Below are 57,430 nucleotides of genomic sequence, written 5' to 3' on the forward strand. Positions count from 1 at the left end.
TTTTAACAAATCAAAAGGGGTTTTAATAACTGGCTTAAAGCTGAAAGCTTTCCGGAACCCCCAGCCTAGCTGGGGGTTTTCTGTGCACAAAAAAACGGGAACCCACCGGCTCCCGTTTATCACGAACCCAGCGAGTGGATTACATGTTTTCGATGATCGCGTCACCAAACTCTGAACATTTCAGCAGTTTAGCGCCTTCCATCAGACGTTCGAAGTCATAGGTCACGGTCTTGTTGTTGATAGCGCCTTCCATACCTTTAACGATAAGGTCAGCCGCTTCGAACCATTCCATATGACGGAGCATCATTTCTGCGGACAGGATGATAGAACCTGGGTTCACTTTGTCCTGGCCTGCGTACTTCGGTGCCGTACCGTGGGTCGCTTCGAACAGTGCGCATTCGTCACCGATGTTCGCGCCCGGTGCAATACCGATACCGCCAACCTGAGCTGCCAGCGCATCGGAGATGTAGTCACCGTTAAGGTTCATACAGGCGATAACGTCGTATTCAGCTGGACGCAGCAGGATCTGCTGCAGGAACGCATCGGCGATCACATCTTTAATGATGATCTCTTTGCCGGTGTTTGGGTTCTTAATTTTCTGCCACGGGCCGCCGTCGATCAGTTCGCCGCCGAATTCTTCGCGAATCAACTGGTAACCCCAGTCTTTGAACGCGCCTTCGGTGAACTTCATGATGTTACCCTTGTGAACCAGGGTCAGAGAGTCGCGGTCGTTGGTGATAGCGTATTCAATCGCCGCACGCACCAGACGCTTGGTCCCTTCTTCGGAGCACGGCTTGATGCCGATACCGCAGTGTTCAGGGAAGCGAATTTTCTTCACGCCCATCTCTTCGCGCAGGAATTTGATCACTTTCTCAGCGTCAGCAGAGTCAGCTTTCCATTCGATACCCGCGTAGATGTCTTCAGAGTTTTCACGGAAGATGACCATATCGGTCAGTTCTGGGTGTTTAACCGGGCTTGGGGTGCCCTGATAGTAGCGAACCGGACGCAGACACACGTACAGGTCAAGCTCCTGACGCAGCGCAACGTTCAGAGAACGGATGCCGCCGCCAACTGGCGTAGTCAGAGGGCCTTTGATTGCAACACGGTAGTCGCGGATAAGATCCAGCGTTTCTGCTGGCAGCCATACGTCCTGGCCATAAAGTTGGGTGGATTTTTCCCCGGTGTAAATTTCCATCCAGGAAATTTTACGCTCGCCTTTGTAGGCTTTCTCAACAGCGGCATCAACCACTTTCAGCATTGCTGGGGTGACATCAACACCGATACCGTCGCCTTCAATAAATGGGATAATCGGATTGTGTGGCACATTCAGCTTGCCGTCTTTCAGGGTGATTTTTTGACCTTCCGCCGGAACAACTACTTTGCTTTCCATTCACCTCTCCTTCGAGCGCTTCTGGTGTGCTCGTCATCCTTTACGCCACAGGTTCTTGCCGCTACTACGCCCACTCCACTTATCCCGTTTAGGTATAGCCTGGAGATGCACTGTCTTACCGTCTTCCTGCAACACAAAGAGTTAGAGCATTTTGTTAATGTTTTGTAATAAGCCTGTCAATACTACCTGATTGTTTGTCGCCATGAAAGACTCTCGTTATTAGGCTATAATGCGCGAATCTATAGAGCCTGAAAATACTATGATTAAGACTTCATTTAGAAAAAACCAGCTTGAGCGATTCAGCTCACGACAAGCCACCAGGGCGCGTAAAGATAACCAACCAAAACGCGTTATTCTGTTCAATAAACCCTACGATGTGTTGCCGCAATTTACCGACGAAGCAGGACGTAGCACGCTAAAAGATTATATTCCTGTGCAAAATGTCTACGCCGCAGGCCGCCTTGACCGGGATAGCGAGGGGCTACTGGTGTTAACTAATGACGGCGCGCTGCAGGCCAGACTCACGCAGCCGGGTAAGCGCACCGGGAAAATTTACTACGTGCAGGTTGAGGGTGAACCGACGCCGGAAGCCATTGAGGCACTGCGTAATGGCGTGACGCTGAACGATGGTCCCACCTTACCCGCCGGTATTGAGCGAGTGGACGCGCCGGAATGGCTATGGCCGCGCAATCCCCCAATCCGTGAGCGCAAAGCTATTCCAACCGCATGGCTGAAGGTCACGCTCTATGAAGGACGTAACCGTCAGGTGCGCCGGATGACCGCCCACGTAGGTTACCCAACGCTGCGGTTGATTCGCTATGCGATGGGCAGCTATACGCTGGATGACCTGAAAAACGGCGAATGGCGCGATGCCGCTGCATCGGCCGCAGAGCGCGGCTAACACCGCGCTCGCCGGAAAAGCCCGTTCAGGAAATATCGGGCACAATGATGTTCTTATATTTCTCCAGCACCGGTGCGTTAGCGTCTGACGGGTTTTGCAGTTGCCACAGGTTACGCGTGATCCCGTCATTCACCAGATAGATGACCCCGGTTTCAATCGCCGACATCAGGCAGAGCATCACCGGCTCATTCACCGTATAACCCACCTCACCTTCCAGGATGCGCTGATAGTCGATATAGCGGAAGATCCCCGCCTGGAACTCATAGGAGAGGATCGTTTTACTGGTATTTACCGATGAAAGCACCTCCCCGGTACCGACGTTTACCACGCGCAGGTTCACCGCGATTTGATCAAGCTGGTACTGCGTGCTGGCGCCGATACCAAAATAGCGCGCCCCTGCCCCACCCGTTTTCACGTTGCTTTCATAGCCGATAATCGACCCTTCGATCAGGATATTCGCCGCCACCAGCGACGGCAGTTGGGTGCGGTTATTCACCGCCACGGTGCCGTTCTCCTGCGCTGCACGAATAATTTTGCGTTCGTTGAGCAGGTTTTGCAGCCCCTGACGTTCAAGGGGAATAAACCAGTTGGAGTCTTTTAACGCCGACACCAGCATGGCGGTGGCGCTTTGCGGTACGGACGTTGAGAAGTTACTGGCCGGATAGGGTTTAAACTGCCCGGTTTCATCCTGAATGTTATAAACCGAGACAAACAGCTTGCCCTTCGGCGACGGTAAATGCGTGAGATCCTGGTAGCTTTGCGATCGCGGTAATAGCGTCGGTTTCGCGGCCTGTTTAGGGGGAGAGGTAATACAGCCCGTAAGCATGAACAGGCTAATAAAAATAACCACTGCGCCAGCTATATTTTTCATTTCTACATCTCGCCACGGAGGTGATTAATTTGATGAAACACTGTTCAGACCGTCAACTTCGATGGTTGAGGATTTCCCGGTTTTACGATCGAGAATATTCATCAGGAGCCGGCCGTCGACATTTTTAATATCAACAATAAAATCATTGGTCACTAATCGCCCCGGTTTACCGCTGGAGACATTTCCCATTAGGCTACCCAATAATTGCGACTGAACAGCGGAAGAAAAGTTATCTAATGCCGACGTTCCCGAAACGGCTCCCCAATCATAAGCATTAGGATCTTTATAAGAGTTCTGCGCATTCGCTTCTGAAAGTAAAAATGCACCGTTATTGGGATTACCGCCAAAATTAGGGTTAATAAACTGGAAGGTTAAATTTCCAGCATGAACAGAAGTCGATAGCAAGCCGATGCTAAGCATCACAGAAAGCACTTTCATCGTACGCTCCTAGAATTCGTCGTGGGTCAAATCACCGGTATTTAATAATGCTTTGTTAATGGCTCTTTTCGATACAGAGTCATAAACAGCAGCGATAGCCATTGAGACTTGTTTATCAAAGTCTTTTTTACTTGGAAATAAAAAAGTCTGATATAAAACATCCTGGTCGATTTTAATGGTTATCCAACTACCCCAGCGCGCGCTGGGGCGTTCATTAATTGTGATAGCCGCAGGGTATTCCGCCTCCCAGTGGGTGGTGAATGCACGATAAAAATCATGCCCGACCCGCGTAATAGTGTTATCGGTAACCAGACCCGGCACTTCGACTTCAGCTGGATAACTGGCGTGCGATACCATCAGCATCAATATTGATGCTGTAATACGGAATAAATATTTCATAACTATCGCCTGAGATTTTCGTTAGCCCAGGAGACGGCCTGCGTTCTGTTTTTAACCGCAATCTTGCGAAAGAGATTATAGAGATGCGTTTTCACCGTATTTTCACTGATGAACAGCAGCCTGGCGATCTCCACGTTTGAAGCGCCCATCCTGAGCTTATTCAGGATATCCTTTTCACGCTGCGTCAGCCCGCTGGTATCGTCATGATAACGGTAACTACCTGATTGATTAATAAGATAACTGGTGAGGTCGTGAGGGAAATGGCAGCCGCCTTTCTGCACGTTGCGGATGCCTTCAATCAGGGTGTGTTCATCAACGGATAAGTAGAATACCGCGCTGATCCCCGGCCAGCTCTCCACTTCGTGGAAGGCGTAATCATCCGGCATATTGATCAACAGGACTTTGACTTTATCGCGTAACCGCCGCAGCTCCGTTTGCCAGAGTAAATTCCGTTTTTTATCCGACTCGCTTAGGTCAAAAAGCACCAGCAATCGCTCTGCTTTCAGCTGATCGAGCGATTTTAAAATATTCTGGGTTTTGACATTTATCGTTAACGAACTTCTGAGTTGATGTACCAGGGCAGTGGCCTGCAATGAAGGCCGGGTTATTAGCATTAACGCATCATTATTCACCGCTTCTATTTCTATCGGCATTATGAAACCCCATTCCGCTTGCTGCTCGGAACAAGCTCTCTTTCTGATATGCATAAAAAATGCATATCAAGAAAGAGGTGCTGTTCTGTGTAGTTGCTGATATATAAGTATGACAATAAAGGGAAAATGGACGCACAATTGGCGCTTGTTTCCAGGAAGTGCTGCAATACTGTTCAATCTAGACATTGCCATTTTTATCGCAAGGATTATTTGTGTTTCAAATTGTAACAAGATCATGTCAGTTTATTTCAGCCTGATTTCACCTTAATGCTGATTTTACTACAAAAAATAGCGGAATTGTTCTTTGGCAAAATTCGGGGATTAGCCTCATAGATACATCGTATTTTATGCATGATATTGCCAGACCCACCAAAAAAGGCAGTGGGTGTAAATGAGACCTGACATTATTTGTCATAGAAATGGCAGGTTTTGCAGGAGGTGTAAACCAATACGTACTGATCGTATAAGAACACATCCCGGTAGCATCCCGCACGCACCGAGCCCCACCACGAGCTTCCCCCCAAAAACTCATACTAACGACTGACGTGATTTTTCAAAATACGCAATTCAGGCGAAAAAATTAGTTTCTTCCCTCCGACATACTCAAGCCATAAATCAGCGCAGCCAATTATTCAAAAGCAGGTTATTGGTGCGCCGATTTAACTCCTGACTTTAACCGTTGGTTAAATCAAGGTGCCATTATGAAACAGTGGTTTTTATTAATACCCGTATTGGGTTATTCCTGTCTGGCAACTGCTGGAGGGGATTTAGCGGGCTCAGAATTCTCCGGGCTGGATAAATTCCATCAGGGCTACGATAAAATTGCTATTACTGGTCAACAAGGCAGTGGAAATTTCGCCGCTATTACTCAGTCTGGCAGTCATTTATTTGGCTCAATTTCGCAGTTTGGTGGACATAATGCCGCAACGTTAAGCCAAAGTGGCTTTAATAATCGCGCGGCGCTGGCTCAATACGGCAATAGTAATACTGCCAATGTTACCCAATCAGGGACGAATAACTCCGCAATATTAGTGCAGGCAGGCACGGGTAATCAGGCAGATATTACGCAAACGGGTTTTGATAACTTTGCGGAAATTGTCAACAAAGGCAACGGCAATATTACGCAGATTAATCAAACGGGCACAAACCGCAGCGCGGGCGTTGTGCAAAACTCGGCAGGAATGGCAATTCGCATTACCCAAAATTAGCAAGCGGTACGGGTGAGTTAACTATCGATAAACCTATGGGGTATCTTCATGAAAACGTGGAAAATTGTTGTTTTTTCAGCATTGTTCGTCTCGGGTTCAGCGCTGGCCTCCGGTAGCCATTCAGGTGGCGGCGGCCCGTCAGAATTCCCGCAGTACAGCAGCCCGACGCTGCCTCAGGTCGGTAACTGGGATGCCATGATCCATGTCTACCAGTCTGGCAATAGCAACGGCTCGAGTGCAGTGCAAAGCAGCGCCTACAAATCGAAAATCGACGTACACCAGGGCGGCAGTAACAACACCTCGGTGGCCAACCAGACCGGCGATCGTAGCCTGACCAGCATCAACCAGGCGGGTAACAACAACTACTCTACGGCGGTACAGACCGGCGACAGAAGCTCGATTGAAGTGAAACAGACCGGCAGCTACAACGGCTCAACCGTGGGCCAGTCTGCGCATGACGCGATGGTGCTAGTCTCCCAGAGCGGTTGGTACAACAACAGCAACGTTAATCAGTCGTACAATAACTCGCTGACGATTGTGAACCAAAGCGGTAACCACAATAACTCGTACACCTCACAGCAATAACACTACAGCCGGATGAGCCTCTCATCCGGCTGATTTTACTCACCAAAAGGAGGCTTCTATGCATCTGCTGCTTATCGCCGCCGCCCTTAGCAATCAGCTCTGGTTTGATACCCAACAGCAGGCCGATGCGGTCGTTATTACCCCGATGGTCACATTGGCCGACGATTGCCAGTGCCAGTTAACCGTAAGCGTCATTCATCAAGGGACGTCTGGGCAAAGCTCCAGTAGCCAGCGCGGTAGCATTACGCTTGAGGGGAAAAAGCCGCAGTCGCTGGCCAGCATGACGCTGACGCTGCCGCCGGGAGAATGGGCGCAGGTGACCGTCACCCTCAGCAACCGCCAGGGGATCATCGTGCAGCAAAGCTGGCAATCGTCGGCGCGAGTTTGATTTCCCCCTCTTCTTCTTTATATCCTTATCTTCTTTCTCGCTCGATAAGGATGCCGCATGTTCAAGCCACACGTTACCGTCGCCTGCGTGGTTCACGCTGAAGATAAATTTCTGGTCGTTGAAGAGACCATCAACGGCAAAGCGCTCTGGAATCAGCCCGCGGGCCACCTTGAGGCAGATGAAACGCTGGCCCAGGCCGCTGAACGCGAGCTATGGGAAGAGACCGGTATCCGCGCTAAGCCACAGCATTTTCTCCGAATGCATCAGTGGCAGGCCCCGGACAACACGCCGTTCCTGCGATTCCTGTTTGTCATTGAACTCGACAGTATCTGTGCGACCGAACCGCACGATAGCGATATTGACCGCTGTTTATGGCTCAGCGCCGACGAGATTTTGCAAGCCAACAACCTGCGTTCCGCGCTGGTAGCCGAAAGTATTCGTAGCTATCAGCAGGATGCACGCTATCCGCTGTCATTAATCGGCGAATTTAACTGGCCGTTTACAGAGGGTGTCAAGTAAAGGGCCGCGTGATAGAATATGCCGCCTTGAAGTCCAATGTCGTGAGTATTCCAATGTCAGAAAGCCAGAAAAAAGTGATCGTCGGTATGTCCGGCGGTGTTGATTCCTCCGTTTCCGCCTACCTGTTACAACAACAGGGCTATAAGGTGGAGGGCCTGTTCATGAAGAACTGGGAGGAAGATGACGGCGAGGAATACTGCACTGCGGCGGCGGATCTGGCCGATGCACAAGCGGTATGCGATAAGCTCGGCATTGAGCTGCACACCGTGAACTTTGCTGCCGAATACTGGGATAATGTATTTGAGCTCTTCCTGGAAGAGTACAAAGCGGGCCGTACGCCGAACCCGGATATCCTGTGCAACAAAGAGATCAAATTTAAAGCCTTCCTCGAGTTCGCTGCTGAAGATCTGGGCGCTGATTACATCGCCACCGGCCACTACGTGCGCCGCGCGGATGTTAACGGCAAAAGCCAGCTTCTGCGTGGCCTCGACGGCAACAAAGACCAGAGCTACTTCCTTTATACGCTGGGCCACGAACAGATCGCACAGAGCCTGTTCCCGGTCGGCGAGCTGGAAAAACCGCAGGTGCGTAAAATCGCCGAAGAGCTGGATCTCATCACCGCGAAGAAAAAAGACTCTACCGGTATCTGCTTTATCGGTGAGCGTAAATTCCGCGAGTTCCTCGGCCGCTACCTGCCGGCGCAGCCGGGCAAAATCATCACCGTTGACGGCGAAGAGATCGGCACCCATCAGGGGCTGATGTACCACACGCTCGGTCAGCGTAAAGGTCTGGGTATTGGCGGGACCAAAGAAGGGACGGAAGATCCGTGGTATGTGGTCGACAAAGACGTTGAAAACAACGTGCTGGTTGTCGCCCAGGGTCACGATCACCCGCGCCTGATGTCCGTTGGTCTTATCGCGCAGCAGCTGCACTGGGTTGACCGTGAACCGGTCACCGGCACGTTCCGCTGCACCGTGAAGACCCGCTATCGCCAGACCGATATCCCGTGCACCGTCACCGCGCTGGATGAAGGTCGTATTGAGGTTCGTTTTGAAGAACCTGTTGCCGCAGTCACCCCAGGTCAGTCCGCTGTGTTCTACAACGGGGAAATCTGCCTGGGTGGCGGCGTGATTGAGCAGCGCCTGCCGCTGCCAGTGGAATAAAGCCCTGCTTCGATAGGGTACAACGCACTCTGGCCCGCGCTACGTCGCCGGTCAGGTGCCAACAAGGAGTGAGCGTGGCGAAGAATTACTATGACATCACCCTGGCGCTGGCCGGCATTTGCCAGTCAGCCCGTCTGGTGCAGCAGCTAGCCCATCAAGGGCACTGCGACGGCGATGCGTTACATGTTTCGCTGAACAGTATTATCGATCTCAACCCGGACTCTGCGCTGGGCGTCTTCGGTGGCAGTGAAGCCAATCTTCGTCTCGGCCTTGAAACTCTGCTCGCGGTGCTGAACGCCAGCAGCCGTCAGGGTCTGAACGCAGAGCTGACCCGCTATACCCTCAGCCTGATGGTGCTGGAGCGCAAGCTCGCCGCCGCCAAAGGGGCGATGGATATTCTGGGCAACCGTATTGCCGGACTGCAACGCCAGCTCGACCATTTTGATTTACAGTCAGACACCCTGCTGAGCGCGATGGCGGGTATTTATGTTGACGTGATTAGCCCGCTTGGCCCGCGAATTCAGGTGACCGGCTCCCCTGCCGTGCTGCAAAGCCCGCAGGTGCAGTCTAAGGTCCGCGCTTCGCTGCTGGCAGGTATCCGCGCCGCGGTGCTGTGGCACCAGGTGGGCGGTGGCCGTCTACAGCTGATGTTTTCTCGTAATCGCCTGACCACTCAGGCCAAACAAATTCTTGCTCATTTAACCCCGGAGTTATGATCTATGGAATTATCCTCACTGACCGCCGTTTCCCCTGTCGATGGACGCTACGGCGATAAAGTCAGCGCGCTGCGCGGGATTTTCAGCGAATATGGTTTGCTGAAATTCCGTGTACAAGTCGAAGTACGCTGGCTGCAGAAGCTGGCCGCACACGCAGCCGTCAAGGAAGTTCCTGCTTTTGCTGCCGACGCAAACGGTTTCCTTGATAGCATCGTGGCAAACTTCAATGAAGAAGACGCGGCGCGCATTAAGACTATCGAGCGCACCACCAACCACGACGTGAAGGCGGTTGAGTATTTCCTGAAAGAAAAAGTCGCGTCTGTGCCTGAGCTGCACGCCGTGTCGGAATTCATTCACTTTGCCTGCACCTCCGAAGACATCAACAACCTGTCCCACGCGCTGATGCTGAAAACCGCGCGCGAAGAAGTCGTGCTGCCGTACTGGCGCAAAACCATCGACGCCATCAAAGATCTGGCCGTTCAGTATCGCGACATTCCGCTGCTCTCCCGTACTCACGGTCAGCCGGCAACGCCGTCAACCATCGGTAAAGAGATGGCGAACGTCGCCTACCGTATGGAACGTCAGTACCGTCAGCTGGAGCAGGTTGAGATCCTCGGCAAAATTAACGGCGCAGTTGGCAACTACAACGCCCACATCGCCGCCTATCCTGACGTTGACTGGCACCAGTTCAGCGAAGAGTTCGTCACCTCTCTGGGCATTCAGTGGAACCCGTACACCACTCAGATCGAGCCGCACGACTATATCGCCGAGCTGTTTGACTGCATCGCGCGCTTCAACACCATTCTGATCGACTTCGATCGCGATGTGTGGGGCTACGTTGCGCTCAACCACTTCAAGCAGAAAACCATCGCCGGTGAAATCGGCTCTTCCACCATGCCGCACAAGGTTAACCCAATCGACTTCGAAAACTCCGAAGGCAACCTGGGCCTGTCCAACGCCGTGCTGCAGCACCTGGCAAGCAAGCTGCCGGTTTCCCGCTGGCAGCGTGACCTGACCGACTCCACCGTGCTGCGTAACCTGGGCGTGGGTATTGGCTATGCGCTGATCGCCTACCAGTCCACCCTGAAAGGCGTGAGCAAACTGGAAGTGAACCGCGATCGTCTGCTCGACGAACTGGACCACAACTGGGAAGTGCTGGCTGAGCCAATTCAGACCGTGATGCGTCGCTACGGTATCGAAAAACCGTACGAGAAGCTGAAAGAACTGACCCGCGGCAAACGCGTGGATGCCGAAGGCATGAAGCAGTTCATCGACGGTCTGGCGCTGCCGGAAGAAGAGAAAACCCGTCTGAAAGCCATGACGCCAGCGAACTATATCGGCCGCGCCATCACCATGGTTGACGAGCTGAAATAATCCCGCTCTACCCCTCCTTCTTCCTGAAGGAGGGGACTTTTCCGCCAATTTAGTTAATGTTTATCTCCATAAGCTCATAATCGCGTTAAACTATTCACGTAATTTATTTAATGGAGAAACAGCATGCGCGTACTCGTCGTAGAGGACAACGCTCTGTTACGTCACCACCTGAAAGTTCAGCTCCAGGAAATGGGCCACCAGGTGGATGCCGCAGAAGATGCGAAGGAAGCAGATTATTACTTAGGCGAGCATATCCCGGATATTGCGATTGTTGATTTAGGCCTTCCTGATGAAGACGGCCTGTCGCTGATCCGCCGCTGGCGCAGCCACGATATTTCGCTGCCTATTCTGGTGCTCACCGCGCGTGAAAGCTGGCAGGATAAGGTGGAAGTGTTGAGCGCGGGCGCCGATGACTACGTGACCAAGCCGTTCCATATTGAAGAAGTGGCGGCCCGTATGCAGGCGCTGATGCGTCGTAACAGCGGCCATGCTTCGCAGGTTATCTCACTACCGCCGTTCCAGGTTGACCTCTCCCGCCGCGAACTCTCCATTAATGACGAGGTGATTAAGCTCACCGCGTTTGAATACACCATTATGGAAACGCTGATTCGCAATAACGGCAAAGTGGTCAGTAAAGACTCCCTGATGCTTCAGCTCTATCCCGATGCGGAGCTGCGCGAGAGCCACACCATCGACGTACTGATGGGCCGCCTGCGCAAGAAAATTCAGGCTCAGTATCCCCAGGACGTGATTATCACCGTTCGCGGTCAGGGCTATCTGTTCGAACTACGTGAATGAAGAGCTTACGTCGGCATTTCCTGCCGCTGTCGCTGCGGATGCGTTTCCTGCTGGCGACGGCTGCGGTGGTTATCGTGCTGTCGCTGGCCTACGGCATGGTGGCACTGGTCGGTTACAGCGTCAGCTTCGATAAAACCACCTTCCGTCTGCTGCGCGGTGAGAGCAACCTGTTCTATACCCTCTCCAAATGGGAAGACAACGCGCTGCACGTCGATATCCCCGAAAATCTCAATATGCAGGGCCCCACGGTTGCGCTGATCTATGACGATCGGGGCAAACTGCTGTGGCAACAAAAAGATCTGCCGTGGCTGGTGGAAAGCATTCAGCCCGAGTGGCTTAAAGGCAACGGTTTCTATGAGGTAGAAGCCGATGCTACCGCGAGTAGTACCCTGCTGCGCGACGATCATGAGATGCAAAAAGAGCTGACCGAAATGCGCCAGGAAGGCGATGATTCGGAGATGACCCACTCAGTGGCCGTCAACAGCTACCCGGCCACCAGCCTGATGCCCGCGCTGACCATCGTGGTAGTCGATACCATTCCGATTGAGCTCAAACGTTCCTATATGGTCTGGAGCTGGTTCTCCTACGTGCTTGCCGCCAACCTGCTGCTGGTGATCCCGCTACTGTGGATTGCGGCCCACTGGAGCCTGCGACCCATTGCCGACCTCACCCGCGAGGTTCGCGAGCTGGAGGAGCATCACCGCGAGCATCTGAACCCCGACACCACCCGCGAGCTGACAAGCCTGGTGCGTAACCTGAACCGGCTGCTGAAAAGCGAGCGCGACCGCTATGACAAGTATCGAACTACGCTCACCGATTTGACCCACAGTCTGAAAACCCCGCTAGCGGTGCTGCAAAGCTCGCTGCGCTCACTGCGCAGTGAAAAGATCAGCGTCAGCGAGGCCGAGCCGGTGATGCTGGAGCAGATAAGCCGCATCTCGCAGCAGATTGGCTACTACCTGCATCGCGCCAGCATGCGTAGCGATAGCACTCTGCTTAGCCGCGAGCTTCATCCGGTCGCCCCGCTGCTGGATAGCCTGACGTCAGCGCTCAATAAGGTCTATCAGCGTAAAGGGGTTAACATCACTCTGGACATTTCGCCGGAGATCTCCTTCGTCGGTGAGAAGAACGACTTTATGGAGGTGATGGGTAATCTGCTGGACAACGCTTGCAAGTACTGCCTTGAGTTCGTTGAGGTCTCCGCCCGCCAGACCGATGATTATCTGCATATCTTTGTCGAAGATGACGGTCCGGGCATTCCGCACAGCAAGCGCGATATCGTATTTGACCGCGGCCAGCGTGCCGACACGTTACGCCCAGGACAAGGGGTTGGCTTGTCGGTGGCCCGCGATATCGTTGACCAATATGACGGCCAGATCATCGCCCACGAAAGCCTGCTCGGCGGCGCGAAAATGGAGGTTCTTTTCGGCCATCAGGATCTGGACAGTCACGAAGGGTAAATAATGTTTCCGTAGCAGAGTAGTTTTGTGAATACGATGTATAATCCGGACATACATCTGCTGCGGAAATATCAATATGGAATACCACTTAACGTTAAACTGGCCCGATTTTATGGCGCGCTACTGGCAAAAACGCCCGGTGGTGCTGAAACGCGGCTTCGCCAACTTTATTGACCCTATTTCACCGGATGAACTGGCTGGTCTGGCGATGGAAAATGAAGTAGATAGCCGGCTGGTGAGCCACCTTGATGGCAACTGGCAGGTCAGCCACGGTCCTTTCGAAAGTTACGATCACCTCGGTGAAAGCAACTGGTCGCTGCTGGTTCAGGCCGTTGACCACTGGCACGAACCTTCCAGCGCGCTGATGCGCCCGTTCCGCGCCCTCCCCGACTGGCGCATTGACGATCTGATGATCTCCTTCTCGGTACCGGGCGGCGGCGTAGGCCCGCACGTCGATCAGTATGACGTCTTTATCATTCAGGGTACCGGCCGTCGTCGCTGGCGCGTAGGCGAGAAAACCGCGCTCAAGCAGCACTGCCCACACCCGGATCTGCTGCAGGTGCAGGCGTTCGAGGCGATCATCGATGAAGAGATGGAGCCCGGCGATATCCTCTATATTCCACCAGGATTCCCGCACGAAGGCTACGCGCTGGAGAATTCACTCAACTACTCCGTAGGCTTCCGTTCACCAAACAGCCGCGAGCTGATCAGTGGCTTTGCCGACTATATTCTGCAGCGCGACCTCGGCAGCCAGCACTACAGCGACCCGGACGTACCTTCGCGCGATCACCCGGCAGATCTGCTGCCGCAGGAAGTGGATCGTCTGCGTGACATGATGCTGGGGATGATCCAGCAGCCGGAACATTTCCAGCAGTGGCTGGGCGAGTTTATCAGCCAGTCGCGCCATGAGCTGGATATTGCGCCGCCGGAGCCGCCTTATCAGCCGGATGAGATTTACGATGCGCTGCAACAGGGCGACATGCTGCAACGCCTGGGCGGCCTGCGGGTGATTCGTATTGGCGATGACTTCTTTGTTAACGGCGAGAAAGTCGATTCACCGCATCAGCAGGCGCTGGACGCGATGGCGGGCAGTATTATGCTGGAGAGCCAGCATTTTGGTGAGGCGCTGGACGACCCATCCTTCCTGGCAATGTTGGCCGCGCTGGTGAACAGCGGGTATTGGTTTTTCGCAGAATAGATAATGCGTAGGCCGGATAAGGCGAAGCCGCCATCCGGCAGAACGACGCACATTGCCGGATGGCGGCTTCGCCTTATCCGGCCTACAAAAAACCCGGCGCATATATCAGCCGGGTTTTCTTTGCTGACTAGCCGCGTTTCGCCGTCAGCTCCGCGATGCGCACAATCACCTGCACCGCTTTCTCCATCCCTTCCAGGGTCACAAACTCGTGCTTGCCGTGGTAGTTATAGCCGCCGGTAAAGAGGTTCGGGCACGGGAGTCCCATAAACGACAGTTGCGCACCGTCAGTGCCGCCGCGAATCGGTTTGAGATCCGGCTCGATGTCGCAATCGCGCATCGCCTGCTGGGCAATATCCAGAATATAAGGATGATCGGCCACCTTTTCGCGCATATTGTAATAGCTGTCTTCAATAATCAGCTCAATATAGCAATCCGGGTGCAGACCTTTGCCCACCTTCTTAGCAATCTCCATCATCTTGCGTTTGCGCGCTTCAAACTGCTTACGGTCGAAGTCGCGAACGATGTAGTGCATCTCTGCGCGATCCACCGAACCTTTGATGCTGGTGAGATGATAGAAACCTTCGTAGCCTTCGGTGGTTTCCGGGCTCTCGTCGGCCGGCACTTCCGCGTGAATGCGGGCCGCCAGCGACAGTGCGTTGACCATCACCCCTTTCGCGGTACCCGGATGCACATTGTTGCCGACAATCTTGATGGTAATAGAGGCAGCGTTGAAGTTCTCAAACTCCAGCTCACCCACGCCACCGCCGTCCACGGTATAGGCCCACTGGGCATTAAAGGCTTCGACATCAAAGTGCTTCGCCCCTTTACCAACCTCTTCATCCGGGGTAAACGCCACGCGAATATCGCCGTGCGGGATGTTTTTCTCTTTCAGCACCGCCAGCGCGGTCATGATTTCGGCAATACCGGCTTTATCATCGGCACCGAGCAGCGTTTTGCCATCGGTGGTGATAAGCGTTTGCCCCAGCAGCTGATGCAGCACCGGGAACATCACCGGCGATAGCACTTCATCACCGATACCCAGCGCGATATCACCGCCGCGATAATTTTCAACAATTTGCGGATTGACGTTTTTACCGCTGAAATCCGGTGCGGTATCAACATGGGAGATAAAACCGATCGCTGGAATATCGCCGCTGACGTTCGCCGGGAGGGTGCCCATCACCGTTCCCTTCTCGCTTAGCGTGACGTTAACCAGCCCCATTGTTTCCAATTGCTCTTTGAGCAGATGTAAGAGTTTCCACTGCCCTTCGGTACTCGGCACCTGACGCACGCCGGGCTTCGACTGTGTGTCCAGTGAAACGTACTGCAAAAAACGCTCAAGCAATTTATCCATGTAGCCACCCTCACTTTTTGTGACAACATTATCAATAAGCAGGAAAACACAAATATTGCGTCAGGTCACTTTTAGCCCGGCAAAGGCCATTTTTTTCATCAATTCGTCGCTAATCATCAGATATACCTAAGGTAGCTTAGACAAGGATTGGCGATTGGGTATCGTTTGCCGTAGAATGCCAGCCCTTATTAATAAATATCAGACCTCTAAACGTCTAAAGGTGGATAACCACAAACCCCGCATCGGTAAGCCATCCGGTGTGTTGACATGGGACAGAGTAAGAAATTGAATACAAAATCGCGTTCGCTTTCACCGCTGGTGCAACTGGCGGGAATTCGCAAAGATTTCGATGGGAAAACGGTCATCTCCGATCTGAACCTGACCATCAATAACGGCGAGTTCCTCACGCTGCTTGGCCCCTCTGGCTGCGGTAAAACAACCGTTCTTCGCCTTATCGCTGGGCTGGAAAACGTCGATGCCGGGACAATCCATCTGGAGGACCAGGACATCACCGACGTGCCTGCCGAAAACCGCCACGTCAATACCGTGTTCCAGAGCTACGCGCTATTCCCGCATATGACCGTTTTCGATAACGTCGCCTTTGGCCTGCGGATGCAGAAAACCCCGGCAAACGATATCAGCCCACGGGTTCACGATGCGCTGCGTATGGTGCAGCTTGAAGAGTTTGCCCAGCGTAAACCGCACCAGCTCTCCGGCGGGCAGCAACAGCGCGTCGCCATTGCCCGCGCCGTGGTCAACAAGCCAAGCCTGCTGCTGCTCGATGAATCCCTCTCCGCGCTCGACTACAAGCTGCGTAAGCAGATGCAGAACGAACTGAAAGCGCTGCAGCGTAAGCTTGGCATCACCTTCGTGTTCGTCACCCATGACCAGGAGGAAGCCCTGACCATGTCCGACCGTATCGTGGTGATGCGCGACGGCAAAATTGAGCAGGACGGCACGCCGCGCGAAATCTACGAAGAGCCGAAGAATCTGTTTGTGGCGAGCTTTATTGGCGAGATCAACATCTTCAACGCCACCGTTATTGAACGCCTCGACGAGCTGCGCGTGCGCGCCAGCGTCGAAGGCCGCGAATGCAATATTGACGTCAAATTCCCGGTCACGCCGGGGCAAAAGCTTAACGTTCTGCTGCGCCCGGAAGATCTGCGCGTCGATGAAATTCACGACGGCACCGAAGTCGACGGCCTGATTGGTTACGTACGCGAGCGTAACTATAAAGGCATGACGCTGGAGTCAGTGGTTGAGCTTGAGAACGGCAAGATGGTGATGGTCAGCGAATTCTTCAACGAAGACGACCCCGACTTTGACCACTCGTTAGATCAGAAAATGGCGATTAATTGGGTAGAAAGCTGGGAGGTTGTACTGGCTGATGAAGAGCACAAGTAAGTTCCAGAATGTGGTGATTGCCACCATCGTCGGTTGGCTTGTGCTGTTCGTGTTCCTGCCCAACCTGATGATCATCATCACCAGTTTCCTGACGCGTGATGATGCCAACTTCGTCCAGATGGTCTTTACCCTGGACAACTACACCCGGCTGCTTGACCCGCTGTACGCCGAGGTGCTGCTGCATTCGCTGAACATGGCGTTTATCGCGACGCTAGCGTGCCTGGTGCTGGGCTATCCCTTCGCCTGGTTTCTGGCGCGTCTGCCGCATAACGTGCGCCCGCTGCTGCTGTTTTTGCTGATTGTGCCGTTCTGGACCAACTCGCTGATTCGCATCTACGGGCTGAAAATTTTCCTCAGCACCAAGGGCTATCTCAACGAGTTCCTGCTGTGGCTGGGCATTATTGATACCCCTATCCGCATCATGTTCACCCCCAGCGCGGTGATTATCGGCCTGGTCTATATCCTGCTGCCGTTTATGGTGATGCCGCTCTACTCCAGCATTGAAAAGCTCGATAAACCGCTGCTGGAAGCGGCGAAAGACCTCGGTGCCAGCAAGCTGCAAACGTTTATCCGCATCATTATTCCGCTGACCATGCCGGGGATTATCGCCGGCTGTCTGCTGGTGATGCTGCCAGCGATGGGGCTGTTCTACGTCTCTGACCTGATGGGCGGTGCGAAAAACCTGCTGATTGGTAACGTCATCAAGAGCCAGTTCCTCAACATCCGCGACTGGCCGTTCGGTGCGGCCACCAGCATTACGCTGACCGTAGTGATGGGGCTGATGCTGCTGGTGTACTGGCGCGCCTCGCGCCTGCTGAATAAGAAGGTGGAGCTGGAATGATCGGTCGACTGCTGCGCGGCGGCTTTATGTCCGCCATTTACGCCTATCTCTACATCCCGATTATCATTTTGATCGTCAACTCGTTTAACAGTTCACGCTTCGGGATCAACTGGCAGGGCTTCACCACCAAATGGTACAGCCTGCTGATGAACAACGACAGCCTGTTACAGGCGGCCCAGCACTCGCTGACGATGGCGATTTTCTCCGCCACCGCCGCCACGCTGATTGGCTCGCTCACCGCCGTAGCGCTGTACCGCTACCGCTTTCGCGGCAAGCCGTTCGTCAGCGGCATGCTGTTTGTGGTGATGATGTCGCCGGATATCGTGATGGCGATTTCTCTGCTGGTGCTGTTTATGCTGCTCGGCATTCAGCTTGGTTTCTGGTCGCTGCTGTTCTCGCATATCACCTTCTGCCTGCCGTTCGTCGTGGTCACCGTCTACTCGCGCCTCAAAGGCTTTGACGTGCGCATGCTGGAAGCGGCGAAGGATCTCGGAGCCAGCGAACTGACCATTCTGCGCAAAATCATTCTACCGCTGGCGTTACCGGCAGTGGCCGCCGGCTGGCTGCTAAGCTTTACCCTGTCGATGGATGACGTGGTGGTATCGTCGTTCGTGACCGGGCCGAGCTATGAAATTCTGCCGCTGAAGATCTACTCAATGGTGAAAGTTGGCGTTTCACCGGAAGTGAACGCGCTGGCGACGATTTTGCTGGTGCTGTCGCTGGTGATGGTGATTGCCAGCCAGCTGATTGCACGAGATAAAACCAAGGGCCTGAAGGTCAGGCACTAAACTCAGGGGACGTAAAATGAAAAAATGGTCACGCCACCTGCTCGCGGCAGGTGCTTTAGCGCTCGGTATGAGTGCGGCCCACGCGGACGATAGCAAAACGCTCTATTTCTATAACTGGACGGAGTACGTGCCGCCTGGACTTCTGGAACAGTTCACCAAAGAGACCGGCATCAAGGTTATCTATTCGACCTACGAGTCGAACGAAACCATGTACGCCAAGCTCAAGACTTACAAAGACGGTGCCTACGATCTGGTGGTGCCGTCGACCTACTTTGTCGACAAGATGCGCAAAGAGGGCATGATCCAGAAGATCGACAAAAGTCAGCTGAGCAACTTTAAGAACCTCGACCCGGAGATGCTCAACAAACCGTTCGATCCGAACAACGATTACTCGATCCCGTATATCTGGGGCGCCACGGCGATTGGCATCAACAGCGATGCGATTGACCCGAAAACCGTCACCAGCTGGGCTGACCTGTGGAAGCCAGAGTATAAAGGCAGCCTGCTGCTGACCGACGATGCCCGTGAAGTGTTCCAGGTCGCGCTGCGTAAGCTCGGCTACTCCGGTAACACCACCGACCCGAAAGAGATTGAAGCGGCCTACAACGAGCTGAAAAAGCTGATGCCAAACGTGGCGGCGTTCAACTCCGACAACCCGGCTAACCCGTATATGGAAGGCGAAGTCAATCTGGGGATGGTGTGGAACGGCTCGGCGTTCGTGGCCCGTCAGGCCGGTACGCCGCTGGAAGTGGTGTGGCCGAAAGAAGGCGGTATCTTCTGGATGGACAGCCTCTCTATTCCCGCCAATGCCAAAAACAAAGAGGGCGCGCTGAAGCTGATTAACTTCCTGCTGCGCCCGGACGTGGCAAAAGAGGTGGCGGAAACCATCGGCTACCCAACGCCAAACCTGGCGGCGCGTAAGCTGCTGAGCCCGGAAGTCGCTAACGACAAATCGCTCTACCCGGATGCCGAAACCATCAACAAAGGCGAATGGCAAAACGATGTTGGCAGCGCCAGCACGCTGTACGAAGAGTATTACCAGAAGCTGAAAGCGGGACGTTAATTTACAGGCCCGCTAGCCCGGCAGGCATCGCGCCGCCGGGCTACACCAGCGCTATCTCCGCCGAAAAATGCATCTCCTCCCCCGCACTCAGCAACACCAACCCCGGCTGTCCTTCCATCGAGTGCGCATCAACCGGATGGCTTTGCGGTTCAAGACAGACAAATGATTCACCGGGCGGGTGATACAACATCAGCCAGGGCGTACGGGCCGTCAGCTGCACCGTCATGTCCGATCGTCGTAGCGTCGCCACGCCGCCCCAGCCGGAATAGCCCACATTTTGCCAGCGGTCGGCAACCGGTGCGGGCCGATTAAAGTCGGCGTCTTCAGGCAGCGTGGGCTGCCATCGTTCAGGCAAATGCCGTTTCCCTTCCGGCCAGTAGCCCGCGGAAGAGAAGGTCAGCGTCGTATCGCTATCGAGGGTAAAGAACGGATGGATTCCCGTGCCATACAGCATCGGTTTAATCCCGCGATGACGCAGCGTTATCGCCACCTGCAAAGCAGTTTCTACCAGCGTATAGCTCAGCTCGGCGTGATAATCGAACCCGCAGCGGTGCCGTTGGCTCAGGGTCAGAACGCAGCGTTGCGCCGTCTGTGATATCACCGTCCAGCGGCTTACCCAGCCGTCGCCATGCAGGAAGAAGTCATTATCCGCCGGGGAGTCCGGCAGCATCACCCACTCTCCCGCCAGCATAAAGCGATTATCCCGCACCCGGTTTGCCACGGGGAGCATGGGAAACAGCGCCACACCATCCGGCCGAGCGCCCTTCCCTGGGTGCAGCAGCGGCTGGCCGTCAGCCACCCGCTCCAGGCTCAGTACCGCGCCACCTTGCGGGGTAATGCGCATCCGCAGATACGCATTCTCAAGCAGCAGTTCGGTCATCAGTGCGCTCGACCGGTGTTGGCTGCCGTTGCGCTTTTCTGGTGGCTCGCCGCCAACTGTTCTTCCAGCGCCTCCAGGGTCACGCCTTTTGTCTCTGGCACGTTACGCAGGATGTAGAGATAGCCCAGCGCGCAAATGATGCCATAGAGCGTGAAGCTGCCCGCCGCGCCCAGACCGGCATTGAGCAGTGGGAAGGTGTAAGTCAGCAGGAAACAGGCTACCCACAGCCCCAGCGTTGCCAAAGACATCGCCAGCCCGCGCACGCGGTTAGGGAAAATCTCCGCCAGCAATACCCAGGTGACCGGCGCCAGCGTCAGGGCGTAGATGGCGATCGCCGCCAGCACCAGCAGCAGCACCGGCCACCCCATAATGCCCAGCGCATAGGCCCCGGCAATCAACGCGTAGATAACCGTTAAACCGCTCGCCCCCAGCAGCATCAGCTTGCGACGCCCCAGTTTATCCACCAGCGGCAACGCGGCGATGGTGAAGACCAGGTTGATAATCCCGGTGGCGACTATTGATTTCAACGTACCGTTGATATCAAACCCGGCGGAGGCAAAAATCTCCTGTGCATAGTTGAAAATCACGTTGATACCGCACCACTGCTGGAAGATAGCCAGCACGATGCCCATAATCACCACCGGTTTAACCTGCGGCTGTAACAGCGTAGAAAAGGCGACACGCTGGCTATCTTTCGCCAGCGTATGGGCGATATCGTTCAGGGTACGGCTGGCATATTCCGGCGAACCAATACGCTCCAGCATCTGACGGGCGCGGGACTCTTTCCCAGCCTTCATCAGCCAGCGCGGCGATTCCGGTACGATAAACAGCAGCAGTAAGAAGGCGACCGCGGGCAGTAATTCTGCGCCAAACATCCAGCGCCAGCCCATTTGCCCGTTCCAGCTCTCGACAATCGCCTGCTGGGTCGCACCAGCGGCTACCGGTTCGGCAATCAGCAGATTCACCAGTTGCGCTGCCAGCACGCCAATGACGATGGTCAACTGGTTGATGGCGACAAAGCGCCCGCGTTTTTCTGCCGGGCTCACTTCGGCGATATAAAGCGGGCTCAGCGCAGAGGCGAGCCCAATCCCGACGCCGCCCACGATGCGATACACCACAAACATGTCAAAGTTGCTGGCCATCGCCGTTCCCCACGCCGAGGCGCTAAAGAGAATGGCCGCAAGGATAAGCGGCAGGCGGCGACCAAATTTATCGGCACACCAGCCCGAAACCAGCGCGCCAAGTACGCAACCGACCAGCGCCGAGCTCATTGCCCACCCGGACTGCGCCGGGTCGGTGATATTAAAGTAGGCTTCATAGAACGGCTTTGCGCCGCCGATCACCACCCAGTCGTAGCCAAATAGCAGCCCACCACAGGCGGCCACCAGGCAGATGGTCCAGACGTACCCCATTTTTAATTCTGTAGCTTTCATGTTGATTTCCTCAGTCGGAAAACGCAGGGTCAGAGTGGCGGGCGACTCATGCCGCCCGCTGTTATGTTATGGCAACAGATCGTGTTTCAACACATGGTGGAACAGATGCGCTTTGTCATGCGCAGGGTTAAGGGTTAGCAGGCGAGTCAACAGCGCCGTGCCGCGTTCACGTTCGCCCAATCCCAGCCAGCCCAACGCTTCAATAAACAGGCAGTGCTGCTGATGCTGCTGGCGGCTATCGCTATCCAGCGCCACCAGGTCCGGCAGAGAGACCGCGAAGAAGTCGCTCTCCGGCGGCGTGTCGCGGTTGGCTTCGGCCCAGGAAATAAAGCTGCGGAAATGCGTTTCGGCCCCGGCGTTATCGCCCAGCGCCCGTCGCGCCATTCCTTGCCAGAAAAGGTAATCGGCAGGCTGGTCGTTGTAATAGCGTCCAGCCTCCAGCACCGATTCGCCGTCACGGGCACGGCTGAAGTAGTACTGCGCCTGCTCATGCTGCCCCGCCTGCGAGGCATAGACGCCCAGCAGATACCAGATATCGTTATCCGTCTGCCCCGGCAGGCGGCCTTCGCCGAGGTTATGCGGATAACGCAGCGCGGCTTCCAGCAACGCGGTCGAACGGCTCGGATCATCCTGCGCTAACGCCCGATGCATCTGGTTGAGCAAATACTGCCCGGTGACTTTCCCCTCCCCGCCTTCCCACGGATGGAAGACGCGGTCACGCAATACCTCGGCGGCGGCATCATAATCACCGTGGGCATGCCACAGGCTGAGCAGCTCAGCGGTGAGATCGTCACGGCGGAAGACCACGCTCAGCCGGTCATTGAGCCGCGACAAACGGGTCTCTACGCTTTCTGCATTCAGCTTCGCCAGACAGTCCAGCTCAAACAGGAAGCGCGCATTTTCCGGCTCCAGCGCTACCGCCTGCGCCAGACTTTGCGCCGCCGCATCGGCGTCGTGCTGTTTGTTCCACTGCCAGATACCCAGCAGACGGTGAGCCGGGGCAAAGGTCGGCTCCAGCGCCAGAGTTTGCTGCCAGCAGGCTACCGCTTCATCGTAGCGGCGCTTGCTGTACCAGAAGCAGCCCAGCAGCCAGATGGCGAAAGGAGAATCCTGGAGCTGTTGCAGCATCTGCACTTCATCCAGCGTATTGGGGAAGCGCACCCGGCGGGCAAAGGCCTGCCGCGCCCGTTGCAGGTTGGCGGCACGATCGTCGCCCAGCGCCGCACGCCACAGCAGCGGCAACGTCTCCTGGCTGTCCAGGACGGCCAGCAGCGTTCGCGCGTCCTCACGCAGGCCTAGCGAGATAAGCCAGCCGGCCAGAATGCTGGCGTTAGTGCCGCGTTGCCCGGTCACCTTAAGCAGCGAGTCGCGATCGGCATCGTCGCCGCGAATAGCCCAGCGTGCGTAATGCAACGGGTAGCTCAGCGGATACTGCGCCAACTGTTGTGCAATCCAGCGCAGCGCTTCGTCTTCACGGCCCAAACGCGCCAGCACCAGCGCTTTCAGCCCCATCGCCAGATTATTGCTGCCGTTAAATTGCAGGCTCTGCTCGACTTTTTTCAACGCGTCAGCATAGTCGCCGCGCTTCATCGCCAGCCGTGCCAGCGCCCAGAAGGCCGCATCGCGACAGTTGCCGCTCCAGCTCGCTTTGTAATAGCTATCCCATGCCGCATCGTCGTTATCCTGACGCTCCAGCGCCGTTGCCAGCAGCCAGCTGGCCTCGCCGTCGCGCGGGTTTTTATTCAGCCGATGCGCCCGCACCAGCGCGGCTTCCGCACACTGCTGCGCCTGCGCCCAGTCGGCGGCATTCAGCGCCAGCGTACCGAGCGCGACGTTATTGCGATAATCGTGAGGGTCGATAGCCAGCGCCCGACGGTAGTAGTCCTGCGCATGGCGGCTGGCGTGGTTGTACTGCTCCAGATGCTGGCCGATGAAATAGAGCTCGTCCGGGTTATCTATCGCTTCCGGCAGCGCTGGGGCTTGCGCCGCGTCCGGCAGCGGTGTCTCCTGCGGGATATGCTCGTCATAGCGCAACAGCGTGGCTCCGGTGGCATCAAGCACCGTCAGCGACAAACGCTGTGGCCCCGGCGACGGCAGCGCCTGCTGCCAGCTCTCTCCCGGCGTTAACGAGATCACGGTCTCCCATTGCGGTTCGCCCTCTGATGCCAGCACAACGCTAACTTCATGTAGCGGAGCCACGGCGTAGACGCCCAGCGTGACAGCGTCGTCACTGCGTTCCAGTTTGATAGCCAGCGTAGTGCTGGCGTTGTGCACCCGACCCAATTCGCCATACGGCAGGAAGTTCTGCACAAATACCTTCTCTTCGAACGGGGCGAGCCAGGTAAAGTCTGGCTGATTATCGGTGTAGACCCCGGTCATGAGTTCAATGTACGGGCCGTTCTCATCGGTCAGGTTGCGATCCCAGGCCTGGCCAAAATCACCGTAGCCCCAGCTCCACTGTTTTTTGCCCGGTGAAACGTGATGGTCTGCAACGTGCAGCAGCCCGCCATGCTCGCCGTGGTGGTAGGCGCCGACAAAGTCATAGTCTGATTTTTCCGCCATATAGGAGGTCGGTACCGGCACGTTTTTATAGCGTGAGATATCCACGCCCGCGGAGTAGTCCACCTTGTAGTAAGTGCCGGTAGCAATCGGGAATGCCGATACGGCGCGCTTGCCGTGGTCGAAAACGGCGGTCACGTCCGGTGGGAAGATGCTCTGGTGATCGTCGCCGCCCTTCACCGCCGGGTTAGCCCACCACAGGAAATGACGCGGAGTGGCGTTGCCGTTAAAGACCTTGCCGGTAATCTCAACGAGCGCCCGGTCTGGATACAGCGTGAAGCCCGCCATCACCTGCAGACCACGCATCGGCTCCACTTCGCCCATCCATACCGTCTGCTCGCCCTGCTTACCCGCCTGGATATTCACGTCAACCGGCATAAAGGTGGTCGGGCGGTGATGCTGCGGCCAGTTAAACTCGATGCCGCCGGAGATCCACGGCCCTAGCAGGCCAACCAGCGCCGGTTTCACCACTTCGTTGTAGTAGACAAAGTCACGCTCACGGACTTTGTCGTAGGCGCGGTGGATACGCCCCCCTAACTCCGGCAGCAGCATCACGCGGATGAAGTCGTTCTCCATCCATACCGCCTGGTAATCACGCATTTCGCGTTCACCGGTCAGGGTATCGATAACGCCATAGGGCCAGACCGCGCCGGAAGATCCTTGATAGACGCGTTTTTCAAGAAACATCGGATTGGGATCTTCGGCTCCGGTGGTCCATGTTGGAAGGGATACGGTTTCTTGCCAAACCTTCACTGCACTGTACATTCGGCTCTCCACTAAATAAATTGAAGTGAAATGGGGGAATGACAGCATTCTGACCGAGCATGTCGCGGTTAAAATGCGCAATGCTCACGCAATACAGTTAAGGGAGTTAAGTAAATGTTGCGAACCGGTTTTAATAATGCGCGGGTCAGGCAGACCAACAAGCAGGTCTTTCTTGGTCATCTGTGGCGCGAAAAGCAGCTCAGTAAGTCCCGATTGGCGCAGATAACCGGGCTGTCGATCCCGGCGGTCAGCAATATTCTGCAGGAGCTGCTGGATGAAGGCCGTATTACCCATTCGCGAGAAAACCTCAGCCAGCGCGGGCTCAACAGCGGCAGCTTCCAGATCCCCACCGACGGGGCCTGGCTGCTGTGTATGAACGTGTCACCCACCCATATCAGCAGCCAACTCGCCGATAGCCGCCTGTTACCCATCGGCGACGTACAGCACGAAACCATTAGCGCCCCGCAACCCACCGCGCTGATTAGCGCGATTGCGACCCACTGGCGGCGGTACAGAAAGCAGCATCCGCAGGCCACCATCAACCTGGCGCTTGGCGTCCACGGGCAGGTCGACCCGGTGACCGGGGTATCGCAAACCATGCCGCAGGCACCGTGGAAAGCGCCGCTGGAGATCCGTTATCTACTCGAAGAACAGCTGGGCATCCAGGTGCACCTGGATAATGACTGTGTGATGCTGGCGCTGGCGGAGAAATGGCAAAACCCGGCGGCGCTGGAGGATTTCTGCGTGATTAACGTCGACTACGGCATTGGTTCATCGTTCGTGATTAACGACAGGATTTGGCGCGGTAGCCTGTATGGTTCGGGGCAAATTGGTCACACGATAATCAACCCCGACGGCATGGCCTGCGACTGCGGCCGCTACGGTTGCCTTGAGACGGTGGCATCGCTGAGCGCACTGAAAAAGCAGGCCCGTATCTGGCTAAAATCCCGCCCCGGCAACCAGAGCCTCGACCCCGATAATCTGACCACCGCTCAGTTGATCGACGCCTGGCGGCGTGGAGAAGGCCCGGTACGGGCGTGGGTGGAAAACGCGGCCAGCGCCATTGGGCTGAGTCTTTATAACTTTCTGAACATTCTCAATATTAACCAGATCTGGCTGTATGGTCGAAGCTGCGCCTTTGGCGAACCCTGGCTAAACACCATTATCCGTCAGACCGGGTTTAACCCTTTCGATCACGGCGATACGCCGAAAATTAAGGCCACGCAGATTGGATTCGGTCAATTGACCCCGGGGCAGCAGTTACTGGGCAGCGGCTATCTCTACGTCGAGGCGTTGCTGAGTGAAGTTTAACCGACACAATGCAGCCCGGCCAAGCGTAGCGCCGCCGGAATGGCTGCAATAAAAAAGCGGAGCCTGAGCTCCGCTTTTTATCGGCATAACCAAACCATCAAAGTTCTTTCAGCAGCTTCGCCACAAACGCTGGCACCACTTCGCTCGCCAGACCATAGTGCTTCTCTTCAAACTCACTACCGACCTGACTTGGCTCAAGATTCAGCTCGACGGTGTGCGCGCCGTGCAGCTTCGCTTCGTGAACAAAACCCGCCGCCGGATAAACATGCCCTGACGTGCCGATGGCGATAAAGATATCCGCCCTCGCCAGCGCCATATAAATATGGTCCATCTCAAACGGCATTTCGCCAAACCAGACGATATGCGGGCGCAGCGGCGCCGGGAACTGGCAGCAGTGGCAGCGATCGTCTACTGTCAGGTCACCCGGCCAGTCAAAGACCTGGCCGCTTTGGGTGCAGCGCACCTTCAGCAGTTCACCGTGCATGTGCAGCACGTTTTTGTTGCCCGCGCGTTCATGCAGATTGTCGATGTTCTGCGTCACCACCAGCACATACTCGCCCAGCGCCTCTTCCAGCCTTGCCAGCGCCAGATGCGCCGGGTTCGGCGCAATCTCCGCCTGCTGGAGCTGACGGCGACGTTCGTTGTAGAAGCGCTGCACCAGCTCAGGATCGCGGTGATAGCCTTCCGGCGTCGCCACATCCTCAACCCGATGCTCTTCCCAAAGCCCGTCCGCCGCGCGGAAGGTCCGAATGCCCGACTCCGCCGAAATGCCTGCGCCCGTCAGTACGACCACTCTTGGTTTATCCATCTCTTCTGGCATCACCCTGTCCGTAAAGAAAATTCGCTGGCGCAGACGCTGGCGCAGCTGACGTTTATTCCGACGAAAACGGCTCAATCGATGTAAGCGGCGCGACTGCATATCTACTCCATGTTAGTTGGTCAGATGAAGGAACGCCGCGCCGCGCATCCCCCCTGCATCACCGTGACGAGCGCACTCAATGCGCGGCGTACGGGCTACAGGCAGTAAATGACGCGGTAAGCGGTGCGCTAGTCCATCGGCGATCGCTGTAAAATTAGATAACCCACCGCCGAGCACCACCAGATCCGGGTCGACGATAGTCAGGATGTTGCCAAGGCACACCGCAAGCAAGTCCAGATAACGTTCAACGTGCTCACGCGCGTTGTGGTCTCCTTGCTGCCAGAGGGCAACAATTTCCGGCGAGGTCAGCGGCTGCTGGTAAAAATGTTCGTACAGCCACGCAAAACCACGACCGGATAAATAGTTTTCAATGCAGCCAGACTGACCGCAGCCGCAGCGGGTAAGTGGAAAATCACGCCCTACTACCTCCAGCGCATCCACCGGCAGGCGAATATGGCCAAACTCGCCGGTGATATAGCTATGACCAGTAATCGATTTACCGTTCAGCACGATACCGCCGCCAACGCCGGTGCCGAGAATCAGCCCCATCACCAGCGGATACTGGGTGAATTCGTCGTCCCAGGCTTCGGAAATCGCGAAGCAGTTAGCGTCGTTGTCCAGACGGACGTCGCGATCGAGCAGACGACTTAAGTCCGCACGCAACGGTTTACCGCTGGCCGCCGGGACGTTAGCCGCGTACAGCAAACCGCCTTCGGTTTCCGGCATGCCGGGAATGCCTATCCCCACCGTACCCCGACAGTCAAAGCGTTCGTCGGCCTCTTTGACCAGCGCGATAACCGCGTCAAGAAAGCTTTCATAGCTCTCTTTCGGTGTGGGAACGCGCGTTTCCCACCGTAGCTGGCGCGATGAATCAAATACGCCAAGTGCAATCTTGCTGCCGCCAATGTCAAATCCGTAATGCATCATTGTTCATTCCTCTAACTGACGCGCGCAGCAGCAAGGCCACACGGTCAGGACGTCAAATTACTGGCCACTCAGCACCCTCGCAGGGTCGATTCGGCTGGCGCGACGGGCGGGATACCAGCTCGCCAGCAGACTCAGCAACAGTGCCGTGACCAGCACATAAACGACATCCAGCCAGTGCAATTCAGACGGCAGGAAGTCGATAAAATAGATGTCGCCAGATAAGAACTGGTGACCAATAAGTTTTTCAATCACGTTGATAATGTTGGTCAGGTACAGGGAACAAAGCACCCCAATCACCACGCCACACACGCTGCCCAACAGGCCAGCCAATAAACCATACCACACGAAAATGGCGCGAATCAGCCCGTCTTTGGCGCCCAGTGTGCGCAGCACCGCAATATCGCTGCTTTTATCTTTCACCGCCATCACCAGCGTGGAGACGATGTTAAAGCAGGCCACGCCAATCACCAGCACCATCGCCAGATACATGATGGCGCGGATCATCTGGATGTCGCGGTACATGTAGCCGTAGGTGCCGATCCAGCTTTTGATGTAGACATAATTGTTGGTCACTTCGCCTGCGTCGCGCACCAGCTTGTTGGCGTTAAAGACGTCGTTCACCTTGATGGCGATACCGGAGATGCTCTCGCCCATGTCGAGATACTGCTGGGCATCCTGCATCGGGATCATCGCAAAACTGTGGTCGAGCTGGCCGCTCAGCTGCAGAATCCCCGTCACGTGCAGGCGCACGCGTTTTGGCTGCAGCAGCTTATGTTCCGGATTCGAGTTCGGGATCATGATAGAAACCCAATCTCCCGCCTTCACCTTCAGCGCATCGGCCACGCCTTTGCCGAGAATAATCTGCTGCTCACCGGCTTTAAAATTAGCCCATGCTTCCGCCTGGATAAAACGCGGCAGCGCGCTGAGCTTGCTCTCCTGCACCGGATCAACGCCTTTCACCTGGATGGCGCGCAGGTTGCTGCCGCTCTCGACCAGGCCGGTAAAGTTGATGTACGGCGCCGCGGCTTCAATACCCTTCACCGCTTCCACTTTTGGCAGCACGTTCTGCCAGTGATTCCACGGCTGGTTCACCGCTTCAATTTCACCGTGCGGCACCACCGCCAGAATGCGGTTATTCAGCTCACGCTCAAAACCGTTCATGGCGCTGAGGCCAACGATCAGCACCGCTACGCCCAGCGCGATACCGACCGTAGAGATAACGGAAATCAGCGACACCATGCCGCCGCGCCGACGGCCGCGACTAAAGCGCAGGCCGATCAGTAACGAGAGGGACGGAGCCATTAATGCGCTCCCATCAGGGTCAACTGGTCGCTCAGGTGGCCATCGCGCATTTCGAGCTGGCGGCCCATCCGTTTCGCCAATTGAAGGTCGTGCGTCACCACCAGGAAGGCGGTGCCCTGCGACTGATTCAGTTCGCCCAGCAGTTTGAAGATGCTGTCGGCGTTTTTCGCATCAAGGTTACCGGTTGGTTCATCGGCCAGTACCAGACGCGGGTTATTCACCAGCGCACGGGCAATCGCCACGCGCTGACGTTCGCCGCCGGAAAGCTCCGACGGACGGTGATGAGCACGATGCTCAAGCCCAACCGCCTTCAGCATTTCCAGCGCGCGCGTGTTGATTTCGGCGGTTTTCTTTTTGCCAATCAGCAGCGGCATCGCCACGTTTTCCAGCGCGGTAAAGTCCGGCAGCAGATGGTGGAACTGGTAGATAAAACCGAGTTTCTGGTTACGCAGCTCCGCTTTCGCCGCCGCAGAGAGCTTGCTCATCGGCTGGCCGCTGAAAATCACGTCGCCGGTGGTTGGCGTATCCAGCCCGCCGAGCAGGTGCAGCAGCGTACTTTTGCCGGAACCGGAGGTGCCGACAATCGCCATCATTTCGCCTTCGCCAATGCTGAAGCTGACATTGTGCAGAACGTCGGTTTGCACATTGCCTTCCTGATAGCGTTTGCACAGGTTGTCGCATTGCAACAGGATCTTATTCATAACGTAAAGCCTCAGCGGGTTGAGTGGCGGCAGCGCGCCAGGAAGGGTAAAGCGTCGACAGCAGCGCCAGGGCCATCGCCACCAGCGCAATCACGATAACCTGCAACGGTTCGATGGCAACTGGCAGCGCCGCGCCGTCGAGGAACGCGCCGATAATCGGCATTAAATTGTTGAGCTGGCTGGCCAGAAGTACGCCAAGCACCGCGCCTAACAGTGCGCCGATAATGCCCGCGCTGGCGCCCTGCACCATAAAGACGGTGAGGATTTGGCGCGGCGTTAGCCCCTGGGTTTGCAGAATGGCGACTTCGCCCTGCTTCTCCATGACCATCAGCCCCAGCGAGGTGATGATGTTAAACGCGGCAACGGCGATGATCAGGCTCAGCAGCAGCCCCATCATGTTTTTTTCCATGCGCACGGCCTGGAACAGCTCGCCTTTACGTTCGCGCCAGTCCTGCCATTTGGTGCCCTGCGGCAGCGTTTGCTGGCTCAGGGTATCTACCTGCAGCGGTTTATCCAGCCACAGACGCCAGCCGGTGATATTCCCCAGCGGGTAGAGCATCAGGCGGGAGGCATCCTGAATATTGACCAGCATCTGGTAACCGTCGACCTCGCTGTTAGCAGCAAAGGTACCAATCACCGTGAACAGGCGCTGGCTCGGCAGACGGCCCATCGGCGTAAACTGGCTGGCAGAAGGCACCATCACGCGAATTTGATCGCCACGGTTAACCCCGAGCTGCCCGGCGAGCTGCTCGCCAAGAATGACGTTATATTTTCCGGCGGTAAGATCGGTCTGTTTGACGTTGACCAGATACGGCGTGAGCGGATCTTTTTGCGCCGGGTCAATCCCCAGCATCACCCCGACCGACACGCTACGCGCACTTTGCAGCACCACATCACCGGTGGTGAGCGGCGCAACGCGCGTTACGCCCTGTAGCTTCGCGCTCGATTCCGGGTGCTGTTGCGGGTTGAGGGAACCCTGATCCGCCGTCAGAATGGCCTGCGGCATCAGCCCCAGGATGTTGTTTTGCAGCTCGCGTTCAAAGCCGTTCATCACCGAAAGTACGGTCACCAGCGCCATCACGCCAAGCGTGATGCCGATAGTCGACAGCCAGGAAACAAAGCGACCGAAGCGGTCCGCTGCTCGCCCACGCATGTAGCGCAGGCCGATAAATAGTGCGACAGGTTGGTACATGTAATCCGTCTGGTTGCTGAAAGCAGATGCACGAGTATATAAGCGAAAGCAGGATGGGTAAATGACTGAACCGTAAGCGCAAGGCTGACAATCGCTGACGAAAGGATGCAAACATTGAAATTTTGGCCGTCACGGACAATAGTGTTGTTTTCCCTTTATTTGCGAATTCATGATGATCCGCACCGTTAATCCTCTGCTGTTATCCGCAGGCGCGGCGCTTCTGGCGCTGTTCCTGATTTATACCGGCGTGAGCGCCGATGAAAAAGTGACCTGGCTAATGGAAGTCACCCCGGTGATTATCGTTGTGCCGCTGCTGCTATTCACGGCGAAACGCTATCCCCTCACCCCACTGCTTTACACGCTGATTTTCTTTCACGCCATTATTCTGATGGTCGGCGGTCAGTACACCTACGCGAAGGTGCCGATTGGCTTTGACGTGCAGGCCTGGTTTGACCTCAGCCGTAACCCGTACGACAAACTGGGGCATTTCTTCCAGGGGCTGGTACCGGCGCTGGCGACGCGCGAAATCCTGCTGCGCGGGCACATTGTACGCGGGCGTAAAATGCTGGCGTTTCTGGTCTGCTGCGTAGCGCTCGCCATTAGCGCAACCTACGAGCTGATTGAGTGGTGGGCGGCGTTGGCAATGGGGCAAGGTGCGGATGATTTTCTCGGCACCCAGGGTGACCCGTGGGATACCCAGTCGGATATGTTCTGCGCGCTGCTGGGTGCACTCACCACGGTGATTGTGCTGGCGGGCTGGCACTGCCGACAGTTAAAAGCTGCCGGATGGCGCTAACGCTTATCCGGCCTACAGTGAACATCCCGTAGGCCGGATAAGGCACTTGCGCCGCTATTCGGCAATCCTCGCAATATTCCCTAGCCGCGACGGAACTTGATAATCAAAATCGGCATGGCGAACAGCAGCGTCATCAAATTCGCCATGCTGACCGCCGTATCCTCAATCATCACGCCGTAAATCAGCCACATCACCAGCCCGCATACGAACATGATGTACATCAGGCCGGAGATCCCCTGGGTGTTGCGGGTGACGATAACCTTGATGGCCTGCGGTAAGAACGATAGCGTCGTCAGGCAGGCGGCCAGATAGCCAATCACAGAAGCCCATTCCATGATTACGCCTGCGCATCGCGAGTAACAGCAAGCGGGCTTACCGGCACCTCTTGCGGTGCGGCGGGCGTCTGCACTTTGCGGTATTTATCCAACAGGTGAATCTGAATTTTACGCAACCGATCGCCGTTCAGACGGTAGAAGCGGAAATAGAGCACCAGAGTCACGATAAAGAACAGCGCAGGCAGTACGATCATAATGAACTGCATGCCCATAATGGTTTGGGCAGACTGCGCCACGTTAGGGGTATAGCCAATCACCCCCAGCACGACGGCGATAAAGAATGCGGCAAAGGCCGAGCCCCCTTTCACCACCATGGTTTGCACCGAGTAGGCGATGCTCTCACAACGAACATGGAGCTTAAATTCGCCGTAATCCACGGTATCCGCCACCATAATCACCTGCAGCACCCAGAACAGCGCGGTGCCAACGTTGAGGAAGATACCGGCTATCACAATCAGCGGGGCGTTATGGTAGCCCGCCCATGCCATCGCAAAGAGTCCTGCACAGCTGATGACCGGCAGTATTGATGCGCCAGCCCACAAAATCCGTCGAGAGAGTGCGTTAACCAGCCGAGGGAAGAAGATAAGCGTCAGCAGGTTTGCGCCACCCGCGTAGGAAAGATAGTACGGGAACAGATCCGCGTCGCCGATCACATAGGTGAAGTAGTAGATAGCAAAGCCGTTGATGATATTCGAGGCGATGTTATAGGCCAGCGCCATTCCTAACAGGCAGGAGAGCTGATCGTTTTTGTAGATGAGCCCGACAATTGATTTTAAGGTGATGCGCGAGCTGTCCGCTGACGCCTGGCTATCCGAAGAGAACACCTCATGGACGTTACGCAGCGTGACAATCGTCGAGACGATAAAGAACGCGATCAGCACCAGCGTGAACATCTGAAAACCGAAGCCCCTGTCCGCCCCGCCAACATAGTTCACAAACGGCAGCGTTATCCCGGCGGTGACAAACCCCGCCAGACTGGCGAAGAAGCGCGGATAAGGTACTAACTGTTCGCGTTCGCGTTTATCCAGCGTTATCGTCGGTACCAGCGACCAGAATGGAATATCCATAATGGTATAGGTCATGCCCCACAATATGTAGGTCACGCAGACAAACACCACCTGAGCGGTGCCTTCAAACAGATGCGCGCTGAACAGCAGGAACAGCACCAGCGAATTCGCCAGGGTACCCACCAGGATCCACGGTTTAAACTTGCCCCACCGTGAGCGGGTCGCGTTAACAATCCAGCCCATAATGGGATCGTTAATCGCATCCCATATGCGCGCCACCAGAAACAGCGTGCCCACCAGGCCTACCGATAATCCCACCACGTCGGTGTAGTAATACATCAGGTACATGTAGACGATACCGATGGCGAAATCCTTACCAAACGCACCGAATCCGTAACTAAGTTTTGTTGTCAGAGAGATGCTCATAGGGTACCGGGTCGCTGTTACCAGCGCCCGCCTTCTGTTATTAGAGAGGTAAGCGCCGGGTCTTACGCCCGGCGCGGTTGAACTTAACGGTGCAGCCAGGCCGGGAGCCAATCGCCGTGTGAGGCAATCAGGTCATCCACCAGCGCGTAAATCTCTTCAATGCCCAGCACCGCGGCAGTATGCGGGTCCATCAGCGCCGCGTGGTAAACGCGGTCGCGGTTTTCGGTCAGAATCGCTTCGGTCAGCAGCGTCTGCACGTTGATATTGGTTTGCATCATAGCCGCCAGATGCGACGGAATCGCCCCCACTTTGGTTGGCTGAATACCGTTGGCATCCACCAGACACGCCACCTCAACGCAGCTTCCCTGCGGCAGGTTATCAATCAGGCCGTCGTTACGGACGTTGCCGTAAATCACGCTCGGCTCACCGGTCCAGATAGCGTTCATAATGGTGCTGGCATATTCGCGCGACGGCTTAATATCGATGCGGTCGGCGGTTTTGTACTCTTCCAGCTCTTTATGCCAGTTCGCCAACTGCTCGACGCAGCGTTTCGGGTACTCATCCAGCGGCACTTTATAGCGTTCAATCAGATCCTCGCGCCCTGGTTTGATAAACCATGGGGTGTATTCCGCAAAGTGCTCTGACGACTCGGTGACGAAATAGCCCAGCTTTTTAAACATCTCATAGCGCACAATATTCTGGCAGCGCTCATTGCCGTGAATATTCGGTTTCGGCGCCTGCCCGGCTTCATAGGCGGCCAGCAGTTCCGGATAGAGGTTGACGTAGTGACCCTCGGCGGTCTTACGCTCCAGCTCCAGGTAGAACGCCATATGGTTAATCCCGGCGCTGCGATAGCGCAGCGTGGCAGGGTCGATATTCAAATCACGTGCCAGCTCTTCCGCCGTGCCCTGCACCGAGTGGCACAGCCCCACCTGTTTGATGTGCGGATAGCGAGCGTACATAGCCCAGGTATTCATCGCCATCGGGTTAACGTAGTTAAGCATGGTGGCGTCAGGGCAGACTTCGGTCATGTCGTCGCAAATTTGCCACAGATGTGGGATGGTGCGCAGCGCACGCATAATGCCGCCCGGGCCGAGGGTATCGGCAATGGTCTGCTCCAGCCCGTGGCGTTTGCAGACTTCAAAATCGGTCACGGTGCAAGGCTCGTAGCCGCCAATCTGGAAGGCGACCACCACGAAGTCGGCTCCCTGCAGCGCCGCTTTGCGGTCGGTATGGCAGGTGATATGGCCGGACGCGCCGGCGGAATCCATCAGTTTACGCACCACAATGTGCGACTCTTCAAGACGCGTCTCGTCGATATCCATCAGAGCGATATGCGCCGATTTAAGCGCCTCTCGATGAAAGACATCGCCCAGAATATTTTTAACGAAAATGGTTGAACCCGCGCCGATAAAGGTAATTTTTGGTGCCGTCATCATGACTCTCCAGAAACAGTAGTGAACGCCTTTATCGTGGCATGCGCTTAGGGCGAAAACCTCCGGCTTCCCCAACGAGCATTCCCGGAAACTCAGATCTGCTGGTGGTCATGACAAGATCTGAGCTTTTGGGAGTAAATAGACTAAAAAGCAGAGTATCCGGCCTGCTAATCAGGCTAGTATCTGTTGTAGCACCCGCGTTTGAATCTGCCCTGCCGGCATGATTCTGATATTTCAGGAAACGGAGTTACCATGAGCGACGAGCCAATCACCTTTCTGCCCCGCGATCCGCATATGTGCAACGGCGATGAAAAGCAGACCCGTAGCCCACTGTCGCTCTATTCCGAATATCAGCGCATGGACATTGAACTGCGTCGGCCGCACGCCATGCCTGCCAGCCACTGGCACGGTCAGGTGGAGGTCAACGTGCCGTTTGACGGTGATGTGGAGTATCTGATTAACAACGAAGTGGTACAGATCAAACAGGGGCACATCACGCTGTTCTGGGCCTGCACTCCGCATCAGCTGACACGGCCGGGCGACTGTCGGCAGATGGCGATTTTCAGCCTGCCGATGCACCAGTTTCTCTCCTGGCCGCTGGACCGGGAGCTGATTAACCACGTCACTCACGGTATGGTGGTGCAATCGCTGGCGACCCAGCAGCTCAGTACCTTTGAAGTGCTACGCTGGCAGCAGGAGGCCTACAGCCCGAATGAACAGATTCGCCAACTGGCGATCGATGAGATCGGCCTGATGCTCAAACGCTTTAGCCTCTCTGGCTGGCAACCCATCCTGCTTAACAAAACGTCGCGTACCCACAAGAACAGCGTCTCACGTCACGCCCAGTTTTACGTCAGCCAGATGCTGGGTTTTATTGCCGATAATTACGATCAGGTGCTGACCATCAACGACGTGGCGGATCACGTTAAGCTCAACGCCAACTATGCGATGGGCATTTTTCAGCGCGTGATGCAGCTCACCTTGAAGCAGTACATCACAGCGATGCGCATTAACCATGTGCGCGCGCTGTTAAGCGATACCGATAAAACCATCCTTGATGTGGCGATGACCGCTGGCTTTCGTTCCAGCAGCCGCTTCTACAGCACCTTCAGTCGCTACGTCGGCATGTCACCGCAGCAGTACCGCAAGCTAAGCCAGCAGAAGCGACAAACTCTCTGATCCGCCGGATTCATCATTTTATGCGGTTGCACTCCCGCCGCCATCACGGATAATAAGTACAGCAAATTTATATTATTACCGTGATAACACGGCTTTCTGGAGAACGTGCGCCGACTATGCCTGAACATGCCCGTTACGACTTACCGAGTAAACCTGGCGACCAGCGCCAGCTTGGCGAACTGACCGGTGCCGCCTGCGCGACGCTGGTGGCAGAGATTGCTGAACGTCACGCAGGCCCGGTGATCCTTATTGCCCCGGATATGCAAAATGCGCTGCGTTTGCACGACGAAATCGGCCAGTTCACCGACAATCTGGTGATGAACCTGGCCGACTGGGAAACGCTGCCTTACGACAGTTTCTCCCCGCATCAGGACATTATCTCCTCGCGCCTGTCGACGCTGTACCAGCTGCCAACGATGCAACGCGGCGTACTGATTGTTCCGGTGAGCACGCTGATGCAGCGCGTCTGCCCGCACAGCTTCCTGCACGGCCACGCGCTGGTGATGAAAAAAGGCCAGCGCCTGTCACGTGATGCGCTGCGTAACCAGCTCGAAAGCGCAGGCTATCGCCACGTGGATCAAGTGATGGAGCACGGGGAGTACGCCACCCGCGGCGCGCTGCTTGACCTCTATCCCATGGGCAGCGAGCAGCCTTACCGCCTCGACTTCTTCGACGATGAAATCGACAGCCTGCGCGTCTTCGACGTCGACAGTCAGCGCACGCTCGAAGAAGTGGACGCCATTAACCTGCTGCCGGCACACGAATTCCCGACCGACAAAACCGCCATCGAACTGTTCCGCAGCCAATGGCGCGATAAGTTCGACGTGAAGCGCGATGCCGAGCATATCTATCAGCAGGTCAGCAAAGGCACGCTGCCGGCGGGTATTGAATACTGGCAGCCGCTGTTCTTTAGCGAGCCGCTGCCGCCGCTGTTCAGCTACTTCCCGGCCAACACGCTGCTGGTCAATACCGGCGACATCGACGCCAGCGCGAACCGTTTCCAGGCCGACACCCAGGCGCGATTTGAAAACCGCGGCGTCGACCCAATGCGCCCGCTGCTGCCACCGGCGCAACTCTGGCTGAAAACGGATGAGCTAAACAGCGAGCTGAAAAAATGGCCCCGCGTGCAGCTTAAAACCGAGAGCCTGCCGAAGAAAGCCGCCAACACCAACCTCGGTTTCCAGCCGCTGCCGGAGCTTGCCGTTCAGGCGCAGAACAAGTCGCCGCTGGAGAGCCTGCGTAAGTTTATTGAGTCCTTTACCGGCCCGGTGATCTTCTCGGTAGAGAGTGAGGGTCGTCGTGAAGCGCTGGGGGAACTGCTGGCGCGCATTAAGCTTGCGCCAAAGCGCATTCAGCGTATGGATGAAGCCACCGGCACTAACCGCTATCTGATGATTGGTGCCGCCGAGCACGGGTTTATCGATACCCAGAATAACCTGGCGTTAATCTGCGAAAGCGACCTCCTCGGCGAACGCGTGGCACGCCGTCGCCAGGATGCGCGTCGTACCATTAACCCGGACACGCTTATCCGCAACCTGGCGGAGCTGCATATTGGCCAGCCAGTGGTTCACCTGGAGCACGGTGTCGGCCGCTATGCCGGGATGACCACACTTGAAGCGGGCGGTATTACCGGCGAGTATCTGATGCTCACCTACGCCAGCGACGCCAAGCTGTATGTGCCGGTCTCCTCATTGCACCTTATCAGCCGCTACGCGGGCGGTGCAGAAGAGAACGCGCCGCTGCATAAGCTGGGCGGCGACGCCTGGACGCGCGCGCGGCAGAAAGCCGCCGAGAAGGTGCGCGACGTGGCGGCCGAGCTGCTGGATATCTACGCCCAGCGCGCCGCCAAAGAGGGCTTTGCCTTCAAACACGACCGCGAACAGTATCAGCTGTTCTGCGATAGCTTCCCGTTTGAGACTACGCCAGATCAGGCGCAGGCCATTAACGCCGTGCTGAGCGACATGTGCCAGCCGCTGGCGATGGACCGTCTGGTGTGCGGCGACGTCGGCTTTGGGAAAACCGAAGTCGCTATGCGCGCCGCCTTCCTCGCGGTTGAAAACCACAAGCAGGTTGCGGTGCTGGTGCCAACCACCCTGCTCGCCCAGCAGCACTATGACAACTTCCGCGACCGTTTCGCCAACTGGCCGGTGCGCATCGAGATGCTGTCGCGCTTCCGTAGCGCCAAAGAGCAGACGCAAATTCTGGCCGAAGCCGCCGAGGGTAAAATCGATATTCTGATCGGTACCCACAAGCTGCTGCAAAGCGACGTCAAGCTGCGCGACCTGGGGCTGTTGATTGTCGATGAAGAGCACCGCTTTGGCGTGCGCCATAAAGAGCGCATTAAGGCGATGCGCGCCGACGTCGATATTCTGACCCTGACCGCCACGCCGATTCCGCGTACGCTAAACATGGCAATGAGCGGCATGCGCGACCTGTCAATTATTGCTACCCCTCCGGCCCGCCGTCTGGCGGTGAAAACCTTCGTGCGCGAGTACGACAGCCTGGTCGTGCGCGAAGCGATTCTGCGTGAAACGCTGCGCGGTGGTCAGGTTTACTACCTGTTCAACGACGTTGAAAACATTCAGAAAGCCGCCGATAAGCTGGCGGAACTGGTGCCGGAAGCGCGTATCGCCATCGGCCACGGCCAGATGCGTGAGCGCGAGCTGGAACGGGTAATGAACGATTTCCACCACCAGCGTTTCAACGTGCTGGTGTGTACCACCATCATTGAAACCGGTATCGACATTCCAACTGCCAATACCATCATCATCGAGCGGGCGGACCACTTCGGTCTGGCCCAGTTGCACCAGCTGCGCGGTCGCGTTGGTCGTTCGCACCACCAGGCCTACGCCTGGCTGCTGACGCCGCATCCGAAAGCGATGACCACCGACGCGCAAAAGCGTCTGGAAGCCATTGCGTCGCTGGAAGACCTGGGCGCGGGCTTTGCGCTGGCGACCCACGACCTCGAAATTCGCGGTGCGGGCGAACTGCTCGGTGAAGATCAAAGTGGCTCGATGGAGACCATCGGTTTCACGCTGTATATGGAGCTGCTGGAAAACGCCGTCGATGCGCTCAAAGAGGGCCGCGAGCCATCGCTGGAGGATTTGACCAGCCAGCAAACCGAAGTCGAACTACGCATGCCGTCGCTGCTGCCGGATGATTTTATTCCGGACGTCAACACGCGCCTGTCGTTCTACAAACGTATCGCCAGCGCGAAGGGCGAGAACGAGCTGGACGAAATCAAGGTTGAGCTGATTGACCGCTTCGGTCTGCTGCCGGATGCCGCGCGCAACCTGCTGGATATCGCCCGTTTACGCCAGCAGGCGCAGAAGCTCGGGATCCGCAAGCTCGAAGGCAATGAGAAAGGCGGCGTGATTGAGTTCGCTGAGAAGAATCACGTTAACCCGATGTGGCTGATTGGTTTACTGCAAAAGCAACCGCAGCACTATCGTCTCGACGGCCCGACGCGCCTCAAGTTCTTCCAGGACCTGAGCGAGCGTAAAACGCGCATGGAGTGGGTGCGCCAGTTTATGCACCAGCTTGAAGAGAACGCGGTCGCCTGAGTGTCATCGTTACAGGCCCGGTAAGCGTAGCGCCACCGGGCTATTTTCCCCGCCTCTCCTTCCCCCCAATCACACTCAACTGAAAAAGCGTTTCACTTCTAACCATTATCCGGCTTACTTTTGTTTACATATGAATAAAAATGCGTATATTTCTCATTTGCATTTGTTTTCAAGTGCGCATTGGCATTCTTTATCAATCGTGGCCATAGAGCTGCGGATCACAACAACACTCGTAAGATTAAGGGTTTACCATGTCTCTTGTTTTTACTACCCGGGATAGACGTACCGCTCCTTCTCTCGTGGCTGTCGGCATTGCGCTGGCGCTTTATCCTCATCTGGGGCACGCCGCCACGGATAACAAAGATGAAACCATCATCGTAGAAGGCAGCGATGAAACCAGCCCGGAGTCGCAGCAGCAGGATTACAGCGTTAAAACCACGACCACCGGCACCAAGCTACTACTGATACCACGCGATATTCCGCAGTCTGTCAGCGTTGTTAGCCAGCAGCGAATGAAAGATCAGAACCTGAATTCAATTGGTGAAGTATTAACCAATACAACCGGCGTGACCGCACAAGTACAGGATAGCGACCGTACCGTGTTCTACTCTCGTGGCTTTTTCGTCAGCAACTATGCCTACGATGACCTGCCGACGTCGATAAGCGAAGTGTGGAACTTCGGTGACACCACCACCGATACCGCGATTTATGACCGTATCGAAGTCGTTCGCGGTGCCACCGGCCTGATGAGCGGCTCCGGTAACCCATCAGCCTATGTCAACATGGTGCGCAAACATGCCGACAGCCGGGAGTTTCAGGGCAACGTTTCGGCCACCTATGGCAGTTGGGATAAGCAGCGCTATGTATTGGATCTACAGGCCCCGCTGGTTGAGTCCGGTAACGTGCGCGGGCGCATGATTGCGGGCTACCAGGACAACGACTCATGGATGGACAACTATCACTATCAGAAAAAATTTCTCTACGGCGTTGTTGATGCCGACCTGACGGATATGACCACGCTGTCGGTAGGCTACGAGTATCAGGAGAGCACTACCGACGACCCGACCTGGGGCGGCCTGCCGACCTGGTATAGCGACGGCAGCAGAACGCACTATAACCGCAGCGACACCGTCGCGCCGAACTGGGCTTATTCCGACAAAGACAGCAAAAAAGTGTTCGCCAACTTTACCCAACGCTTCGACAGCGGCTGGGAAGCCCATATCAATGGCATGCACACCGAAACCAATTTCGATACCAAAATGATGTACATGTACGGGTACCCCGACAAAGATACCGGCAACGGCATGGTCGGCTACGGTGGTTGGAACCGGGGTGAGCGCAAACAGGATGCAGTGGATGCTTTCCTGCGCGGTGGTTACGAGCTGTTTGGTCGCCGTCATGAGCTGATGTTTGGCGGTAGCTTCAGCCGCCAGCGAAACCATTACGATAACTCCGTACCTGCCACTGCAGGTACGATGGTTGACGTGGGCAGCTTCAATAACTGGAACGGCAACATTGCCGACCCTCAGTGGACACCGTGGAAGTTCTACAGCAAAGACGATATACGTCAGTCTTCGGCCTACACCTCTACGCGTATTTCGCTGGCAGACCCACTGAACCTGATCCTTGGCGCACGTTATACCAACTACAACATCAAGTATAACCCTGCTGGTGCTCCCACAACGTTTCTTGATAGCACCAAGAGTGACGTCACACCCTATGCAGGCCTGGTTTATGACATCAATGACACCTGGTCGGCCTACGCCAGCTATACCACAATTTTCCAACCGCAGGATAAACGCGATGCAAGCGGTCGCTACCTTGATCCAACCACCGGGAAGAGCTACGAAGCCGGTGTGAAAGCCGATTGGTTTAATACTCGCCTGACAACCTCACTGGCGGTATTCCGCATTGAACAGGATCATGTGGCAAGCAGCACTTCCGATCAGCTGCCAAGCGGCGAGTCTATCTACGAATCGCTGGACGGCGTGGTCAGCCGAGGGGTCGAATTCGAACTGAACGGCGCGTTGACCGATAACTGGCAGCTGACCTTTGGTGCCACCCGCTATGTCGCAGAAGACAAAGACGGTAAAGCGGTGAGCTCCGATCAGCCGCGCACGACGCTCAAGCTGTTCACCCGCTACCAGTTGCCAATGGTGCCTGAACTGACGGTTGGTGGCGGCGTGAACTGGCAGAATAAGATCTGGAACAACGTCAGTGACGGTCCGAAGGGTGCTGACTATATCGAACAGGGCAGCTACGGGCTGGTGAATCTGTTTAGCCGTTATCAGGTAACCAAGCAGTTTGCCCTGCAGGCCAACATCAATAACCTGTTTGATAAGAAGTACTACGACTACGTGGGTTCGTATCTGGTCTACGGTGCGCCAATGAACGTCTCTATTTCGGCAAGCTACGATTTCTGATGATAACCGGTTCCCCGGGGTCGGCGCATATGCGCCTCGCCCGGGCTACATAGACCTGTAGCCCGGCCAGGCGAAGCGCCGCCGGGATTGACTCCCATCCAACAGACGTAAAAAAGGCAGCCATTCGGCTGCCTTAGTCTCCCCAATTTTACGACCTCGGAATCAATTAGTGATTACGAATATAGTCGTCCATCTCGGTTTTCAGGTTATCGGATTTAGTACCGAAAATCGCCTGAACGCCGGAACCTGCAACCACCACGCCAGCAGCGCCCAGTTTTTTCAGGCCAGCCTGATCAACTTTCGCTACGTCGGCTACGCTCACGCGCAGACGGGTGATACATGCATCAAGGTTCGTGATGTTTTCTTTACCGCCGAAGGCTGCAATCAGCGCCGGAGCCATTTCACTGGTTGCGGTTGCTTTGGTGTCTTCAGTGTTATCTTCACGACCCGGGGTTTTCAGGTCCAGTGCTTTAATCAGCACGCGGAAGACAACGTAGTAGACGATCGCATAGCAGATACCCACGATCGGGAACAGCCACAGTTTACTGCTGTTACCGGACAGTACGATAAAGTCGATCAGGCCGTGAGAGAAGGAAGTACCGTCACGCATACCCAGCAGGATACAGATCGGGAACGCCAGACCAGCCAGAATCGCGTGGATGATGTACAGAATCGGCGCAACGAACATGAAGGAGAACTCGATCGGCTCGGTAATACCGGTCAGGAACGAGGTCAGCGCTGCGGAGATCATGATACCGCCCACTTTTGCACGGTTCTCTGGTTTAGCAGAGTGCCAGATGGCAATCGCTGCAGCCGGCAGGCCGTACATTTTGAACAGGAAGCCGCCGGACAGTTTGCCCGCAGTCGGGTCGCCTGCCATGTAGCGAGGGATATCACCGTGGAATACCTGGCCTGCGGCGTTGGTGTATTCACCAATCTGCATCTGGAATGGAACGTTCCAGATGTGGTGCAGACCGAACGGCACCAGGCAGCGCTCGATGAAGCCGTAGATACCAAACGCCACAACCGGGTTCTGGTAAGCAGCCCACTGAGAGAAGGTCTGGATAGCAGTACCAATTGGTGGCCAGATGAAGGACAGGATCACACCGGTAAAGATAGCGGCCAGACCTGAGATGATCGGTACAAAGCGCTTGCCCGCGAAGAAGCCCAGGTATTCTGGCAGCTTGATGCGGTAGAAGCGGTTGAACATGTACGCAGCAATTGCACCGGAGATAATACCGCCAAGAACACCGGTATCAGCCAGGTGTTTAGCGGTGATTTCTTCAGCCGGTAAATGCAGTACCAGCGGCGCAACCACAGCCATGGTTTTCACCATGATGCCATAAGCGACGACTGAGGCGAGTGCGGATACGCCATCGTTATTAGTGAAGCCTAATGCCACACCGATAGCGAAGATAAGCGGCATGTTAGCAAAAACAGAACCGCCTGCTTCTGCCATAACATGAGAGACGACGGCTGGCAGCCAGCTGAAGTTTGCGGAACCGACGCCCAGCAGGATACCTGCGATAGGCAGCACGGAAACCGGCAGCATCAGCGATTTACCGACCTTCTGCAGGTTAGCAAATGCATTCTTAAACATAATTAGGAGTGCTCCTGAGTATTTGTACTTTTGTTATACACGTTGTGTATATCTACGTTTTCACGCATTGGTGAGAGGGGAGAGACTCACCAGGGACAGGACATCTAAGTGCCCTTTTTATTTATTACACAGAGTAAAATAATTCACTCCGGTTTTGTTTGACGGCTATCACGTTTCAAAGAGCTATAGCGCAAAATCTTAATCTTCTTTACATAAGACGTGTCTGTATGTTTCAAAAATAACATTCACCGCCACTTTTATGGCGGTGAACTGTACTCGCTTTGCCTATTAATTACGAGCAATAAAATAAGCTATGAAATCAGGCAGATTGCAGGCGGGATGGGGCGATGTGGAAAAGGCGGGCAAAGTTATCGGTCGTCTGCAGCGCAAGCTGTTCAAGGCTTACGCCTTTCAGTACTGCCATGTACTCTGCCACGTCTCGTACCATCGCTGGCTGGTTCTCTTTACCACGATGCGGTACCGGTGCCAGGTACGGGGAATCGGTCTCAACCAGCAGCCTGTCCAGCGGTACATAGCGTGCGGCATCGCGAAGCTGCTCCGCATTACGGAAAGTGACAATGCCGGAAAACGAGATATAGAATCCCATATCCAGTAGCTTACCCGCCGTCTCTCTATCTTCAGTGAAACAGTGTAGTACACCGCCGCAATCCGTCACCTTTTCTTCCTGCAGAATGGCCAGGGTATCGGCACGCGCATCGCGGGTATGAACGATGACCGGCTTGTTCAGCTCACGTCCAATCTGAATGTGCTGGCGGAAAGAGAGTTGCTGCTGCGCTTTAGTTTCCGGAGTGTAGAAATAGTCCAGCCCGGTTTCCCCCATCGCAACCACGCCCTCTTCCGCCGCCAGACGACGCAGCTCTTCAACGTCGTACGGCTCATCCTGATTCAGCGCATGAACGCCGCAGGAGAAGACCACTTCCGGGCGGTTGCCCACCAGTTCGCGCATGCTGCGATAGCCAGGTATGGTGGTGGCGACCGCGAGGGCAAAACGAACGTCGCGCGCGGCGGCTTTCGCCATCACATCGTCAACGTCCTTGTGCAGAGATTCATAATTAAGGCCATCAAGATGGCAGTGCGAGTCGACTAAAAACATGGTGTCTCTCTTAGAGGTGGGATACTGGCAGTACCGCACCAGGTTGCAAATACTGTTCCCAGCGCAGCAGGCGCTCGGTGAGGATTAATTCGCGGTTCAGCCCCGTCACGCTCAGCAACTGCTCGCGGCAGGTGCAGGCGTCGGCGGCTATCACCTGCAGACGTGAAGCGGATAGCGTGTTCGCCAGTTGATGCACTAAGCCAAGGCTATCGGCATTGGTCAGCCGCGTAATGCGTTGTTGATGCTTCAGCGCGTCCAGCAGCAGCGACGAGAACCAGTGCAGACGAGCCACGACTGAATCATGGTTCAGCGTCGGCAAAAGTGCCAGCCAGTCACCGCTGGTTAAGGTGGCGCTAAGCGTCTGACAGAGCTTTTCACGCGCGCCCCAACTTTCTGGAGCCAGCAACTCCAGCGCGGCCGCCGGAGCATGGTCGCAAAGGCGCAGTGCGGTTAACAACGTCTCTCGCGGCTGGCTGACTTCACGTTCCAGCCACGCCAGCGCATAGGCTTCGCTCGGCGGTGCCAGATGGAAAGCACGACAGCGGCTACGCAGTGTCGCCAGCAGGCGAGCAGGCTCTTCACAGGCGAGGAAGAACCAGGTGTTTTTCGGCGGCTCTTCCAGCGTTTTTAACAGCGCGTTGGCGGCAGCTTCCGTCAGCAGTGCCGCATCGGCAATCCACACCACTTTCGCTCCGCCAAGGCGTGAATGTTCGTACAGCTTTTCGCTGGTGTCGCGCACCGCGTCGATACCCAACGTGCTTTTGCCTTTTTCCGGCTGCAGCACGTAGTAATCCGGGTGCGTACCCGCCTGCATCAACTGACAGCTATGACACTGGCCGCAGCTTTTATGCCCGTCGGGATTCTGACACATCAGAAAACGGGTGATGGCGTAGGCCAGCGAATCAACCCCCATCCCGCCGCGCGCCTGAATCAGCAGCGCGTGGTGACCCCGTCCGGCCTGGTAGCTTGCGACAAGCTGCTCAAACGGTGGGCGTAACCACGGATACCATTTCATGCCTGCTGCTCCGCAACCCAGGCGGTGACCGCCGCACGGATATCGTTCATCACGTTGTCCAGCGGCTGAGTGGCATCGACGGTAATAATGCTGCTATCTTCCGCCGCCAGCTCCAGATAACGGGCTCGGGTGCGGTTGAAGAAGTTCAGCGACTCCTGCTCAATGCGGTCGAGGTCGCCACGGGCACGGGCACGCTTCAGGCCCACTTCCGGAGTGACGTCGAGATAAATGGTCAGGTTCGGACGAAAATCGCCGAGCACCGTGTTGCGCAGCGTCGCCAGCATCTCTCTATCGATACCGCGACCGCCGCCCTGATAGGCCTGAGTGGAGAGATCGTGGCGATCGCCAATGACCCACTTCCCGCTCGCCAGTGCCGGTTTGATCACTGTTTCAACCAGTTGGACGCGCGCGGCGTAGAACATCAGCACTTCCGCTTTATCGGTAATCACTTCGTCGCCGACTGATTTGATGTCCAGCACCAGGCTGCGCAGTTTTTCTGCCAGCACGGTACCGCCCGGTTCACGGGTGAACAGCAGGTCGTTTACGCCGAGGTCGCGAAGCGTTTCGACAACCACGTCGCGAGCGGTAGTTTTGCCCGCCCCTTCCAGTCCTTCAATGACGATGTAATTACTGCGCATTTTTATCCTTTAGCACTTTCAGGTAATCCTGTACCGAGCGGTTATGGCTCGCAAGATTGGTATTAAACGTATGCCCGCCTTTGCCGTCGGCCACAAAATAGAGGTACGGCGTTTTTGCCGGATGCGCGGCGGCATTCAGCGAGGCTTCGCCAGGGCTGGCAATCGCGCCCGGCGGCAGGCCAGAAATCGTGTAGGTATTATACGCGGTTGGGGTCTCAAGATCCTTACGGGAAAGCTTTCCATCGTAGCGCTCACCCATGCCGTAGATGACGGTCGGATCGGTTTGCAGACGCATGCCGATGCGCAGACGATTGATAAACACCGACGCCACGCGATCGCGCTCTTCTGGTACCGCAGTCTCTTTCTCAATAATAGAGGCCATCGTCACCAGCTGATTTTTGTCGTTATACGGCAGGTTATCCGCCCGCCCTTCCCAGACCTTATCAACCTGTGTGACCATTTTCTGGTGGGCGCGCTTGAGGATAGCCACATCGCTGGTATTGGCGGTATACATCCAGGTGTCAGGCCAGAACCAGCCCTCCACCCATTCCGGGTTCTCGAACTTAAGCGCTTCGGCCACCGTAGCGTATTTATCATCGCTCAGCGTGTGTTTGATGTACGGCGCTTCGCGTAACTGCTTGAGATAGTCGCTGAGGCGCATCCCTTCCACAAAACGCAGTGGGAACTGCGCTTCTTTGCCGCTACCCAACAGTTGCAGCATTTCGCGCACGGTCATCTGCGGCGTGAAACGATAAGTACCTGCCTTAAAGTGGGAAAGCTCTGGTTCAAGACGCAGCAGCCACTGGAACACCCGTGGACGGTTGATCACTTTCTCAGCGTAAAGCTGGTCGCCCAGCGCCAGTCGCCCGGTGCCGGTTTTTAGCGTAAAGACGGTCTCATCTTTAATCAGGAGGGTGCTGTTGGCGAGCTGTCGGACTTTCCACACGCCAATACCGGCGGCAATGCCCAGAATAACCAACAGTAACAAAACTACGCGTAACATTTTCTTCATGCTAATCAGGCGACTCACACAGTGGGGCTAGAAATTGGTAAAGTTCGCGGGCAGACCACTGCTGCTCCGCATAGCGCTGAACGGGGACAAGCGGCATCAGCGCGTTACAAATAAGCACTTCATCAGCCTGCTCCAGCGCCGACAGCGGCACATTCACTTCGACAACACGATAGGCCGTCGGTGCCAGCAGTTTCATTATATATTGCCGCATGATGCCGTTCACTCCCGCCTGGTCAAGGCGCGGCGTATAGACATTCTGTCCGCAGCGCCAGAACAGATTGGCGGCACAGCATTCCGTAAGCCACCCGTCGCTGTCAAGGACAAGGGCTTCATCGGCCGCCGTCTGCTCAAGATGAGAACGAATCAGCACCTGTTCGAGGCGATTAAGGTGTTTAAGTCCTGCGAGATACGGGTTACGGCCGAGCGTTACCGGGCTGAGCGCAAGGGTGATCCCCTCCGCTTTCCAGCGTGCGTAATGGGCTGGCGCGGCTGAGGTCGAGAGTATTCGCGTCGGCGTCTGGCAGGCGCTGCCGCTGTAACCACGGCCACCTGCCCCGCGGCTGAGGATGATTTTGAGTACCCCATTTTGCAGACGCTGCGCCAGCAGCGTCATCTCATCGCTGAGCGTTGACCATGATTCGAAGGGAATAGCCAGCCGCTGACAGGCGGACTGCAGGCGGGCGATGTGCGCAGGCTGAAGCTGCACCCGGCCGTTGACCACTCTGGCGGTAGTAAAGCAACCGTCGCCAAACTGAGTGGCGCGATCGTTCACCGCGAGAGTGTTCTGCTCGAGGCCATTAATCAAGAACATAGCGGCTCCTTATTGATGGTCGGGTAGTGTCGCAGGATGAAACGCGTTGAACAAGCAGAGAAAGCTGAATAAAAAAAGGCCCGACATGCGGGCCTTCATCGAAGCGTTGTCTGATAGCTCGATGCCATCAGACAATCAGGCTCAGACCTTTTTGAAGATCAGTGAGCCGTTGGTGCCACCAAAGCCGAAGGAGTTACACAGCGTGTACTCCATACCGCTGACCTGACGCGCTTCGTGAGGCACGAAGTCCAGATCGCAACCTTCATCCGGGTTATCCAGGTTGATGGTTGGCGGAACAGCCTGATCGCGCAGTGCCAGGATAGAGTAGATAGATTCTACTGCGCCTGCAGCACCCAGCAGGTGGCCGGTCATAGACTTGGTGGAGCTGACCATTACGCGGCTAGCAGCGTCGCCGAAGACAGACTTAACGGCCTGCGCTTCTGCTTTATCGCCTGCTGGCGTAGAGGTCCCGTGAGCGTTCACGTAGCCAATCTGGCCCGCATCAATACCCGCGTCGCGAATAGCGTTAACCATCGCCAGCGCTGCACCTGCGCCGTTTTCCGGCGGTGAAGTCATGTGGTACGCATCGCTGCTCATACCGAAGCCAACGACTTCAGCATAGATTTTCGCGCCACGTTTTTTCGCGTGCTCGTACTCTTCCAGTACGACCATACCTGCGCCGTCACCCAGCACAAAGCCATCACGCTCTTTATCCCACGGACGGCTCGCCGCCTGCGGGTTCTCGTTACGCGTAGACAGCGCACGCGCCGCACCGAAACCACCAACGCCCAGAGGGGTACTGGCTTTTTCAGCGCCACCGGCAACCATCGCATCCGCATCGCCGTAAGCGATGATACGCGCGGCCTGACCGATGTTGTGCACACCGGAAGTACAGGCAGTCGCGATGGAAATGCTTGGCCCACGCAAACCGAACATGATGGTCAGGTGACCTGCCACCATGTTAACAATCGTCGACGGAACGAAGAACGGGCTGATCTTACGAGGACCACCATTCACCAGAGAGGTGTGGTTTTCTTCGATAAGACCGAGACCACCAATACCGGAGCCGATAGCGGCGCCAATACGGTGAGCGTTCTCTTCCGTAATTTCAAGGCCAGAATCCTGCATGGCCTGAACGCCAGCGACAATTCCATATTGAATGAAGGCATCCATCTTGCGCTGTTCTTTGCGCGAGATAATGTCATCACAGTTAAAATCCTTTACTAAGCCAGCAAATTTGGTTGCATAGGCGCTAGTATCGAAATGGTCGATCAGGCTGATGCCACTCTGACCGGCAAGGAGAGCTTTCCAGGTAGACTCTACGGTATTGCCGACAGGAGACAACATGCCCAGTCCGGTCACAACTACACGACGCTTAGACACGTTTGTCCTCCAGGGAGGGATAAAATAGATACTTGTGGGACAAAAAGATAAAACTCAGGCGGTCGAATGACCGCCTGGAGATGTTCACTTACGCCTGGTGACCGTTGATGTAATCAATGGCAGCCTGAACGGTGGTGATTTTCTCAGCTTCTTCGTCCGGAATCTCAGTATCAAACTCTTCTTCCAGAGCCATTACCAGCTCAACGGTGTCAAGAGAATCTGCGCCCAGGTCTTCAACGAAGGAAGCATTGTTGGTCACTTCTTCCTGCTTAACGCCCAGCTGTTCGCCGATGATTTTCTTAACGCGTTCTTCGATAGTGCTCATACTCTTAAATTTCCTATCAAAACTCGCTTTCGCGATGGTTTTCGTAGTGTATAAAATGTTGAAAAATTTGCAACTAAATCCCGGCAGGTCGTACCACGATTTTACGCTATTTTGAGGGTGTTTGCCCTCATAACGCAAATGATTTTGCACTAATCATGCTCAGACATACGTAGATTGCCCGTTGTCTGAGCACTTTGTGCAAAACGCAATCAGACCATGTACATCCCGCCGTTTACGTGCAACGTTTCACCAGTGATGTAACTTGCTTCGTCGGAGGCCAAAAATGCAACCGCACTAGCGATTTCATTTGGAGTGCCGAGGCGCCCCGCAGGAACTGCCGCCAGTGTACCCGCACGCTGCTCATCGGTCAGCGCACGCGTCATGTCCGTTTCAATAAAGCCCGGAGCAACAACGTTCACAGTAATACCGCGTGACGCAACTTCACGCGCCAGTGATTTACTGAAGCCGATCAGACCCGCTTTCGCCGCAGCGTAGTTAGCCTGACCTGCATTTCCCATGGTACCAACCACAGAACCGATAGTGATGATACGCCCATGACGCTTTTTCATCATAGCGCGCATTACCGCTTTTGACAGACGGAAAACAGATGACAGGTTGGTTTCGATGATATCGTTCCACTCGTCATCTTTCATGCGCATTAACAGGTTATCACGAGTAATCCCGGCATTATTGACCAGAATGTCGACTTCGCCAAATTCCGCGCGGATATTTCCGAGAACAGATTCAATAGATGCTGGATCGGTCACATTCAACAGCAGACCTTTACCGTTCGCACCCAAATAATCGCTAATCGCCTGCGCGCCGCTTTCGCTGGTCGCAGTACCGATAACTTTCGCGCCGCGAGCGACGAGAGTTTCAGCGATTGCGCGGCCAATACCGCGGCTTGCACCCGTTACCAGTGCAATTTTTCCTTCAAAGCTCATGCTTTCCTCTTTATTGCGCAAGTGCCGCTGACAGGGCAGCCGGCTCGTTAATGGCCGATGCAGTCAGGGTATCTACAATACGTTTGGTCAGACCGGTGAGGACTTTACCCGGACCAACTTCATACAGATGCTCTACGCCCTGGGATGCCATAAACTCAACGGTTTTGGTCCACTGAACCGGGCTGTACAGCTGGCGAACCAGTGCGTCGCGAATCGCGTCGGCATTGGTTTCGCACTTCACGTCAACGTTGTTCACAACCGGAACGGTCGGCGCGTTAAAGGTAATTTTCTGCAGTTCTACGGCCAGCTTCTCGGCTGCAGGCTTCATCAGCGCACAGTGGGATGGCACGCTGACCGGCAGCGGCAGTGCACGCTTAGCGCCCGCTGCTTTACAGGCGGCACCCGCACGTTCAACCGCTTCTTTGTGACCGGCGATAACCACCTGGCCTGGCGAATTGAAGTTAACCGGAGAAACCACCTGGCCTTCAGCAGACTCTTCGCACGCTTTGGCGATAGACGCATCGTCAAGACCGATGATGGCGGACATGCCGCCGGTGCCTTCCGGTACCGCTTCCTGCATAAATTTGCCGCGCAGTTCAACCAGACGCACCGCGTCAGCGAAAGCGATAACGCCCGCGCAAACCAGCGCAGAGTATTCACCCAGGCTGTGACCGGCCATCAGAGTTGGTGCTTTACCGCCCTGCTGCTGCCACAGACGATACAGGGCAACGGAAGCGGTCAGCAGCGCCGGCTGGGTCTGCCAGGTTTTGTTCAGCTCTTCAGCTGGCCCCTGTTGGGTCAGCGCCCATAAATCGTAGCCCAGCGCTGCGGAAGCTTCATGAAAAGTTTCTTCAATAACCGGATAGGTTGCTGCCAGTTCAGACAGCATGCCTACCGCCTGTGAACCCTGACCCGGGAACACGAAAGCGAATTGCGTCATGTTTATAATCCTTATACTTAGAAACGAACCAGCGCAGAACCCCAGGTGAACCCGCCACCGAAGGCCTCGAGCAGCACCAGTTGACCGCGTTTAATGCGACCGTCGCGTACCGCTTCGTCAAAGGCACACGGCACGGAAGCAGCGGAGGTGTTGCCGTGACGGTCGAGAGTGACTACGACGTTGTCCATCGACATGCCGAGCTTCTTCGCCGTCGCGCTGATAATACGTAAGTTCGCCTGGTGCGGCACCAGCCAGTCCAGTTCAGAACGGTCGAGGTTATTAGCCGCCAGCGTTTCATCAACGATGTGCGCCAATTCAGTTACCGCGACTTTAAAGACTTCGTTACCCGCCATCGTCAGATGGATGGAGTTTTCTGGGTTAACGCGATCGGCGTTCGGCAGCGTCAGCAGCTTACCGTAGCTCCCGTCTGCATGTAGATGGGTAGAGATAATGCCCGGCTCTTCAGATGCGCCAAGCACCACGGCGCCCGCGCCGTCACCGAAGATAATGATCGTGCCGCGATCGGTTGGATCACAGGTACGTGCCAGCGTATCAGCACCTACCACCAGCGCATATTTCACTGCACCGGTTTTGACGTACAGATCGGCCACGCTCAACGCGTAGGTGAAACCTGCGCACGCCGCAGCGACGTCGAATGCTGGTGCGCCTTTCACGCCCAGCATTTCCTGAATCTGACAGGCCGCGCTTGGGAAAGCGTGGGTAGCAGAAGTGGTTGCAACTACAATCAGCCCCAGTTCGCTGGCTTCAATGCCCGCCATTTCCAGCGCGCGTTTTGCCGCTTCGTAACCCAGCGTAGACACGTTTTCATCAGGGCCAGCAATACGGCGCTCACGGATACCTGTACGGGTGACAATCCACTCGTCAGACGTATCAACCATTTTTTCCAGATCGGCGTTAGTCCGCACTTGCTCAGGCAGATAGCTGCCGGTACCAATAATCTTCGTATACATGTACGCTCAGTCACTTTTCGCTAATATAGCCGCCCTATTCAACCATCGGGGCGCTGGCGCTATCGGTTGCCAGCTTCCAGAGTGTCGAACCCTGCGGGGTATACGGATTCCAGGCGAGCGGCAATTCGCTGAGGGACTTGTCGCTGCACCGCCTGCACTGCCTGTTCTATAGCGATCGCAAAGGCTCGCTGATTGGCTGCACCATGACTCTTAATCACCGTGCCGCGCAATCCTAACAGACAGGCGCCATTATACTGGTCGGGGTTGAGGTGACTGAATCGCCTTGTCAGGCTTTTTTGTAACCAACGCTTTAATAAAAGCAGCCACCACGACCGTTTTTTCCCTTCGCTCTGCGATTTCAGCAGCGAGAGGAAGACTCTGACAACCCCTTCCATCGTCTTTAAGGTGACGTTACCTGTGAAACCATCGCAAACCAGCACATCGGTTTTTCCCGTCAACAGTTCATTGGCTTCAAGATAGCCGATATAGTTGAGGGAAGAGATTGTTTTTAACACTAATGAGGCATCACGAATACTATCATGACCCTTAATCTCTTCTTCACCGATGTTCAGTAGCGCAACGCGCGGGTTTTCAATGCCCAACACGTCTTCGGCCATGACCGAACCCATGACGGCAAACTGCACCAGCATGTTACTGTCGCAATCCACGTTGGCACCGAGATCCAGCACCACCGTTTTGCCCTTTTGCTGATGCGGCAGAACCGTCACCAGCGCCGGGCGCTCAATACCCTGAATGGGCTTGATCAATAATTTTGCCAGCCCCATCAGCGCACCAGTGTTCCCGGCGCTGACACAGGCTTCGGCCCGCCCTTCCTTCACCATCTCAAGCGCCACGCGCATTGAGCTACCGCGGCTATGGCGGATAGCATGCGAGGGCCGTTCATCACTGGCAATAACCGACTGGGCAGGGATAATCTGCAAACGTGAACGTTGTTCAAAGTCAGCTTTGGCAAGTAATGGCGTAATGTCGTCGGGATTACCGACTAAAAGAAGTGAGAGTTGCGGATTAGAACTCAGTGCCTGCAATGCTGCAGGCACTGTCACGGAAGTGCCAAAATCGCCCCCCATGACATCTAACGCCAGGGTTAGACGTGTCAAGGTATCGTCGCCGCTTGGTTTGGTTTATCCCCGCTTACGCGGGGAAAGCCTCACTAAGCTTAACCACGCTTTCGCGTGATTACTTAGCGATTACCTTACGGCCACGGTAGAAACCGTCGGCAGTGATGTGGTGACGCAGGTGTTGTTCACCAGAAGTTTTGTCTACAGACAGGCTGGTGACTGCGGTCAGAGCGTCATGGGAACGACGCATGCCACGTTTGGAACGGGTTGGTTTATTCTGTTGTACGGCCATGGACCTTACTCCTCAATTACTTTTGCTTTAAGCTGGCTAATACGGCAAATGGGTTTGGCTTCTGTGCCTCTTCAGGCAATTCACCAAAGACCATGTCCGCCTCGGACACTTCACAGTGTTCAGAATCATGCACCGGAACCACCGGCAAGGCGAGGATGATTTCATCTTCAACCAACGCCAGCAGATCGATTTCGCCGAATTCGTTAACCTCAATCGGCTCATACGCTTCCGGGAGTGCCTCAACCTGATCATCATTTTTGACCGGGCTGAAACAATACTTTGTGTAGACATGATGAGTAAACGGTTTACCGCAACGCTGACATTCTAACGATACCGTCACCTTCGCATCACCGGTCAGAACCGCGAGGCGTTGGTTATCGATATCGAAGGACATTTCGCATTCTACATCACTGTCCACACTGACTACGGACGCGGCGACGCGCTCCGCCTGATCGGGGGTATAGATACCCTGGTAATCAAGGCGTTTTTGAGCCGTACGAACCGGATCGAGAGTCAGGGGTAATTTTACCTTTTGCATAGGGCGCGCATATTAACTTTGTAACGTCATAGAGTCAAAGAAAAAGGCAGCCTCAGGTTGCCTTTTGCCAATAATTCGCACACATTGCGGCCTATAGTTTAAAATGTCGGAATCTAATTCGCTACCGTCTATTTAAAAAATTATGCCTGAATTGATTCTTGCTTCAACCTCTCCCTATCGCAAACAGCTTCTCGAGAAACTCGGTCTGCCCTTTGAGTGCGCCGCGCCCGAGGTTGATGAACTGCCGTTACCGGGCGAAACCCCACGCAGCCTGGTGCTGCGACTGGCTCAGGCCAAGGCTCAGGCGCTGGCCGCGCGTTTCCCTAACCATCTGATTATTGGCTCAGATCAGGTCTGTTTACTGGATGGTGACATCACCGGCAAACCGCACACCGAAGAGAATGCTCGCCAGCAATTAAAAAAAGCCAGTGGAAATGTGGTGACATTTTATACCGGGTTGGCGCTGTATAATTCTGCTAATGGTCAGCTACAAACGGAATGTGAACCGTTCGACGTCCATTTCCGCCATTTAAATGAGCAAGAAATCAACGCTTATATCCGTAAAGAAAACCCGCTCAACTGCGCCGGCAGCTTTAAAAGCGAAGGGTTGGGGATCGCATTATTTGACCGCCTTGAAGGACGTGACCCGAACACGCTGATTGGTTTACCACTCATTGCGCTGTGCAAAATGCTGCGTCGGGAGAGCTTTAACCCGCTGGCGGATTAGTGCATTCCCCTAGCCCGGCCTAGCGCAGCGACGCCGGGATTTCCCACCCACGATCACAGTTTATTTTTTCACCGCCATTACAATCCATACTCCACATTGAAACAATGTTTTAATTTAAGGAGAGAGAATGCGTGGTACCCCTAAACTGTTATTTATGCTGGCAATGCTGATCGCATCGCAGGCCTATGCCGCTGATGATTGGCAGCATCAGGGCATTGTCGAAGGCAACCTTCCCGCCAGTTGGCAACAGATGAAAAGCCAGATGCAGTACCCGGATTCATGGCTTTCTGGGCACTATTCTGATTTTAAAACGTGGCAACAGCATGCCCGTCAGTTATTTCGTCAGTCGCTTCTCACTCCTGATGCTACCAAACCCTTCGACGCACAGAACGTCGCCCGCGAAGACCGAGGCAGCTACACCGCCGAAAAACTCTCACTTAACATCACCGACGATAACCGCATCGCTGCGCTGATGCTGACGCCAAAGTCCCCCGGCCCACATCCGGCAATCGTCCTGCTCCACGATCACGGTTCGAAATTCGATATCGGTAAAGAGAAACTCATCCGCCCGTGGGGAAACGCCGAACAGCTTGCCAGTGCTCAAGCCTGGGCCGATAAGTTCTTCAGCGGGCGTTTTATCGGCGATGAGCTGGCAAAGCGTGGCTATGTGGTTATCGCCATCGATAGCCCCGGCTGGGGCGATCGCGGACCCATGGTTTACGAGCAACAGCAGGCACTAGCCAGTAACTACTTTAATCTGGGACGCTCTCTGGCAGGTGAAGTGGCGTATGAAGATATGCGCACCGTAGACTTTCTCACCTCGCTTAAAGAGGTCGATAGCCAGCGTATCGGCGTGCTCGGCTTCTCAATGGGCGGCTATCGCGCCTGGCAGCTAGCGGCGCTGTCCGATAAGGTCGCCGCCACGGCGGTTATCTCCTGGTTCGGTACCTATAACGGCCTGATGACCCCTGGCAACAACGTGCTTCGCGGCCAGTCGGCCTTTTACATGCTGCATCCGGGCATGGCGGCCAAAATGGATATTCCGGATATTGCCAGCCTTGCTGCACCGAAACCGATGCTGATTTTTAGCGGCGGACAAGACAAGCTTTTCCCCGCCAGTGCAGTCAACGATGCCTTCGCTAAAGTGCACCGCGTCTGGTCTTCGCAAAAAGCCGACAACATGCTGGTAACCAAAACCTGGCCAGCGTTAGGTCACGTCTTTTACCAGCAACAGCAGGAGGAAGTGTTCCCGTGGCTGGATAAATGGCTTAAACCTTAACCCCTCGCCCTCAATCCGACACAATAACGGGCTTGGGGGCATAGCTTTTTCTGGTCGGACTCAGTACTCTCTCGCCACTCTTTTTCCTGACCCAAGG

The 57,430-nt window shown here is 55.5% G+C and carries 53 protein-coding genes; 22 read left to right on the top strand and 31 right to left on the bottom strand.

The window, feature by feature from the left end; genetic code table 11:
• Window positions 1-139 precede the first annotated feature (139 nt).
• Entirely contained in the window at window positions 140-1,390 is a 1,251-nt protein-coding gene (gene icd, locus ACLGE8_RS14070; protein WP_220440620.1) for an NADP-dependent isocitrate dehydrogenase, read from the bottom strand.
• Between the two features lie 229 nt (window positions 1,391-1,619).
• Between icd and rluE the strand changes: the two genes are divergently transcribed.
• Window positions 1,620-2,291: a 23S rRNA pseudouridine(2457) synthase RluE gene (gene rluE, locus ACLGE8_RS14075; RefSeq protein ID WP_410999340.1), complete on the top strand. Its 672-nt coding sequence runs from the start codon at window positions 1,620-1,622 to the stop codon at window positions 2,289-2,291.
• Between the two features lie 25 nt (window positions 2,292-2,316).
• On the opposite strand, the gene csgG is transcribed toward rluE, so the two are convergent.
• From csgG to csgD, 4 genes are read right to left on the bottom strand one after another with little or no spacing between them, the layout of a single operon-like run.
• Complete coding sequence (csgG, locus tag ACLGE8_RS14080; RefSeq protein ID WP_185669981.1) at window positions 2,317-3,162, bottom strand: curli production assembly/transport protein CsgG; 846 nt, start codon at window positions 3,160-3,162, stop codon at window positions 2,317-2,319.
• 24 nt (window positions 3,163-3,186) lie between these two features.
• Window positions 3,187-3,600 (bottom strand): curli production assembly/transport protein CsgF, encoded by a 414-nt coding sequence (csgF, locus tag ACLGE8_RS14085; RefSeq protein ID WP_410999342.1) that lies wholly within the window; start codon window positions 3,598-3,600, stop codon window positions 3,187-3,189.
• A gap of 9 nt (window positions 3,601-3,609) precedes the next feature.
• Window positions 3,610-3,999: a curli production assembly/transport protein CsgE gene (gene csgE / locus ACLGE8_RS14090; RefSeq protein ID WP_185669979.1), complete on the bottom strand. Its 390-nt coding sequence runs from the start codon at window positions 3,997-3,999 to the stop codon at window positions 3,610-3,612.
• Between the two features lie 2 nt (window positions 4,000-4,001).
• Entirely contained in the window at window positions 4,002-4,652 is a 651-nt protein-coding gene (gene csgD / locus ACLGE8_RS14095; protein WP_185670000.1) for a biofilm master transcriptional regulator CsgD, read from the bottom strand.
• 701 nt (window positions 4,653-5,353) lie between these two features.
• Between csgD and ACLGE8_RS14100 the strand changes: the two genes are divergently transcribed.
• The 10 genes from ACLGE8_RS14100 to ACLGE8_RS14145 all read left to right on the top strand — a co-directional run bounded on the left by ACLGE8_RS14100 (window position 5,354) and on the right by ACLGE8_RS14145 (window position 14,061).
• The gene (locus ACLGE8_RS14100; RefSeq protein ID WP_333495647.1) at window positions 5,354-5,860 is read left to right on the top strand and encodes a curlin; all 507 of its coding nucleotides are present in this window, start codon (window positions 5,354-5,356) and stop codon (window positions 5,858-5,860) included.
• Between the two features lie 48 nt (window positions 5,861-5,908).
• Window positions 5,909-6,445, top strand: coding sequence for a curlin (locus ACLGE8_RS14105; protein WP_410999345.1), 537 nt, complete (start codon window positions 5,909-5,911; stop codon window positions 6,443-6,445).
• A 58-nt stretch (window positions 6,446-6,503) separates the two neighbouring features.
• Window positions 6,504-6,833 (top strand): curli assembly chaperone CsgC, encoded by a 330-nt coding sequence (gene csgC / locus ACLGE8_RS14110; protein ID WP_410999347.1) that lies wholly within the window; start codon window positions 6,504-6,506, stop codon window positions 6,831-6,833.
• 57 nt (window positions 6,834-6,890) lie between these two features.
• On the top strand, window positions 6,891-7,352 hold the full coding sequence (locus tag ACLGE8_RS14115) for an NUDIX hydrolase (protein WP_410999349.1): 462 nt from the start codon (window positions 6,891-6,893) through the stop codon (window positions 7,350-7,352).
• Between the two features lie 53 nt (window positions 7,353-7,405).
• Complete coding sequence (gene mnmA / locus ACLGE8_RS14120) at window positions 7,406-8,515, top strand: tRNA 2-thiouridine(34) synthase MnmA (protein ID WP_035896079.1); 1,110 nt, start codon at window positions 7,406-7,408, stop codon at window positions 8,513-8,515.
• Between the two features lie 74 nt (window positions 8,516-8,589).
• Complete coding sequence (gene hflD / locus ACLGE8_RS14125) at window positions 8,590-9,231, top strand: high frequency lysogenization protein HflD (RefSeq protein WP_410999351.1); 642 nt, start codon at window positions 8,590-8,592, stop codon at window positions 9,229-9,231.
• 3 nt (window positions 9,232-9,234) lie between these two features.
• Window positions 9,235-10,605, top strand: a complete 1,371-nt coding sequence (gene purB / locus ACLGE8_RS14130; RefSeq protein WP_410999353.1) for an adenylosuccinate lyase — start codon at window positions 9,235-9,237, stop codon at window positions 10,603-10,605.
• A 123-nt stretch (window positions 10,606-10,728) separates the two neighbouring features.
• Complete coding sequence (gene phoP, locus ACLGE8_RS14135) at window positions 10,729-11,403, top strand: two-component system response regulator PhoP (protein ID WP_035896075.1); 675 nt, start codon at window positions 10,729-10,731, stop codon at window positions 11,401-11,403.
• A complete protein-coding gene (phoQ, locus tag ACLGE8_RS14140) occupies window positions 11,400-12,863 on the top strand; it encodes a two-component system sensor histidine kinase PhoQ (RefSeq protein ID WP_410999355.1) in 1,464 nt (487 codons plus the stop codon). The genes phoP and phoQ overlap by 4 nt, the downstream gene beginning before the upstream one ends.
• 76 nt (window positions 12,864-12,939) lie before the next feature.
• Window positions 12,940-14,061, top strand: a complete 1,122-nt coding sequence (locus ACLGE8_RS14145) for a JmjC domain-containing protein (protein WP_410999357.1) — start codon at window positions 12,940-12,942, stop codon at window positions 14,059-14,061.
• Between the two features lie 127 nt (window positions 14,062-14,188).
• Here the strand turns inward: ACLGE8_RS14145 and pepT are convergent, their stop codons facing one another.
• Window positions 14,189-15,415, bottom strand: a complete 1,227-nt coding sequence (gene pepT, locus ACLGE8_RS14150; RefSeq protein WP_410999359.1) for a peptidase T — start codon at window positions 15,413-15,415, stop codon at window positions 14,189-14,191.
• A 267-nt stretch (window positions 15,416-15,682) separates the two neighbouring features.
• On the opposite strand from pepT, the gene potA reads away from it, so the two are divergent.
• Genes potA through potD form a run of 4 tightly spaced genes read left to right on the top strand, consistent with a single transcriptional unit; the run spans window position 15,683 to window position 19,511 of the window.
• Window positions 15,683-16,819, top strand: coding sequence for a spermidine/putrescine ABC transporter ATP-binding protein PotA (gene potA, locus ACLGE8_RS14155; protein WP_410999361.1), 1,137 nt, complete (start codon window positions 15,683-15,685; stop codon window positions 16,817-16,819).
• Window positions 16,803-17,660: a spermidine/putrescine ABC transporter permease PotB gene (gene potB / locus ACLGE8_RS14160; RefSeq protein WP_333495652.1), complete on the top strand. Its 858-nt coding sequence runs from the start codon at window positions 16,803-16,805 to the stop codon at window positions 17,658-17,660. Before potA ends, potB begins: the two co-directional genes overlap by 17 nt.
• Window positions 17,657-18,448, top strand: coding sequence for a spermidine/putrescine ABC transporter permease PotC (potC, locus tag ACLGE8_RS14165; RefSeq protein ID WP_390885190.1), 792 nt, complete (start codon window positions 17,657-17,659; stop codon window positions 18,446-18,448). The genes potB and potC overlap by 4 nt, the downstream gene beginning before the upstream one ends.
• A 16-nt stretch (window positions 18,449-18,464) precedes the next feature.
• The gene (gene potD, locus ACLGE8_RS14170) at window positions 18,465-19,511 is read left to right on the top strand and encodes a spermidine/putrescine ABC transporter substrate-binding protein PotD (protein ID WP_333498557.1); all 1,047 of its coding nucleotides are present in this window, start codon (window positions 18,465-18,467) and stop codon (window positions 19,509-19,511) included.
• Window positions 19,512-19,551: 40 nt separating this feature from the next.
• On the opposite strand, the gene ACLGE8_RS14175 is transcribed toward potD, so the two are convergent.
• The 3 genes from ACLGE8_RS14175 to ACLGE8_RS14185 form a co-directional block, all read right to left on the bottom strand.
• On the bottom strand, window positions 19,552-20,394 hold the full coding sequence (locus tag ACLGE8_RS14175) for an aldose 1-epimerase (RefSeq protein WP_410999556.1): 843 nt from the start codon (window positions 20,392-20,394) through the stop codon (window positions 19,552-19,554).
• Window positions 20,391-21,824, bottom strand: a complete 1,434-nt coding sequence (locus tag ACLGE8_RS14180) for a sugar porter family MFS transporter (RefSeq protein ID WP_410999363.1) — start codon at window positions 21,822-21,824, stop codon at window positions 20,391-20,393. Before ACLGE8_RS14180 ends, ACLGE8_RS14175 begins: the two co-directional genes overlap by 4 nt.
• A gap of 66 nt (window positions 21,825-21,890) precedes the next feature.
• Window positions 21,891-25,148, bottom strand: coding sequence for a DUF5107 domain-containing protein (locus tag ACLGE8_RS14185; RefSeq protein ID WP_410999365.1), 3,258 nt, complete (start codon window positions 25,146-25,148; stop codon window positions 21,891-21,893).
• 114 nt (window positions 25,149-25,262) lie between these two features.
• Here ACLGE8_RS14185 and ACLGE8_RS14190 point away from each other — a divergent pair, with 114 nt between their 5' ends.
• Window positions 25,263-26,459 (top strand): ROK family protein, encoded by a 1,197-nt coding sequence (locus tag ACLGE8_RS14190; protein WP_410999367.1) that lies wholly within the window; start codon window positions 25,263-25,265, stop codon window positions 26,457-26,459.
• 97 nt (window positions 26,460-26,556) lie between these two features.
• On the opposite strand, the gene cobB is transcribed toward ACLGE8_RS14190, so the two are convergent.
• Genes cobB through lolC form a run of 5 tightly spaced genes read right to left on the bottom strand, consistent with a single transcriptional unit; the run spans window position 26,557 to window position 31,500 of the window.
• Window positions 26,557-27,378 (bottom strand): Sir2 family NAD+-dependent deacetylase, encoded by an 822-nt coding sequence (cobB, locus tag ACLGE8_RS14195; RefSeq protein WP_410999369.1) that lies wholly within the window; start codon window positions 27,376-27,378, stop codon window positions 26,557-26,559.
• 12 nt (window positions 27,379-27,390) lie between these two features.
• Window positions 27,391-28,302: an N-acetylglucosamine kinase gene (gene nagK, locus ACLGE8_RS14200; protein WP_410999558.1), complete on the bottom strand. Its 912-nt coding sequence runs from the start codon at window positions 28,300-28,302 to the stop codon at window positions 27,391-27,393.
• A 60-nt stretch (window positions 28,303-28,362) separates the two neighbouring features.
• A complete protein-coding gene (gene lolE, locus ACLGE8_RS14205; RefSeq protein ID WP_410999371.1) occupies window positions 28,363-29,607 on the bottom strand; it encodes a lipoprotein-releasing ABC transporter permease subunit LolE in 1,245 nt (414 codons plus the stop codon).
• A complete protein-coding gene (gene lolD / locus ACLGE8_RS14210; protein ID WP_410999373.1) occupies window positions 29,607-30,308 on the bottom strand; it encodes a lipoprotein-releasing ABC transporter ATP-binding protein LolD in 702 nt (233 codons plus the stop codon). Before lolD ends, lolE begins: the two co-directional genes overlap by 1 nt.
• The gene (gene lolC, locus ACLGE8_RS14215) at window positions 30,301-31,500 is read right to left on the bottom strand and encodes a lipoprotein-releasing ABC transporter permease subunit LolC (RefSeq protein WP_410999375.1); all 1,200 of its coding nucleotides are present in this window, start codon (window positions 31,498-31,500) and stop codon (window positions 30,301-30,303) included. Before lolC ends, lolD begins: the two co-directional genes overlap by 8 nt.
• A 172-nt stretch (window positions 31,501-31,672) precedes the next feature.
• Between lolC and ACLGE8_RS14220 the strand changes: the two genes are divergently transcribed.
• A complete protein-coding gene (locus ACLGE8_RS14220; RefSeq protein WP_410999560.1) occupies window positions 31,673-32,296 on the top strand; it encodes a DUF2238 domain-containing protein in 624 nt (207 codons plus the stop codon).
• 80 nt (window positions 32,297-32,376) lie between these two features.
• Here ACLGE8_RS14220 and ACLGE8_RS14225 read toward each other — a convergent pair whose 3' ends face one another.
• From ACLGE8_RS14225 to melA, 3 genes are all read right to left on the bottom strand, one after another.
• The gene (locus tag ACLGE8_RS14225) at window positions 32,377-32,631 is read right to left on the bottom strand and encodes a SemiSWEET transporter (protein ID WP_410999377.1); all 255 of its coding nucleotides are present in this window, start codon (window positions 32,629-32,631) and stop codon (window positions 32,377-32,379) included.
• 2 nt (window positions 32,632-32,633) lie between these two features.
• Window positions 32,634-34,064 (bottom strand): melibiose:sodium transporter MelB, encoded by a 1,431-nt coding sequence (gene melB / locus ACLGE8_RS14230; protein WP_410999379.1) that lies wholly within the window; start codon window positions 34,062-34,064, stop codon window positions 32,634-32,636.
• 83 nt (window positions 34,065-34,147) lie between these two features.
• On the bottom strand, window positions 34,148-35,503 hold the full coding sequence (gene melA / locus ACLGE8_RS14235) for an alpha-galactosidase (protein ID WP_410999381.1): 1,356 nt from the start codon (window positions 35,501-35,503) through the stop codon (window positions 34,148-34,150).
• A gap of 249 nt (window positions 35,504-35,752) precedes the next feature.
• Between melA and melR the strand changes: the two genes are divergently transcribed.
• The 3 genes from melR to fhuE all read left to right on the top strand — a co-directional run bounded on the left by melR (window position 35,753) and on the right by fhuE (window position 42,665).
• The gene (gene melR, locus ACLGE8_RS14240) at window positions 35,753-36,679 is read left to right on the top strand and encodes a transcriptional regulator MelR (protein WP_410999383.1); all 927 of its coding nucleotides are present in this window, start codon (window positions 35,753-35,755) and stop codon (window positions 36,677-36,679) included.
• Window positions 36,680-36,795: 116 nt separating this feature from the next.
• On the top strand, window positions 36,796-40,242 hold the full coding sequence (gene mfd / locus ACLGE8_RS14245) for a transcription-repair coupling factor (protein ID WP_410999385.1): 3,447 nt from the start codon (window positions 36,796-36,798) through the stop codon (window positions 40,240-40,242).
• A 251-nt stretch (window positions 40,243-40,493) separates the two neighbouring features.
• Window positions 40,494-42,665 carry a ferric-rhodotorulic acid/ferric-coprogen receptor FhuE gene (gene fhuE / locus ACLGE8_RS14250; RefSeq protein WP_410999387.1) on the top strand — a complete coding sequence of 724 codons (2,172 nt, stop codon included), beginning with the start codon at window positions 40,494-40,496 and terminating at the stop codon, window positions 42,663-42,665.
• A 166-nt stretch (window positions 42,666-42,831) separates the two neighbouring features.
• Here fhuE and ptsG read toward each other — a convergent pair whose 3' ends face one another.
• The 14 genes from ptsG to yceD all read right to left on the bottom strand — a co-directional run bounded on the left by ptsG (window position 42,832) and on the right by yceD (window position 55,327).
• On the bottom strand, window positions 42,832-44,265 hold the full coding sequence (gene ptsG / locus ACLGE8_RS14255) for a PTS glucose transporter subunit IIBC (RefSeq protein ID WP_220440298.1): 1,434 nt from the start codon (window positions 44,263-44,265) through the stop codon (window positions 42,832-42,834).
• 319 nt (window positions 44,266-44,584) lie between these two features.
• Window positions 44,585-45,379, bottom strand: a complete 795-nt coding sequence (locus ACLGE8_RS14260) for a metal-dependent hydrolase (RefSeq protein ID WP_410999389.1) — start codon at window positions 45,377-45,379, stop codon at window positions 44,585-44,587.
• Window positions 45,380-45,389: 10 nt separating this feature from the next.
• Window positions 45,390-46,394, bottom strand: coding sequence for a DNA polymerase III subunit delta' (gene holB, locus ACLGE8_RS14265; RefSeq protein ID WP_410999391.1), 1,005 nt, complete (start codon window positions 46,392-46,394; stop codon window positions 45,390-45,392).
• Entirely contained in the window at window positions 46,391-47,032 is a 642-nt protein-coding gene (gene tmk, locus ACLGE8_RS14270) for a dTMP kinase (RefSeq protein ID WP_333498567.1), read from the bottom strand. Before tmk ends, holB begins: the two co-directional genes overlap by 4 nt.
• Entirely contained in the window at window positions 47,022-48,044 is a 1,023-nt protein-coding gene (yceG, locus tag ACLGE8_RS14275) for a cell division protein YceG (RefSeq protein ID WP_410999393.1), read from the bottom strand. Before yceG ends, tmk begins: the two co-directional genes overlap by 11 nt.
• Window position 48,045: 1 nt before the next feature.
• Window positions 48,046-48,855 (bottom strand): aminodeoxychorismate lyase, encoded by an 810-nt coding sequence (gene pabC, locus ACLGE8_RS14280; RefSeq protein WP_410999395.1) that lies wholly within the window; start codon window positions 48,853-48,855, stop codon window positions 48,046-48,048.
• A 141-nt stretch (window positions 48,856-48,996) separates the two neighbouring features.
• Window positions 48,997-50,238, bottom strand: a complete 1,242-nt coding sequence (fabF, locus tag ACLGE8_RS14285) for a beta-ketoacyl-ACP synthase II (protein WP_410999397.1) — start codon at window positions 50,236-50,238, stop codon at window positions 48,997-48,999.
• A gap of 88 nt (window positions 50,239-50,326) precedes the next feature.
• Window positions 50,327-50,563 (bottom strand): acyl carrier protein, encoded by a 237-nt coding sequence (gene acpP, locus ACLGE8_RS14290; protein WP_000103754.1) that lies wholly within the window; start codon window positions 50,561-50,563, stop codon window positions 50,327-50,329.
• A gap of 209 nt (window positions 50,564-50,772) precedes the next feature.
• Window positions 50,773-51,507, bottom strand: a complete 735-nt coding sequence (gene fabG / locus ACLGE8_RS14295; protein ID WP_035894171.1) for a 3-oxoacyl-ACP reductase FabG — start codon at window positions 51,505-51,507, stop codon at window positions 50,773-50,775.
• Between the two features lie 10 nt (window positions 51,508-51,517).
• Entirely contained in the window at window positions 51,518-52,447 is a 930-nt protein-coding gene (gene fabD / locus ACLGE8_RS14300) for an ACP S-malonyltransferase (protein ID WP_410999399.1), read from the bottom strand.
• A 17-nt stretch (window positions 52,448-52,464) separates the two neighbouring features.
• Window positions 52,465-53,418 (bottom strand): beta-ketoacyl-ACP synthase III, encoded by a 954-nt coding sequence (locus tag ACLGE8_RS14305; protein WP_185666411.1) that lies wholly within the window; start codon window positions 53,416-53,418, stop codon window positions 52,465-52,467.
• Window positions 53,419-53,477: 59 nt separating this feature from the next.
• The gene (gene plsX / locus ACLGE8_RS14310; protein ID WP_410999402.1) at window positions 53,478-54,536 is read right to left on the bottom strand and encodes a phosphate acyltransferase PlsX; all 1,059 of its coding nucleotides are present in this window, start codon (window positions 54,534-54,536) and stop codon (window positions 53,478-53,480) included.
• Window positions 54,537-54,615: 79 nt separating this feature from the next.
• A complete protein-coding gene (gene rpmF / locus ACLGE8_RS14315; RefSeq protein WP_003036242.1) occupies window positions 54,616-54,789 on the bottom strand; it encodes a 50S ribosomal protein L32 in 174 nt (57 codons plus the stop codon).
• 16 nt (window positions 54,790-54,805) lie between these two features.
• Window positions 54,806-55,327: a 23S rRNA accumulation protein YceD gene (gene yceD, locus ACLGE8_RS14320; protein WP_185666413.1), complete on the bottom strand. Its 522-nt coding sequence runs from the start codon at window positions 55,325-55,327 to the stop codon at window positions 54,806-54,808.
• Between the two features lie 142 nt (window positions 55,328-55,469).
• On the opposite strand from yceD, the gene ACLGE8_RS14325 reads away from it, so the two are divergent.
• Window positions 55,470-56,054 carry a Maf family protein gene (locus tag ACLGE8_RS14325; RefSeq protein WP_410999405.1) on the top strand — a complete coding sequence of 195 codons (585 nt, stop codon included), beginning with the start codon at window positions 55,470-55,472 and terminating at the stop codon, window positions 56,052-56,054.
• 154 nt (window positions 56,055-56,208) lie between these two features.
• Window positions 56,209-57,333: a dienelactone hydrolase family protein gene (locus tag ACLGE8_RS14330; RefSeq protein ID WP_410999562.1), complete on the top strand. Its 1,125-nt coding sequence runs from the start codon at window positions 56,209-56,211 to the stop codon at window positions 57,331-57,333.
• The last annotated feature ends 97 nt before the right edge of the window (window positions 57,334-57,430 follow it).

Origin of the sequence: Kluyvera sp. 142486 (assembly GCF_046569695.1) — a bacterium.
In the GTDB taxonomy this organism is placed as follows: domain Bacteria; phylum Pseudomonadota; class Gammaproteobacteria; order Enterobacterales; family Enterobacteriaceae; genus Kluyvera.

What these genes read in the sequence shown, in the direction of transcription:
- icd (WP_220440620.1), bottom strand. Translation starts at nt 1,390, where the DNA reads ATGGAAAGCAAAGTAGTTGTTCCGGCGGAAGGTCAAAAAATCACCCTG.
- rluE (WP_410999340.1), top strand. Translation starts at nt 1,620, where the DNA reads ATGCGCGAATCTATAGAGCCTGAAAATACTATGATTAAGACTTCATTT.
- csgG (WP_185669981.1), bottom strand. Translation starts at nt 3,162, where the DNA reads ATGAAAAATATAGCTGGCGCAGTGGTTATTTTTATTAGCCTGTTCATG.
- csgF (WP_410999342.1), bottom strand. Translation starts at nt 3,600, where the DNA reads ATGAAAGTGCTTTCTGTGATGCTTAGCATCGGCTTGCTATCGACTTCT.
- csgE (WP_185669979.1), bottom strand. Translation starts at nt 3,999, where the DNA reads ATGAAATATTTATTCCGTATTACAGCATCAATATTGATGCTGATGGTA.
- csgD (WP_185670000.1), bottom strand. Translation starts at nt 4,652, where the DNA reads ATGCCGATAGAAATAGAAGCGGTGAATAATGATGCGTTAATGCTAATA.
- ACLGE8_RS14100 (WP_333495647.1), top strand. Translation starts at nt 5,354, where the DNA reads ATGAAACAGTGGTTTTTATTAATACCCGTATTGGGTTATTCCTGTCTG.
- ACLGE8_RS14105 (WP_410999345.1), top strand. Translation starts at nt 5,909, where the DNA reads ATGAAAACGTGGAAAATTGTTGTTTTTTCAGCATTGTTCGTCTCGGGT.
- csgC (WP_410999347.1), top strand. Translation starts at nt 6,504, where the DNA reads ATGCATCTGCTGCTTATCGCCGCCGCCCTTAGCAATCAGCTCTGGTTT.
- ACLGE8_RS14115 (WP_410999349.1), top strand. Translation starts at nt 6,891, where the DNA reads ATGTTCAAGCCACACGTTACCGTCGCCTGCGTGGTTCACGCTGAAGAT.
- mnmA (WP_035896079.1), top strand. Translation starts at nt 7,406, where the DNA reads ATGTCAGAAAGCCAGAAAAAAGTGATCGTCGGTATGTCCGGCGGTGTT.
- purB (WP_410999353.1), top strand. Translation starts at nt 9,235, where the DNA reads ATGGAATTATCCTCACTGACCGCCGTTTCCCCTGTCGATGGACGCTAC.
- phoP (WP_035896075.1), top strand. Translation starts at nt 10,729, where the DNA reads ATGCGCGTACTCGTCGTAGAGGACAACGCTCTGTTACGTCACCACCTG.
- phoQ (WP_410999355.1), top strand. Translation starts at nt 11,400, where the DNA reads ATGAAGAGCTTACGTCGGCATTTCCTGCCGCTGTCGCTGCGGATGCGT.
- ACLGE8_RS14145 (WP_410999357.1), top strand. Translation starts at nt 12,940, where the DNA reads ATGGAATACCACTTAACGTTAAACTGGCCCGATTTTATGGCGCGCTAC.
- pepT (WP_410999359.1), bottom strand. Translation starts at nt 15,415, where the DNA reads ATGGATAAATTGCTTGAGCGTTTTTTGCAGTACGTTTCACTGGACACA.
- potA (WP_410999361.1), top strand. Translation starts at nt 15,683, where the DNA reads ATGGGACAGAGTAAGAAATTGAATACAAAATCGCGTTCGCTTTCACCG.
- potB (WP_333495652.1), top strand. Translation starts at nt 16,803, where the DNA reads ATGAAGAGCACAAGTAAGTTCCAGAATGTGGTGATTGCCACCATCGTC.
- potC (WP_390885190.1), top strand. Translation starts at nt 17,657, where the DNA reads ATGATCGGTCGACTGCTGCGCGGCGGCTTTATGTCCGCCATTTACGCC.
- potD (WP_333498557.1), top strand. Translation starts at nt 18,465, where the DNA reads ATGAAAAAATGGTCACGCCACCTGCTCGCGGCAGGTGCTTTAGCGCTC.
- ACLGE8_RS14180 (WP_410999363.1), bottom strand. Translation starts at nt 21,824, where the DNA reads ATGAAAGCTACAGAATTAAAAATGGGGTACGTCTGGACCATCTGCCTG.
- ACLGE8_RS14185 (WP_410999365.1), bottom strand. Translation starts at nt 25,148, where the DNA reads ATGTACAGTGCAGTGAAGGTTTGGCAAGAAACCGTATCCCTTCCAACA.
- ACLGE8_RS14190 (WP_410999367.1), top strand. Translation starts at nt 25,263, where the DNA reads ATGTTGCGAACCGGTTTTAATAATGCGCGGGTCAGGCAGACCAACAAG.
- cobB (WP_410999369.1), bottom strand. Translation starts at nt 27,378, where the DNA reads ATGCAGTCGCGCCGCTTACATCGATTGAGCCGTTTTCGTCGGAATAAA.
- nagK (WP_410999558.1), bottom strand. Translation starts at nt 28,302, where the DNA reads ATGCATTACGGATTTGACATTGGCGGCAGCAAGATTGCACTTGGCGTA.
- lolE (WP_410999371.1), bottom strand. Translation starts at nt 29,607, where the DNA reads ATGGCTCCGTCCCTCTCGTTACTGATCGGCCTGCGCTTTAGTCGCGGC.
- lolD (WP_410999373.1), bottom strand. Translation starts at nt 30,308, where the DNA reads ATGAATAAGATCCTGTTGCAATGCGACAACCTGTGCAAACGCTATCAG.
- lolC (WP_410999375.1), bottom strand. Translation starts at nt 31,500, where the DNA reads ATGTACCAACCTGTCGCACTATTTATCGGCCTGCGCTACATGCGTGGG.
- ACLGE8_RS14220 (WP_410999560.1), top strand. Translation starts at nt 31,673, where the DNA reads ATGATCCGCACCGTTAATCCTCTGCTGTTATCCGCAGGCGCGGCGCTT.
- ACLGE8_RS14225 (WP_410999377.1), bottom strand. Translation starts at nt 32,631, where the DNA reads ATGGAATGGGCTTCTGTGATTGGCTATCTGGCCGCCTGCCTGACGACG.
- melB (WP_410999379.1), bottom strand. Translation starts at nt 34,064, where the DNA reads ATGAGCATCTCTCTGACAACAAAACTTAGTTACGGATTCGGTGCGTTT.
- melA (WP_410999381.1), bottom strand. Translation starts at nt 35,503, where the DNA reads ATGATGACGGCACCAAAAATTACCTTTATCGGCGCGGGTTCAACCATT.
- melR (WP_410999383.1), top strand. Translation starts at nt 35,753, where the DNA reads ATGAGCGACGAGCCAATCACCTTTCTGCCCCGCGATCCGCATATGTGC.
- mfd (WP_410999385.1), top strand. Translation starts at nt 36,796, where the DNA reads ATGCCTGAACATGCCCGTTACGACTTACCGAGTAAACCTGGCGACCAG.
- fhuE (WP_410999387.1), top strand. Translation starts at nt 40,494, where the DNA reads ATGTCTCTTGTTTTTACTACCCGGGATAGACGTACCGCTCCTTCTCTC.
- ptsG (WP_220440298.1), bottom strand. Translation starts at nt 44,265, where the DNA reads ATGTTTAAGAATGCATTTGCTAACCTGCAGAAGGTCGGTAAATCGCTG.
- ACLGE8_RS14260 (WP_410999389.1), bottom strand. Translation starts at nt 45,379, where the DNA reads ATGTTTTTAGTCGACTCGCACTGCCATCTTGATGGCCTTAATTATGAA.
- holB (WP_410999391.1), bottom strand. Translation starts at nt 46,394, where the DNA reads ATGAAATGGTATCCGTGGTTACGCCCACCGTTTGAGCAGCTTGTCGCA.
- tmk (WP_333498567.1), bottom strand. Translation starts at nt 47,032, where the DNA reads ATGCGCAGTAATTACATCGTCATTGAAGGACTGGAAGGGGCGGGCAAA.
- yceG (WP_410999393.1), bottom strand. Translation starts at nt 48,044, where the DNA reads ATGAAGAAAATGTTACGCGTAGTTTTGTTACTGTTGGTTATTCTGGGC.
- pabC (WP_410999395.1), bottom strand. Translation starts at nt 48,855, where the DNA reads ATGTTCTTGATTAATGGCCTCGAGCAGAACACTCTCGCGGTGAACGAT.
- acpP (WP_000103754.1), bottom strand. Translation starts at nt 50,563, where the DNA reads ATGAGCACTATCGAAGAACGCGTTAAGAAAATCATCGGCGAACAGCTG.
- fabG (WP_035894171.1), bottom strand. Translation starts at nt 51,507, where the DNA reads ATGAGCTTTGAAGGAAAAATTGCACTGGTAACGGGTGCAAGCCGCGGT.
- fabD (WP_410999399.1), bottom strand. Translation starts at nt 52,447, where the DNA reads ATGACGCAATTCGCTTTCGTGTTCCCGGGTCAGGGTTCACAGGCGGTA.
- ACLGE8_RS14305 (WP_185666411.1), bottom strand. Translation starts at nt 53,418, where the DNA reads ATGTATACGAAGATTATTGGTACCGGCAGCTATCTGCCTGAGCAAGTG.
- rpmF (WP_003036242.1), bottom strand. Translation starts at nt 54,789, where the DNA reads ATGGCCGTACAACAGAATAAACCAACCCGTTCCAAACGTGGCATGCGT.
- yceD (WP_185666413.1), bottom strand. Translation starts at nt 55,327, where the DNA reads ATGCAAAAGGTAAAATTACCCCTGACTCTCGATCCGGTTCGTACGGCT.
- ACLGE8_RS14325 (WP_410999405.1), top strand. Translation starts at nt 55,470, where the DNA reads ATGCCTGAATTGATTCTTGCTTCAACCTCTCCCTATCGCAAACAGCTT.
- ACLGE8_RS14330 (WP_410999562.1), top strand. Translation starts at nt 56,209, where the DNA reads ATGCTGGCAATGCTGATCGCATCGCAGGCCTATGCCGCTGATGATTGG.